The sequence below is a fragment of the Bacillus sp. JKS001846 genome (genome assembly GCF_900176455.1).
Classification (GTDB): domain Bacteria; phylum Bacillota; class Bacilli; order Bacillales; family Bacillaceae_G; genus Bacillus_A; species Bacillus_A cereus.
Map to the genome: position 1 here is coordinate 2443141 of NZ_FWYG01000001.1, position 57671 is coordinate 2500811.

A 57671-nucleotide genomic window follows, 5' to 3' on the forward strand; every position below is an offset into this window, starting at 1 on the left:
TCAGAAGCACAAGTAAACAAAGCAGTTTCAGAAGCGATCAAGCAACAAATAAATGCTGGTCTTTTGGCTGATGATTTCGTGCCTAGAATACCGGGGAGAATTAATTTACCAAAACCAAAACCTTGATGGAGGAAGTAAAGTGAGATTAGAAAATGAAGTCGTGCAGTCTTTATGTAGAATTGATTTTTTATCACACACTAGAAAATTAGAAGTTGATTTTGAGATAGTACCAACTTTAAAATTGGCTAGTAAAAGTATTAATCAATTAAAGTGGGAGAACCTTTGTTTAGATAAGATAGGAGATGTTACTTCACATTTATCAAAGAATTATAAAGAAATGTATAATAAAAATTGGAATAATTTAGCGATGGATATAAAAAAGGAAATTATTCCTATTGTTGATGGGAAATTGTCTGTTCTGATTAGTGAAGGACAACTTTTAGAAAACATGAAAAGTCAAATTTTATTTGATATAATGAATATCGCACTATATAAAAGTTATTCTTTAGTATGCGAGTCTGAATTTTATAATTGTTTATACGAAATATATATAAATGGTTATATTCCATGTGGGTGGACTGGAGAATATCCTAAAGGAAATATAAAAGTTATATGATAAGGAGTGAAGTTTTTTGGAAGAAAATAAAGATTTCCTTAATGAATGTATGAATATTATAAATACTACCATATATAAGGTTATTAAAATAGACATCAATGATGAACAAGAAAAGCAAATCTTAGGTGCATACCTTTTTGGAATGTTTAATGGATTAGGACACGAAAAAAATATTAAACCTGTTGACATACAAGGTGCTATGATTCAGATTTTAAACGAAAAACTAAATTATTCTTTAGAGTCTGCTGTTCAATTTAGCCAGTTTCTTATTAATTCCACAGATAAAAATTTCCATCCTACTATGTTTGCTATTATTCATAGAGGATTGGAAGGATATTTCATGTATAAAGATGGTAGAAATGAAGAATTATCACGAGATTTTCATGATATTATTGAAGTTGTTAAAACAGCAACTTAAATTAGAATTAAGATAGTATGTGCTATTTCACTAGATTCTATGAGCGAAGGAGAAAGATTTTTAAAGAATAAAGTGAAATGGCTAAAGCAAGTGATGGGCATGTTAAACTAGAAAGCGGTCGAGATAATTCAAAGCCAATTATTATAGTGAAAGTTTCTTGAGAACTTATTCGGAAACAGGGTACGATGCACATGAAAATAAAAATGACATTTATAGTGGTTACTGGAGTTTTGAAAGTGGAGCAATCGTAAAAATTTTAAAATTAGATGACTCAACTTTGAAAGATACTTCGTACTACCCTTATGATATGGTGCATTACCAAGAAAAATAAATGTAAGAATCCACAGTGATAAACTTTTACACTGTGGATTTTTTTGTCCATTTAATCGTTTTATTAAGGGTGAAAAAAGTTCATTTTGTTAATCCAATAAGTAAACATGGTGATATAGGTTCTACTACAGCAAATAATGAGTTGTTAAAAATTATTGATAGTTCTCTAGATTATAGTACATTTAAAAGAAGATTAAAAAATTGAGCACATTATAGATTGGAAGATGGAATAAATTCATTACCTGAAGGCTTAAGATAATTGATGTTACTATAATTTGTATATAGGGGGATTCATTATGGAAAATCCAGGCGTAATGTCTTTATGGATAGGTAATTTTAGAACTAAGCAAAGCCTAAAAGAATATGTTGAGATTAAGTTTGATGAAGTTGGGGATAGAACTCAATCTAAATTCATGAGAGACTTTAATCTCGATTTTATTGATTATAACCAAGATTTATTAGAGAGCACCTTGATAGAGGACTCCACTACATCGTTGACTACCCTTTTAAGTGGTTCCTCTTACGAAACGGAAATTTTATCACAATTTGTGGAACATTACGGGGAAGAATTGCCAGAAATCTATGATTCTGTTATTAGATTATATGATTTTGAGTACGATGGAGATATAGATGAAGTTAAATTTATAAGTGGAAATTTAATTCATATGGGGTCAGTTGTATATGAGGAATGGGATGAATAGTTTGTGATTTAGTGAAGGAAACTAACACGATTAGCTACAGTAACTGTCTAAGTATTTATTGCTGGATTTATAGGTTATATACTAGAGTGATAAAGCATGTGGTACTAAAATTGTATACGCAGCCAGGTAAGGCATGAGAACGAAAAAGAATAGGCTGTTAAAAAGTAAAGACCTCATGATGGTTGTACCATCATAGAGTATTATGTGCAATGATAGAATAGAAAATGAAGTACGAGCTTAGGCGAGAAGACATTTTATTGTGCGACGAATATAAAGACATGGAATGGATATTAAATTAACGAACTCGTACAAATTCGTAAGTTTTAACATAGTAGTTGTCATGACATACAAAAGGTGTCATACTTTTACTACAAAACTTACAAATTTATGCTATTTAAAAACATATGAACTTAAAGCGCTTGATTGTCAATTAAAGGCAACAAGTGCTTTTTTGCGTTTTAGCGTAGAAATAATGTGGTACAATCGCTTAAGGAAAATAAGACTTAAAAAAATGCATTAGATGCTATGAAAAATACTCCTATTCCAGTAGCAGTTAGGACGGTGGATACTGGAATAGGAATGAAGCTTCCTTATATAGAATCTTCAACTGTTGGAGAAGTAGCCGGAAAGTTTTCAAAGGCAAGTACGGCAGCTAAGGATGACGCTTATCAATTTGCTAAGGGTAGTGGTGGTTCAGGAGTTAGTAAGGTAGGTAGTGTGGCTAAGGGTACGGGTAATAAGGAGGAAACCTTTACTGTTCCTAAATGGAGTAATGATGGCAAATATGATAAGGTTAGAGGATATAGAGGTAGAGACCTCACAAAGTATGATGAAGAGTATTTAGTTGACCCTAGACTTGTAGTTGAAATGAACTTTAAAGGGAAAACTAATTCAGGAACTAATGCTGCAGGATGGGAGAGAAATGCAAAAAAGTTCTTCAATACATTACTTAAAAGTAATCCGGAGTTTTGGAGTGCAGAAAATACGGCTTTGATAAAGAGAGGTCGAGTTCCAATTGTTGATGAACAATTTATAAAATATTTTTCGCAGTATAAGGAGTATATAAAAGACCCAATGAGGCATCATCATATAGGAGAAGGTGGTCAAGCTGTAGCTTTACCAAAAAGTTTGCATCCTGGATATGGTGGTATTCATAATGTAGAAAAGGAATGGGGAATTACTGGAATAGATGATGAAATTGCAACTAGATTAGAAACTTTTATAAATAATTTAAGAAGGTGAGAAGATGATACTACCAGAGGAATTTAATGATAAATGGGATGTTAACAAAGATGGTCCACTAATTAAATTTAATTCCAAAGATTTAATGAGCACAAATTTTTCGGATGATGTGAAGGAGTTTTTGTCTATAGGAGGTTTACCAGAAACTCCGCCACCATATTTAGAGTTTACTTCGTCACAATCTTTAATAAGATCTATTACAAATGTATTTAATATGCCAGAAGAGTTTCAAAAATATTGGTTTCTGGGATCAACTAGTTCTGGCGATCCGATATGTATAATTGAGAAACAAGAAAATATAGTGTTTCTTAATAATAGTGATAATTATAAAGAAGTATTTATTAATTCTTCTATAAATCAATTTGCAGAATGTTTATTAGTGTATTCAAAAATGATTGATAAGGCAATAGAGGTAAATGGTGAGGATGCCTTTATTGATAATGATATACCAGAATCTGTGATTAATTGGTTAAAAGAAGAATTAAAAAGAATTGACGCTAAGTGTATGGAAGAGGGATGTTTTTGGTTTACTGAGATTGAGAATTTATATGAATAACTAATAGCATTTTATTTAAAATAGGTTATTGTTTTTAAAAAGTCTATGGTGTATTGCAGAAGGACAAGAGTGCTTGAAGTAACTTCATAAGTGTTACTAGCATGACTTTTTCAAATTATATTTGAAAATGAAGAAGTTGTTTTTGAATTGGAAAGAAAAAGAATAAGCTGTATAAAAGTAAAGACCTCATGATGGTTGTACCATCATAGAGTATTATGTGCAATGATAGAACAGAAAACGAAGTACGAGCTTAGGCGAGATGACATTTTACTGGGTGATGAATATAGAACACATGGAATGTATATTAAACTAACGAACTCGTACAAACTCGTAAGTTTTAACGTAGTGGTTGTCATGACGTATAAAAGGTGTCATACTGTTACTACAAAACTTACAAAATTAATGCTACTTAAAAACATATGAACTTAAAGCACTTGATTGTCAATTAAAGGCAACGAGTGTTTTTTTGCGTATTAGCGTAGAAATTTAACAGATCACTATAATTTTATTATGTAAACTTTTTACATAGTTTTCTATACAACTAAAGAGAAGAAAAATGTTCACTATTACTTTCATTTCTGTTATAAAAATTCTACAATAGAAGGCAGAACGTATATTTGGTATAATCAAAATATACTATATGAAATGATGTACATGAGTTTGAAATTCATGTAACGAGGTAAGCACTACATAACAATGGCTAATATTTAAAGTTTTCGTACCTATAGAATTCAATTCATGTTATATAAATCAATTGTTAGAAAGGAACAGATGTAATGAATCAAATTTCATTTGAAGATTTATTTGAAGAAGAAAAAGAAAAGGTGGAGGTAGCTGAGGTATGTAAGGTACCAGCCCCTTTATCACCATTACAAAAAGATATTTTAGAATTAATTGATTCTGAAGAAATAAGTGCGCTTGAGCTATGTGAACGATTAATACGATCGGGTAAAATACCCGATGAAAGATTCACTACGAATAAGCCTAAAGCATATGGACAAGTATGTTTACTATTAGAAGGTTTTGTTACAGAAGGAAAACTTATTTTTATCAAAGATGATGAGAAAAGAGATAGGGTATATAAATTGAAAGAAGAAGTTTGAGATGTATAGTGGGAGATGAATGATTGGTTTCCTTTAACTTGCAGCTCCGTTAGTCTAGTAATGTCCACAAAAAAGGTGTCAATCTCTCCTACATTGACACCTTCATACTTTTAACACCTTACATACTTACGCTTAAAACCAAGTCTTCCTCTATCAAGTTCTTTCTGAATACTCTCTGTAGCATTTAGCAAACTGCTTTTTTTATTATCACGTTTGACTTCAACTATACCAACTTCTTTTGCAATCTCGACTGCTTTTTCATGTAGTGGTACATATGATATTGCCACGGTGTTTAGGAAATTATTCATAGCGGATTTTGTTCGTTCTGGAGAATGATGAATTGTATCTTTCACCATTTCAAGCATATCGGAAATTTTACTTTCGGAAAATTCATTGTCTTTGCGATTTCCTAAAAGCCAACAGTAGCAACTCCAGCCTGCAGACATTTTAAGCTCGTCCCCACTTGCAATCCATTTATCAGCAACATCTTGTGCAATATTTGACTCCGATAAAGTTACTGCCACTACATAATCAGATAGCATATAAAAATATGCCCCGTCTATCCAGCGATCAAAATCAGACTTACTCATAGCTTTTGGATCGGCAATAATACCTGCAAAGTACATAGCATCGTAGTTACCTGTGGCATAAAGCTCTTCAGCTAACTCTTGATTTAATTTTATTTTTTTAGCGATTGGTTTCATAGCACCTGTAGCTACTCCGAATACTGGCTCATGCGCACCGTTAGATATGTATATTTTTTTCGTTCGTTCCTTACCTAGAGATTCAAGTTCTTGCATAACTGTTTTAAAATCCATAGTTGTGCAACTTCCTTTCTTCATGTGAAAGCCTTTTTAAGCCTTTCGTATTTCATGTGTTAATACTAATTGTATTCAAGGGGTATGTCTACTTTCTAAAAGTATCGAAACCGGTTAGTAATTTTGAAGGTTTTGATTTTGTGACTGCTACAAGCTATCTATAATGGTAAGAAGGTCACTGTAAGGTAAGGAAGAATGAAAAGTATGTATAGTTTTTCCAGTGAATATTTGGTATGATGGTGAATGGGAAAAATATACAAGTTGTTAGTGGTTCATAAAAGGGGGATTGAATTGAAAAGAACACCTGAATTCGTATTAGGTTTAATTGGTGGCATTTTGGGAATTATTATTTCCATAATATTAATAGTTGTAGCGTTTAATATTATGGAAGGTGTTGATTACGAACTTTTAGCTTATTACTCTATTATTTTAACGGTTCAAATAGGATTGTTCATTTTATCGTGTTTAGTAAACAAGGTTAATAATAAAGTTTATGGAGTTTGTATGATTGTGATTCCTATAGTTATGTTATTTATGTCATTATTCTTTTTACTTATTCCGACAATTTTACAAATTATATCTGGTTCATTTGCATTTAGGACATTAAAGTTAGAATCGAATGTAAGCTAAATATAATTATTAACGTCTGAATATTCGGTTTTTTAAACATTTTCGTTTGCAGTTCAAATTAACATAAAGTACAAAGTTGTACGCTTTAGGAGGAGAAATAGATGATTATTTGGTCTGGTTGGGGTTTTTTAGTCGCAATTATTGTAATTATTAATACTCTTTTGGGTAAGGCTATCTTTGGATCTATAACGGGGGACGCTACATATTTTCAAGACCATAGTTGGCCAATGGCGGTAATGTTTATTATATCAGGGGTTATGTCTTGGTATTTAGGTAAATATATTAATAAGCCAGATGGGAAAGTTTATATAGATGCCGAAACTGGTGAAAAAGTTATGTTTAACAAAAAGCACTCATTATTTTTTATAAAAATGGAATATTGGGGACCGATTCTAGGAGTTATTGCGATTGTAACTTTAATTACAAGATAAAAAAAGAGGATGGGTATAGCAAGAGTAATCTATTCAAGTAGAAGGAGAAATCAGTCATGAATGCAAAGAAACTACTAGGGGTAGCAGTTCCGGTCATGTTGTTATTTGGTTGTGGAGTTTCTGAGAAAACGAACACTTCTAAACAGGAGAAAACGGAAGAGTCTAAAGTAAAAGAATCGAAGTCTAATAGTAAGAAAGAAAAAGTTTCAAAGGAAGACTATCCTAATAAAGTGTATAAATTAGGGGTAGAGTTTGATAAGTTGTTTGCGGAGCATAACAATATTACAAGAGAGGTTTTTGACGGTAAGAAAAAGAAATCAGATATAGTAGATAGTGTGAAAGAATTAAATAAAGTGTTAGATAAATTTGAGTCAATAGATCCCCCTACAGAGTATGTAAACCAACAAAAAGATTTTGAAAAAGCAATTAGTTATTTTAGAGAGTCTTTTTCTTTAATAAATGAAGTATTCACCAGAAAAGAAAAAAGAGAAAAAGGTGATAAGACTGATAAAGAGTTAATAGAGAAATCTGAAAAGCTAGTGAAAGAAGGAGATATTTACTGGCTTAAGGCATTCAAAGATCTTGAAGGGGATATTAAAATCGGTGACGGTACAGTATCAATGAAAGATTTGAAAGAGTTAGATAAGAAAGCTGGAATTAATACAGATAACGTTATGAAGAATGTGAAGGATGGTACGGAATTAATCGGTAATTGGGGATTCCAAGGAACAGACGGTTTCAATATGTCACTCATTTTAAAAGGTGATAAGACATTTGAAACGTATGGTAAAGGTGAGTATCCAAATAAAAAGAATTATATTGAAGGAACTTGGGAATATGATAAGGAAGCTTTTACAATCTATTTACATCTCAATAAACGTTTAGTAGACGGTGTAGAAGATACAATTCAAAAAAAGAAAATAGCATATAAAGTTCAAGATTATGATGGGGAAAACTTGCAATTATTTAATGAGACGTCATTTAATACAATTAAGTATGTGAAGCAAAGTTAAAGTTATGTAGGACTAGGTTTAAATGGCCTGGTCCTTCATTAAAGTGCGAGTATGTAAATAATATGTTATCTTTCGTTCTGTTTACTTAGTATCATGTTATTCTTTAATAGAGTAATAAATGGAGTTTTGCATTAAATATATGAGGTTGGTTACAAATGATAAAAAAATTTACTAGATTAGTATTAATAGTGGTTATCCCAATCAGTCTTATTACAGGTTGTGGGGCTGCTGAAAAAACTGAAGCACAAAAGCCGAAAGCGGTACAAACGGAGAAAAAGGACTATATGGATTACTCATATGGTAGCAAAGGTATATTAGTAAGTGGCAAAGCGAAAGAACGGCAACAATACGAGATTGGATATATGGATGATAATAAGTTAATTGGGATTGACGAAAATATTGAAGACTGCATTATTTTAGATAATAAAGATGAAGCAGGTCTCATTTGGAAGCAAATAGAGCGTGGATCTATTATTGAAGTGCAATACGGTAAGGATCGCAATGATATCGTAGGCGTGCAATTCGTAGGAGATCGTGAGTCATATGAAATTAGTGATAAGTTTGATCGGAATACGATAAATGAGATTGTTGAAAACGTTAAAGGGAATTTGTAATAGATGTATTTCGATAGTATAGGATCTCTTATTATGAAATTGTATGCCAGTTATTTGTCTAAGTTTAAATTGATTATTTTGACGGTATTTGTAATTAGTTGTAAAATAATGTTTGTTGACGAATTTTATAAAAAGTATGTTAGATGAAATTCATCTGTAGGGATGACATATAAATATTTTCTTAATGGGTATAAGATAAAATAATTAAAATATATAAATAAAAAGAAAATATAATAGAAGTACATAGTAGATTTATATTTTTAAAAATTAATGTGACAATAAAGGGAGGTTGAGATACATACACGGTGGGAGTGTGTATGTATTTATTATAATAATGAATAAGACAATCAAACAACAAGTAATCGCACTATCAACAAGTCTAGTGATTTTAGGGAGCGTACCTTTATCAGCATCAGCAGAAGAGATAAACAACTCTCAAACTGATCAACTTAATATTGCCCAAGGAGAACACGGAACGAGCGGATTAAATTATTCTAATTTCAAGTTGGAAGTTCCTAATCATGTACAAATTAACGAAGCAGAAGTATCTGAAAATGAAAAAATGCTTTTAGAAGAATATAAGCATAAACATGATGAAACAGAAGAATTAAACAAAATGCAAAATGCTAAGAAGGGACAAGTAGCAGAAAAGGAAGCTATTTCAAACATTGAAAAGGCATTTGAATCTGTAGATGGTCGAAATGATGGATCTGATCGTCAAATGAAACCTGTTGCAAAGCCAAGAGGTATTCAATATAGTGCACAGAGTACGAAGAAATATGGAACACTTGCAGGAGTTCCATTTGTGGAGTGGATTGTTCCAGCAGGAAATCCTGATATTCGTCCTGCAAATCCGATGAAAGCACGTTACATTACAATTCATGAGACCGCAAATACAGCCGCTGGTGCTAATGCTGAAAATCATGCGAAATATTTATACAAGCAAGCAACTGAAGGCACTTTCCGAACAGCTTCATGGCATTTTACTGTAGACGATAAACAAATTTATCAACACTTACCAACAAACGAAAATGGTTGGCATGCAGGAGATGGAGATGGATCAGGAAACAGGGAGTCTATCGGTATCGAGATCGCGGTTAACCAAGATGGTGATTACAATAAAGCTTTAGAAAATGCAAAACGACTTGCAGGTTATTTAATGAACAAAGAAGGAATTGGTGCAGATCATATTTACAAGCATCAACAATGGAGCGGGAAAAAATGTCCTGACATTTTAATTTCACGTGGTAATTGGGCTGGTTTCGTACAAGGAATTCAGTGGTATGCAAATATAAATGCGCAGATTGATACGCCTTTACAAGATAAAAATGACTCATTTAATCCAAATGAAAATAATCCGGCTGAACCTAGCATGGAACTAGTGGTAAATGGTAGTGGCATCAATGTACGTAGTGATGCGGGTATTGAACATCGTGTTGTACGTAAAGCTTCAACCGGAGATCGTTACAAAGTATTAGCGGTTAAAAATGGTTGGTATAAAGTAGGTAATGGAGAATGGATTTTCTATGACCCAAGCTGGATTAAAATTAACTACAATGTACCAAAGGAAGAAGTACAAAAGCCTAAGGAAGAAGTACAAAAACCAAAAGATGATATTACAGGTGGCTGGTTTGAAGGGCATATTCGTAAATTAAACAGTCTAGGTATTATGCAAGGCGAAGGTAATGGTGTATTTGCGCCATATCGAAATGTAACGAGAGCGGAGTTTGCGAAATTAATCTCGAATGCTCTTAAACTACCAGAGGGAAATAAGTCATTTGTAGATATTAATGAGGCACATCCATCACTTCATGACGGTATTAAACGTTGTGCAAGTGTAGGAATTATTAATGGTCGTGGTGAAGGGATTTTTGATCCTAACTCACCAATTACTCGTGAAGAAGTATCTATTATGATTGACAAAGCATTACGATATAAAGGAATTACAGGTGAGTTAGTAGCATTACCATTTACAGATAAGCATTTAATAACATACAAAGAATCGGTTCAACGATTATACAGTCTAAAGGTAGTTAATGGTATTGGAAATAATGAGTTTGATCCCCGAGGTACAGCAACTCGTGGTCAGGCAGCTGCCTTTATTGTGAAGATGTTAGATTCAATGCAAAAATAAAAGGAAACTTTAATCAGTGAGGGCCACTCGCATTGCAATCGAGCAGTTTATTCACCGAATTTTGAAATGAGAGTTGTACTGTCCGCAAATAGCAGAATAAATGGTATGTAGAAGCTGACATTGGTAGAAGTAAAAAATAAGAAGAATTTGAAAGGAGCTATCCAAAATAATAATTTGGAATAGCTCCTATTTAGTAGGAAGAACAAATTGTATTTCATAGATTGTAATGTAGAATGCCCTTCCAAGCCCCTTATAAGCCCCTACCAAGTAATAAATCACTAAGAAAAAACAAAAACAAGAACAAAACAAGCGCGAAAAAATGAAACCGGCGTTGTAGTAGTAAAAAAATTGTAATTCGAATGCCAAAACCATTCCCGTATGCCTATCTTTATAATGAAGGATTAAAATTTTCCTATTTACTAGCAAAGAGTGGAGGGAAACATATGGCGGTATACCGTAATGTGCAGGTGAACTTTTGGCAAGATGAATTCATATTAGATTTAACGCCAGAGGAGCGTTATTTTTACATATATTTGTTAACTGGTACGAAAACAAAGCAATGTGGTATTTACATATTACCGAAGCGTGTGGCAGAGCTTGAAACAGGTTATAGTATGGAGACTGTTGAGAAGTTGCTAAACAGGTTTGTTGAGTATGGAAAGATTTTATATGATACGGAAACGAAAGAGGTATTCATAATAAATTGGTTACACTATAACCCTATTTCAAATACGAATGTGGAGAAGTGCGTATTACGTGAGTTAAAGACTATAAAAAGTAATGAGTTCATACATATATTTTTACGTAAATGCCTTGAAGAAGAATACAAGATTCCATTATTATTGCAGCATTTTGGTATGCCAAAAGAAGAGGATAATAGTAGTTCACAAGTAGTTATTGAAGAGAAAGAAGAAGCGGAAGAGATAGAGGTGGAAACCATAGAAGAGGACGTTCCAAATAGTGAAGTTTATAAGTTTTATGAACAAAATATTAGTAGTTTATCCCCATATATTGTGAAGGAATTGAAGAATTGGATACAAAGACTTTCTGGAGAGAAAGTGTTAGAGGTACTTAAAATTGCGTTTGAAAATAATAAGAAAACGTTAGCTTATGTGAGGGGGATTTTGAGGAATTGGTGTAGTGAAAAATTAAAGGATTTTAGTGGGGAGAAGTGCGTAATGGGAAGTTTAGAGAGAAGGAAATGTATTTTGAGTAGTGTATTTTAATTTACATTAACTTAACATAGAATGTATGTTCGTTTTTGTGAGATTTATGCTATACTACCATTAAATAAGGGTATTTTTATAATAGATAAAAAGATGCGGGGGGTACAAAGTTTGACTACTAGTACATCTGAGTTGTTTCAATATATTAATATGACAGAAGAACAGAAACAATTATCACAACGATATTTACAGACAAAAGAAGAAGAGATTTTAAAAGATATTCAACTAACGACAATTCGTGATCAAAAAAGAAGCGATTTTGCGGAGCGATTTATAAACGATTTTAGGAAAGTGCATAAACAAGATCCGGATTTTTTTCGATTATTTTACCATATACTCGAGGAGCAATTATTAAATGTTCTTGTAGTCCGTTTTGCGCATGTCAGTTTTTCTAAAATGAAGATTTATTTAGAAAAAAGTGCACTTCCTTTGGACAAACTTGTAGCAATCGCATGTAAATATTTATCCAGTATTTCAAGTTATGTGAATGAAGCAGATGTTTTTCTTAGAGAGTTAACAAGAGAGAATCCGAACTATATAGAGGGACAATTACATACTTTACCAACTAACCAGCAAGTAACATTACTTCTTGTAATGTTTGATGTAGATTATGAAAAGTTTCGTACATATAGTTCTTTATTGAATGAGAGGTTAGAAGAACATACAGAATTTATATTGAAACTGCTAGGGGAAAAGGAAAAGGTTGAAGCAGTTAAACGGTATTTAAAAGGTAAAGATGATAGTGAAGTATTTATAGGTGGGAATTTACCGGAACATATTTGGCGGCTATTATTTTGTGTTCATAAATATTCGAATGTTGCGAGGCGATATATTGAAATATTGGCGAAGAAAAATGTTTGGGGTTTTATAAACTATGCAACACGTTATATGTGTCACACTCTCGGTCAGTCTCAAAACTACAAAAAAACTGGTAGTGTAAATAGAGAAACATATGAAGAAATTCAAAGTTTTTGTACACAGTTTTGGATTTCTAAGGAAAGATTTTTTGCGCATCGTCTAAGGCAACATGATTTAAATAGTGAGGATTTTTGTAAGACGTATGAATATGAATTGCTATGCTTTATGTTGGAGGAAGATCCTGAATTTATTCAACGTACTTTGCAATATGTAAGTAAAATGAATTATCTCATCATCGCACGCACGTTAGCTGAAAAAGGATATGAGCTAAATATAGGGAAAATGCGAGAAGAATTTTTTGTTGCTGCTTTGCAAATAAAATTGTCTACAGTGCGGGATACATATCGTGATTATTTACTAGGGAAATTGTCACTTGAGGATATGGAGCAAATACTTAAAAATCCGAAATATAGAAGTATGTATTGGGGTATGCCGGTGTTAGAGGTTGCGCTTCTTTGGGATATAGATGATGTAGCGAAGAGGGAAGCTGTACTTACACTACAGTTTGGAGATGAAGATAGTGTTAATTTATACGAACTTCTTTACGAATGTTCTGTCAGAGGAGTAGAACCGAAACAAGTATTAGAAGATCTGCTTTCGTATGGATTAAGTAAGGAAAAGCTTATCGCTTATGCAGTTGAAGAAGCTGCATGCTACAGTGAAGAGCGAAATAAGGCGAAGGAAGCGCTTGTTTGTGTAATTGTAAAAGAACAAGCGTACATCATTGAACGATTTGATGAGTATTCTGCTGTGGCCAAAGCATATATTTTAGAAGAGTTAGCAAAGGATAACATGATTAAAATGCGTCCAATTTTAATTAAAAGCTTAGGAGATTCATCTAAAAAAATGCGTGAGTCTGTAGTTAAACTGCTTTCAAAAGATGTAGAAGCTGCAGCAGATGTAGCAGTTGAACTTCATAATAAAAAGAAAATTGTTCGTGAAAATGTGATGAAAATACTTATAGAGTATAAGCTTGAAAAATATACGAAACTTGTACAGGAAGCTTTGCAAGAAAGTAAAAATGAATCTTTCGCAGGAAAATTCTCGTTTTTATTTCAAACGGAGGAAGAAAAGATAGAAGAACTATGTGCACGTATTTTAACTGAACAAACAAGAAATTCACTTCTGCAATTGATTGGGGATGAGCCACAAATCCGTTTACGTGACTCTGATGAAATTGCTGATGCTGCAATTCCGTTAGCCTATTTACAACAGTATATTTCAGATGCTGTTATTGAGAAGAAAGAAACAGCAGAAGTAATTGGTAGAGCTTTAAATGAAGAGGACTTAAAAGAATATGTGCAAACAATATATCAAATATGGATTTCTCAAGACGCAGATGTGAAGAAACGTGGAATTCTTTCGTTATACGGAATGTATAGTGACGACAAAATGGTCGACATACTTATAAAGCAAATTGATGAATGGGTGCTTCAAATGAGAGGAAAGATAGCAGCGGATGCCGTTCGTGCTTTAGGTTTGTCTTCATCTAAGCTTGCACTTATGTCTATTCATGCAATAGCATTTAAATATAAACATAAGCAAGTACGTAATGCAGCAAAAGAAGCGCTAAGTCTTGCTGCGAAAACACGTGGTATAACAGAGGAAGAGCTGGAAGATCAATTGGTGCCGGACCTTGGCTTTACTATACATGGTGAAAAAATAATTGATTTCGGGAATCGAAGTTTTACTGCCATTTTAACTACAGAGTCAAAAATTGAATTAGAGACAGAAGAAGGAAAACGTATGAAGTCACTTCCAAAGCCGGATGCAAAAGATGATGTAGAAAAGGCTGAAGAGGCTAAAAAAGAATTAGCCTCTTTAAAGAAGGAACTCCGAAATACTCTTTCAATGCAAAAACAACGATTGGAAACGGCACTTTCATTAAAGCGTTATTGGTCACATAATGCATGGAAGTCTGTATTTATGGATAATCCAATTATGAAGCAATTTTCTATTTCACTCATTTGGGGTGAGTATAAGGAAGGGAAGTTGCTGAAGGCATTCCGTTATGCAGAAGGTGGCGTGTTCTGTACAATTGACGGGAAGAGTTATGAACTTTCATCTGGCACTGTTATTGGTTTCGTTCATCCGTTAGAATTGCCTGAGGCGGAGAAGGAATTATGGAAAGAGCAATTAGAAAGTGCGGGAATTGTTCAGCCGTTCCTACAAATTGAGCGTCCAGTGTTTGTAGTAAAAGAGAATGATGAGAGTGCTATTGAGAGATTTGGCGGTATTTTACTAAATGGTCGTTCGTTATTCGGTAAGATGACGAAGCTTGGATGGATCCGTGGGTCTGTTCAAGATGGCGGTGTATATTATACATTTTACAAAGAAGATACTCGTACCGGATTAGGAGTGCAATTGTCATTTAGCGGAGCACCGATTGGTTATGAAGATGAAGAAGATGTATGTGTATTTGACATTCAATTTTATAAAGCAGGTACAGTGAATCGTGGTTCATATGAATACGATGAGATTGATGATGAAAGACGCATTGTACCAAAAGAAGTAGATAAACGCTTCTTTAGTGAAATGTTATATGATGTGCAAGTAGCGACAGATTCAAATCTTGGGCATAATGAAAGTTGGCATAGCGAACGATAAGAAAAACCCCTTCATTGGTAGGAAAATGAAGGGGGTTTTTCAATGTTTCAAAAGGTTCTTTCATAATAGAAGCGAATTAGGGGGAAGAGGATTTTTATCCTTTTAGAAGGGATTGGTATCATGATCAAATAGATGATTTATCATACGACTACACTGAATACAGCGGGAATAGAAGGGAAAATGTTAACGTTACAGCCACGGTAATGATAGAAAAGACTTTTACTATATGTAAGAGTCTCTTTTTTTGTAAACGCGACAAAATTTGACAAAAAAATTTGTAGGAACTTGTTATAATTTCTGTTGGAATATTTTGTTTAACGAGAAATGGGTGTATAGCGTAAAAGATTTCGGTGTCATACAAATACATTTTTTGTTTTACATTCAAGGATTTCATAAGAGAAGAATTACAAAAATGAATGACATGGAGAAGTCATAGGGGGAGAGGAGATTTAGCATGAGTATTAAAGTAATAAGAGCAACAGGGGTAATGGGAGGAGCAGCAAGAGTTGCTGTAAAGGTAGATAACGAAGTAGTAATGAAACTTGAGAATAACGAAGAATATACGCTTCCTTTTGAATTAGATGAAGCGAATATTAAAGTAAAACAATTCTTTTTTGGAAGTAAAGAAAAGAAAGTAAAGGATGGCGATGTAGTAGAAATTAAGATAAATAGTATTGCTATGCTATTACTGATGGTGTCAATGATGGCTGTTTTATTTGGTTCGTCAATTGGTATAAATATTGTTGTTTTTGGTATGATAGGAGCTTTAGTTACATTAGTATACGGATTGAATAACTGGTTTCGTTTAGAGGTTAAATAATTATTGTATATATATTTATTTCAGTTGATTTACTATACATGGGATGAAAATATTTTTAAGTGGGAAATGGGGAGAATCAGTATGAAGAAAATGGTTGTAATATCTAGTTTGGCGCTAATAGTAGGTTTAACAACTGGTTGTAGCAGTGAAAAAACAAGTGGACCTAAAACAGTATCTGTAAAAAAAGAAAAAGAGTTAGTAGCGAAAGATATTTTTAAAAAAGCAGCTGACGGATTAAAACAAGAGGAATATCTTACATTGACATCTCTTATGTCAATGAAGGGGAGCGGCCAATCAGAAGAAATTAAAATGAAAATACAAATGGAGCCGAAACTGAAGAATTCTAGAGCTGAAATGAAAATAAGTGGTACAGATATTGTAACGTATGAAGTAGATGGAAAGGTCGCTGCTCAAGTGAAAAACCCTGATACAGGAGAGTTAGTTACGATACCTAATAATCAATTTAATGTAAATGATGTAATGGTCAGTAAAAATTTACTTAATGAGTTAGATTTACCGGAAGCTTTGGCTAAGAAAATGAAAGCAAAGAAAGATGGAGACACATATAAACTTACACTTGAATTAAAGGGAAAAGAAGCGGTAGATACGTTACAAAAAATTAATGGAGATATGAAAAAATTAACGGAAGGATTTAATATGGATGCGTTTAACATTGAATATATAATAACAAAAGATTATAAATTTGAAGAGATGCGAACAACTATAAAAGTGAGTGAAAGTAACTCAGATAAAAAAGCTAGTACAGATAAGGAAAATTTGGATGCAGTTGTGAGTATAAAGATTGATTCATATGAAAAGTTTGATTCAATTAAGTTACCAGAAGGGATTCAATAATTTCAATCGTAAAAGGATAAAAAGGAGCGGAAATCTGCTCCTTTTTTATTTTTCCTACTATTTTTAGAAGATTTATATGAATATAGTTGAACGGTACTTCATTTTTTTTCTGGAATAAATGTGAAACGTTGTATAAAATAATCAAGAAAGGCAAAAATTATAGGGGGAAAGTTGTGAAGAAAAATAAGAGTTTAATAAGTTTTTTAGGAGTGTTTATTATGTTGTTTTCTTTTTGTTTTCAAGGAAACGTACAGGCAGATGTAAATACTGTTCAATCTGGAAAAATCAAATCAGGAAACGTAACAGTATGGGAAGTTGGAAATGTAGCGAAAGTATTAGCGGATGTGGAGCGCTTAAATTTAAATACAGTAAATGTACCGATTCAAGTAGATATCCCAAATGTGACTTCTACTAACATGGTAATTAATCAAGCGCAAAAGCAACAAGCTATTATTTTAATTCAAGAATTATTAAAGCGTAATATTCAAGTTATAGTGGAACCGTTCCCATATATTCAGCAGGGGAATGTTGGAGAGACAGAATGGAACCCAAGTAACATTAATGATTTCTTCTGGAATTGGAAGACGGTTATTCTGCAAGATATTTTTAATTCCATTACAAGTAAATACAATGTGTATGGACTAAAGATTGCTTCTAATTTCGTGAATATGGAGTATGCAGAAGGATACTGGAGCGATACAATTGATTTTGTTCGTAATCAGTATAAAGGAAATATTTTGTATCAAATGAACTGGTGGTTAACAGCAAGCTGGGATCCTTCTTATGAAGAGAAGTTTATAGAGAAAATAAACCGTCCGTATTTAAAGAAGGTAGATATTGTTAGTATCGATAGTTGGTTTGAAGTTTCTGGAAAAAGAAATCCGTCATATGAAGAAGTGAAGCAAAGTTTATTTGCGACGACAGTATATAATCGTGGGCAAAATGTTGTTCAGCAATTGGAACAATTACATAATGCAACAGGAAAGCCAGTTTATTTTGGTGGATTTAACGTTCCAGCACGTGAACTTGGATTACAAAATCCATGGAATCCAGATGTTTCAAATGTGTTTTCGAAAGATGTACAATTAAATGGATGGCGTGCTTACCGAGATGTATTAGAACCGAAACCATATTTTAAAGGTTTTTCAATTTGGTTTATTGGCTCTAATGATAGTACACATGCGTATCAAATACATAGTAAAGAAGCAGAGACAGTTATTAACGGGTGGTACCGAAAATAATTTTTATAAAATAGGTAAGTTTTAAAGTTTACTACATATATTTTTAGTGAAAGGCCTTTCACCATCTTATCACCTAGGGGGCAATCATAATGAAATTTTTGTCTTACCTTACAGTAATTTTGGTGATTCTTGGCGGTTTGAATTGGTTATTGGTAGCGTTAGATTACAATGTAGTTGAGAAATGGTTTGGTTCTATGCCGGCGCTTGTGGACACTATTTATTGGCTCATTGGTCTTTCTGCTATTTATCAAATTTTTGATCGGTTCTTTACGAACGACTAGCTATTATTCTTTCATTATTAGAGTGTTAAGTACGATTATGTACTTAACACTTTTTTATATGTCCATAAAAAAGTCTGCACTTGCAAGCGATTCCATCGCGTCTTGCGCCGTAATAATAGAAAACAAATTGACCGTATATTATATTTTAGGTTATAATTCAGAAAGTTTAAAAATTAATAAAAATGAGAAATAGGGAGGTTATGAGGGTAATGGAGAGAGTCTATAATTTTTCAGCAGGACCATCAATACTCCCTTTGCCAGTTTTAGAGAAAGTGCAAAAGGAGCTTGTAAATTATAACGGGACAGGCATGTCTATTATGGAAATGAGTCATCGATCTTCTTATTTTCAAAGTATTATAGAGGAAGCGAGTAACTTACTTCGTGAATTAATGAGCATCCCTGATGAGTATGAAGTTTTATTTTTACAAGGCGGTGCATCATTACAATTCTCTATGATACCACTGAACTTAATGAATACGTATAAAAAAGCTGGATACGTACTAACTGGCTCATGGTCTAAAAAGGCACTACAAGAAGCCGAAAAAGTTGGAGAAGTACAAGTAATTGCTTCTTCCGAGCAAGAGAAGTTTACTACGATTCCTAAACTGGACGGTTTACTAAGCGATGAAAAACTAGATTATGTACATATTACAACGAATAATACAATTGAGGGGACAAAATATGTGGATATTCCACATATAGAAAGAGTGCCGCTCGTTGCGGATATGTCTTCAAATATTTTGTCAGAACAATATGATGTTTCGAAGTTTGGTCTTATATACGCAGGGGCGCAAAAGAATTTAGGACCAGCGGGCTTAACGATTGCTATTATAAAAAGAGATTTAATTGGGGGAGCAGATCGCTCTTGTCCGACAATGTTAAATTATGAAACTTACAGTAAAAATAACTCCTTATATAATACACCGCCATCCTTTAGTATTTACGTAACAAAACTTGTACTAGAGTGGTTGAAAGAGCAAGGCGGAGTATCTGCGATTGAAGAACAAAATAGAATGAAATCTTCACTTATTTATCATTTTTTAGATGAATCTAAATTGTTTACTTCACCAGTTGATCCTGCGTATCGATCACTTATGAACATTCCATTTACAACACCGTCAGAAGAACTTAACAATGAGTTTTTACAAAAAGCGAAGGAACGCGGCCTTGTTACGTTAAAAGGACATCGCTCAGTTGGCGGTATGCGTGCCAGTATTTACAATGCGATGCCAGCACACGGCGTAAAACGATTAGTAGATTATATGAAGGAATTTGAGCTTGAGAATAGATAGGGAGATGGGGATATGTTTCGTGTTCAAACGTTAAATCAAATTGCAGAAAAAGGTTTGCAAGTTTTTACTGAAGAACGTTATGAAGTAGGAGATAGAATCAATCATCCAGATGGAATTTTGCTTCGTAGCTACTCTCTACATCAAGAAGAGTTTTCAAAAGACTTAAAGGCGATTGCAAGAGCTGGCGCTGGTGTAAATAATATTCCTGTCGAGCGATGTACAGAAAAAGGAATTGTAGTATTTAACACGCCGGGGGCAAATGCAAACGCTGTAAAGGAACTCATTATTGCCAGTCTTATTATGTCTTCACGTAACATTATTAATGGTGTAAGTTGGACGAAAAACTTAGAGGGTGAAGAAGTACCACAGCTTGTTGAATCAGGAAAAAAACAATTTGTTGGATCAGAAATTGCAGGGAAACGTCTAGGTGTTATCGGACTTGGCGCAATCGGTGCTTTAGTTGCGAACGATGCGTTAGCGTTAGGCATGGATGTTATCGGATATGATCCTTATATTTCAGTTGAAACAGCTTGGCGTCTTTCTACACATGTGCAAAGAGCATTTAGCCTTGATGAAATTTTTGCAACGTGTGATTATATTACACTGCATATTCCTCTTACGAATCAAACGAAGGGGATTATTGGGGAACACGCTGTAGAGAAGATGAAAAGAGGGATGCGTCTATTTAATTTCTCTAGAGGAGAACTTGTAGATGAAAAGGTTCTTCAAACAGCATTAGAAGAAGATATTATTACACATTACGTAACGGATTTCCCGAATGAAAATGTAATAAAGATGAAAAATGTAACAGCGACGCCTCACCTTGGTGCATCAACGTCTGAATCGGAAGAAAATTGTGCAGTAATGGCGGCGCGTCAATTACGTGAATATTTAGAGACAGGAAATATTCGTAACTCAGTAAATTATCCAAACGTAGAATTGCCGTATATCGGAAAGAAACGAATTACAATTATGCATCAAAACGTCCCGAATATGGTAGGGCAAATTACAGGATGCTTAGCGGAACATCATATTAATATTGCCGATATGATTAATCGTAGTAAACATTCTTGGGCATACACAATGATTGATATCGATAACGGAATTGATGATATAATAAAAGAGAATATTGTAGAAAATATAAGCAAAATTACAGGTGTTGTAGCCGTTCGAATGATTGTGTAAAGGAGAGAGGAATGTGGCAAAAATACGACCGTTTCGGGCCATTCGTCCAGTAGAGGAAAAAGCGGCACAAGTGGCAGCTTTACCGTATGACGTATTAAATAGTGAAGAGGCAAGGGAAGTTGTAAAAGGGAATCCATATTCTTTCTTGCATGTTGATAAAGCAGAAATTGATTTAGATCCTGAATTGTCACCGTATGATGATCGCGTGTATGAAAAAGCGGGCGACAATTTAAAGCAATTTATACGAGAAGAAGTGTTCATACAAGATGAAGAGCCAGCGCTATATATTTATGAACTGACGATGCAAGGAAGAACGCAGTCAGGCCTTGTCGTTTGTACATCTATTGATGAGTATGAAGATGATACAATTAAAAAACATGAAAGAACACGTCATGAAAAAGAACTAGATCGTATTCGCCACGTAGATGTGTGTGACGCAAATACAGGTCCGATATTTTTAACTTACCGTACAAAAGATGAAGTAAAGCATTTAATTAGAAGCTGGAAAGAAGAGCATGCGCCAATTTATACATTTACAGCAGAAGACGGTGTTAAGCATGTTGCGTGGAAGATTGCAGATGAAGATGTAATTACGACTTTAGTAAACGCATTTGAAGATATTCCTAATCTTTATATTGCAGATGGGCATCACCGTTCTGCATCAGCTGCAAAAGTAGGACTTATGAGAAGAGAACAATATCCAAATTACACAGGAGAAGAGGAATTTAATTTCTTCTTATCGGTTCTATTCCCTCATGATGAATTATCGATTTGGGACTATAACCGAGTTGTGAAAGATTTAAACGGTTTATCAGAAGAACAGTTTTTAAAACAAATCAAGCAATACTTCTATGTAGAAGAAGCACCTGTTTCTCCGTATAAACCAAATGAACCAAAAGCATTTGGAATGTATGTAAATGAGAAGTGGTATAAGCTTACTGTGAAAGAAGAAACATTTGATGCGAATGATCTTGTTAGAGGTTTAGATGTATCTATTCTGCAAGATCATTTATTAAGCCAAGTACTTGAAATACATGATCCGCGTTCTGATTCACGCATTGATTTTGTTGGCGGAATACGGGGGCTAGAAGAACTAGAACGCCTTGTGAACAGCGGCGAATACAAAGCAGCATTCGCATTATATCCGACATCTATGGAAGATTTATTAGCAATCGCAGATGCCGGAGAAGTCATGCCGCCGAAATCAACGTGGTTTGAACCGAAACTGCGTAGTGGGTTGTTTGTTCATTCTTTAAAGTAAATATTGACTTCTATAGTTTTGAAAAACCGAAATGATTTGAGTTTCGGTTTTTCTTATTTTGGCTCAGTTAACGTTTAATGTTGATTTTCATGTTAAGATTGAAATATGTAACAGCAGGTCGCTACAAAAAAATGGAGGAAATACGATGAAAATGCATCTTCAAAAAAGTTTTTATGTTGAATTGAAAAATGCAATTCGTTGTCATTATAACGAACTTTTAACTAGGTTCGGTGTTGACACAATATATGGGTACTCCATATTAACAGACGATTGTGTCAATAGCATTGGACCAGTGGCTAATGAAGAAAGACTAATCAAAGTTAATAAATCGGACCCTTTATACAATTATTATAGATACGGAGCTGTTGAGTGGAGCGAATGGGACGATTTTGATTCTTCGAACGAAATCATGATTGAATCAGCTCGATTGCTTAATACATTAAAGACATACGAAGAATATGCTTCAGAATTTGCATAAGAATAAATATAAGTAAAACTGCTCTCTATAAGAGGCGATTTTCATTTGATCGAAAGTCACCAATTAATAGTAACTATTCGTTGTGACGTAACAATTGAACAATTAGAACCTGATGAAAAAAACGTACAAAGATAATTGCGATGTTTACATGTGTGAATCAAGTTGGAAAAGAAGTTATGAAGGGAAGTTTTTCGGGGATTATTCTTTAGTAGGAGAAGTAATGAATAAGTGGGTTCTCCATGCCTCTCAGGCTTAGCGTTTTAATTCCCCCATAACGTATATTCTGTTCTTTTCTTAACTATTAGAAAATAGTTGAATAAGCTCGTCAACAAAAAGGACATTCCGAGTATTACAAGAAATGTCCTTTCTGCTAAAATGTAAGGTATTTTGCTAAAATTCAAACTCTAAAATCAGTTTACTAGTTTGACCTGTAAACTGATAATTATAGGACCCTCTCAGATTTTCTAAGTTACCGGTAGCTTTAATAATTGTTCCTGGGGAATCTAAATTTCCTTTATCAAATATTCCTTGCTCTATAGCTGTGAATGTCCCTTGTTGCCCCTTATAAATTCCTTCAAAGTGTAAAAATCCAGAAATTTTAGCCGTAGCCAAGTGACCATCATTTATATTTGAGTCTAGATAATATAATAAGTATTCAACAAAAGCTTTTCCTTTTAATTCTCCATCAATATCATATTCAACATGGGCAATATTAATAGGGAAATCTTTTCTAGTATCATCAATTAGTTTTTCATCCCATTTACTTACTGTAAATGTTACTTCCATACACGTAAATCCCCCTTTATCATTAGATAAGTAATCTCCATATCATTTAAAAAGTACTAATTCACAGTCATATCTTATAGGAGTGTTTTTATTTATTTGAGCCCTGTCATATCGTTATCTTATCTCAGAATCACCTGCGCCTCCCCATGAAGGACTTACTGTTGTCACGGTGTCTTCTGCTTGTAACCTCTTTGGTTTTATTAACATGTTAACTCCGCTGCTACAGAATGTAATGGACTACGATTATACAAACTGTATCATTGAAATACATGATGTATGACATTAGTTTCTTCATCATCAATCCGTTTACCTGCTGGGATTCAAGAATTCAGTCTTAGTGTTGAATATAGGAATAACCTATTTATATTTGAAAATCAAAGTATGCAACATTGCATGAGGAAAACGGTTGTTATTTTCACTACCTGTAACTATAATGATTACAGGTTGGTCGATACCAATCAAAAAAATAAAATCATCGTGAATGGAGATGTTTCATAATGGGTATGAAAAAATTAATTTTAGCAGGTGCTTTAGGGATCGCAGCATTATCAGGAACAAATTTACCAGGACTAGAAGTAACAAAAGCGAGTGCAGCTTCTATTGAATCGAATTTCTCGACGTTAGAAGGACAAGTAGTAGAAGTAGATAACGGTGTAATTGTTGTAAAATCTAAGCAATATGAGGAACCGGTTAGTGTGTATATTGATTCACTTTCAAATGTGAAAGTAGGAGATGAAGTAAAAGCTACTGGATCTATGATGCGTAATTTTACAGAATATATGGTTGCAACTGCAGTTGAAAATACAACAAACAAGTTAGGTATGCACATGAAAGAAGATGGCTCACCTAATTATGTAATTGGAGAAGTATCAAAAGTAGGAACGATGGAAGATGAGGGAGACGGTGCTACTAAATATGTTGTAGTTGAGTATCCATCGCTAAATGGGAAGAAAGCTATTATTGATGTTTTCTTAACAAAGGGACAAGTATTTAATGCGGGTGAGAAAGTGAAAATTGATATGAAGTATGTAGGGTGGGGCGGAAGTTCTATTAATTGGAACACAGTTGACCATATTGAAAAAGTTCATGAAGCAAAGACGAACGCTGAAAATAATGATGGTGTATGGATTTGGTCTTAATTAAAATCCTGTAAATAACAAATGTATCATGTAGTATCCAGCAAATGGTGATGTGTATGACCATTTGCTGGATACTTTTTTGCTTTGTATTTTTTGAGAATAAGGGATATCCGACTAGAATATGATGTTTAAATCGGAGCGAGTTAAAAAATACAATAATGAAAGAGGTGTTTATATATGGAGCGAGATGAGAATTATTTACGAGCTAAAAAAAGAGTGGAGAATTTAAAAGCGTTTTACATTCATTTAACGGTCTATATATTAGTTAACTTAATGCTTTTTTTCATAAATATAAGCTCTGATTCAAGTAAATTATGGTTTTTATATCCACTTGGAGGTTGGGGGATTGGTATCGTTATACACGGTTTAACAACTTTTCCATTTGGGATATTCGGAAAAGAATGGGAAGAACGAAAAATTAAAGAGTATATGGAGAAAGATAAGTGAAAAAATCAGAGATTTATGAATATAAATCTCTGTGAGCACACGTTTGATGCGAAGCCTATTCTATAGCTTCGCCTATTTGTTTTGTACTCGAAGTTAATGCGAGTACGTGTTCCTATTCATTTTTAGCATGAATTGCATGTGAAATCAAAACTTTAGTTGTAGTACATAATAAATACAGTTATTTTACTTTCTTAATTACAAGTGGATATAGGATAAAGTTGATTTATCATCCTATATTAAAATAAAAAACAAACCACTGTTCGATTTGAATATTCCACGATATAATGGTGAGAGTTTATGACAGAATAAATATTTACATAAGAAGTGAGGTACTGTATGAAAAAAAGAACGACAGACATTATTTTTATTATTATTGGTGCATTTCTTTTTGCTTTAGGTGTCAATTTATTTGTTATCCCGAACGAGTTTGGTGAGGGTGGGGTAACAGGTATCACGATTATTACGTACTATTTATTTGAATGGTCACCAGGTTTAGTTAACTTAATTTTAAATGCGATTTTGTTAATAGTCGGTTATAAATTTTTAAATAAAATCACAACAATTTATACGATTATCGCTGTAGTGACTAACTCGCTATTTCTTCATTTAACAGAAGGCTGGACGATTGCTTCGGATGAAATGCTTGTAAATGCCATTTTCGGAGGAATATTTATCGGGTGTGGTATTGGTCTTATCATTCGCGTTGGCGGAACAACTGCAGGTACTACGATCTTAGCAAGGATGACACATAAATATTTAGGCTGGAGCATTAGCTACGGTCTACTGTTCTTCGATTTAATCGTTGCATTTTCATCTTATTTCATCATTGGTGCAGAAAAACTGATGATAACAATTATTATGCTATATGTAGCAACGAAAGTGATGGAATTTGTAATTGAAGGGTTAAATCCGAAGAAGGCTATTACGATTATTTCTGATAATCCAGATGAAATTGCCGGGAAGGTGACAACCTTAATGGGGAGAGGGGTTACCGTGTATTCAGGTCATGGCTATTACACGAAAACGCCGAAGGAAATTCTTTATGTTGTTATTAATAAGCAAGAAGTAGTGAAGTTAAAGCGGATTGTTCAAACTACGGATCCGGCGGCGTTCATCGCTATACACGATGTTCGTGATGTGTTCGGAGAAGGGTTTGTTGATATTTCGAAGGCTTAGAAATTGTTTTTGATTAAAATAATCTTAATACTAAAACGTAAGAATCTATTTTGAATAATCTTTTTTCAAAATAGATTCTTTTTCTTTTTCTTTTTCTTTTTCTTGCAAAAAATCCAATTGTTTCTTAATGTAGTGATGTAGAAGGATGAACGAGAGAGGGTTTAATGAAGATGATACATATTTTATTAGCTGATGATGATAAGCATATTAGAGAGTTGTTGCATTACCATTTACAAAAAGAGGGGTTTAAAGTTTTTGAAGCAGAAGATGGAAAGGTAGCGCAAGATGTTTTAGAGAAGGAAAATATTCATCTTGCGATCGTAGACATTATGATGCCGTTCGTTGATGGCTATACGTTATGTGAAGAAATCCGGAAGTATCATGATATACCGGTTATTTTATTAACGGCGAAAGATCAGTTAGTTGATAAAGAAAAAGGATTCATTTCTGGTACGGACGATTATATCGTAAAACCATTTGAACCAGCTGAAGTGATTTTCCGTATGAAAGCTTTATTACGACGTTATCAAATGCTGAGTGCAGATATTATTACGTTGCACGGAACGACAATTGATCGAAAAGGTGTAGAAGTAAAGTGTAACGGTCAAACAATTTTGCTTCCTTTAAAGGAATTTGAGTTATTATCACAACTTGCTAGTTATCCTGGAAGAACATTTTCAAGAGAAGAGCTAATTGAATTAGTATGGGGAATGGATTTTGAAGGAGATGAACGAACAGTTGATGTTCATGTGAAAAGGCTGCGAGATCGTTTCTCAAAACGAACGGATGATTTTCAAATTACAACAGTGCGCGGCCTCGGGTATAAGTTGGAGTTGAAATAAGATGAAATCACTATATTCTAGATTTGTATTTATGACGGTCGGCATTATGCTACTTAGTAGTATTATCGGCTTTTTATTAACGAACGTATATTATCAAGTGAAGTTAAAACCATATAACAGTGAAAAGATTTTAAAGTATGCGGAAGAAGTTAAATCGTTATATGAAAAGCAAAGTGAAGAAAATCAAGAGACGTATTTGCATTCTATTGCAAAATTAGGGTATGAGATTTACATTGTTGATGATCAAAAGAATGGAAAGCGTATCGGTAATGCGTTTCGTAAGACGACAATAAGTGATGATACCGTTCATAAAGTATTGCAGGGGGAGACATTTAATGGTGTTTCTACTTATCCAACGCGCCTCTTTATTACAGGTTTTTTCGATAATGAATTAATTAATAGCGTCGGTGTCCCAGTACAACACGGTGATAAACAGTACGCTTTATTCATTCGCCCTGACGTTCAACAACAATTCGGCGAGATGAGAATTTTTCTAGCGGTATTATTAGGGTTTATCGTACTATTAAGTATTATTTTTATAGCGATTGCAGCAGGTTACATCGTTCGCCCAATCCGTAAATTTACGAAGGCTACGCAAAAAATTGCGAGTGGGGAATATGAAATTGAATTAGATGTAAAACGAAAAGATGAAATAGGAACGTTATCTACAAGCTTCCAAAAGATGACGAAGAGTATTAAAGAACTAGATGAAATGAGACAAGAATTCGTTTCGAACGTTTCACATGAATTTCAGTCGCCACTTTCTTCCATACAAGGTTTTTCAAAGACGTTGCAAACAGAAAAGATGAGTGAGGAAGAAAGAAATCATTACTTACAAATTATTGAGGGTGAAAGTAAGCGAATGTCTAGTTTATGTAAACAGTTACTTACGCTCGCTTCATTAGATAAAGAGGAAAAGGTTCTACAAATAAGAGAATTCAATCTGCAGAAGCAAATTAAAGACGTCATTTTTATGCTTGAGTGGAAATGGCGGGAAAAAGATATCGCCGTTGAATTTAATGTGCCAGATATCACTATAAAAGGTGATGAAAACTTACTTCATCAAGTTTGGAGTAACATTTTCACGAATAGCATTAAGTTTTCAAACGATGGTGGAACGATTGAGTTTTTCGTCGAAGAGTTAGAGTCTAGTGTCATTATTTCTATATCAGACAACGGAATCGGTATGGAAAAAGAAGAAATGGATCGTATTTTTGACCGTTTTTACAAAGTAGATACAGCAAGGACGAGAAACGTAGAAGGTAGCGGTTTGGGATTGTCGATTGTGCAGAAGATTGTTGAACTGCATCATGGAAACGTTTCGGTGTATAGTACGAAGGGGGAAGGAACGACCGTCCGGGTGGAGCTTCCGAAATAGATGGAAAGAAAGAGGCTGTTTCGGAACTGCCTCTTTTTTGTCGTTTTATGTCGGCAAGTCGATATAATCGGAAAATCGCTGATATAATTTGAGTTGCGCCGATATAATTCGAGTTGCGCTGATATATTTGAAAAATCGCTGATATAAATTTCACGTACTCCCATTTCTGCTATAAAGCCACACCTTTCCCGCGCTCAAAAAGTATCAGATGTAATTTAATTTCCCCTCTGTAATCTTCTGTTCATATTCCGTTCATATTTCTTTTTTATGATAAGTGCATAGAAAGAAAGAGGAAGGAGCGAGCGAAATGTTTTTAGCTCTGCGTGAATTGAAACAATCAAAATTAAGATACGGATTAATCGGACTGATTATGGTGTTATTATCATTTTTAGTTCTTGTTATTTCAGGATTAGCAAATGGACTATCATATGATAATGCTTCATCGATTCAAAATATGGAGGCAAATAAGTTCGTTTTAGCAGATGATGCGGAAAATAAATTACTTCGTTCACAAATTAAGAAAGACGATGTAGATAACGTAGTCAATCAAGTAGGCGAGAAAGAGGCCGTTCCGTTTCGTGTAAAAGTTTCAACATATGAAAAGAAAGATAGTTCGAAAAAAGTGGATGTCGCTATTTTCTCAAGTGAACGTGATTCATTTTTAGAACCCAAAATTGTAAAAGGTGAGAAATTAGGTACAGCAAATAACGAAATGGTTGCTGACGAATCAATTAAAGAAAAAGGAATTAATATTGGAGATACAATTATTGATCCTGTTTCAAAGAAAGAATTTACAATCGTTGGATTTACGAAAGATCAAATGTTTAGCCATACACCAGTCGTTTATGTAAATGAAGACGTATGGGGTGCTATTTCACAACCAAACCAAAAAGATTATAGTGCAATTGCACTTAACACAGATAAAGAGATTAAAAATGCACACGTAATTGACAAAAAAGAAGTGCTACAAAGTATTCCAGGATTTAAAGAAGAACAAGGAACATTAACGATGATCATTGCGTTCTTACTTGTTATCGCTGCATTACTAATCGGTGTATTCTTCTACGTTATTACACTGCAAAAAACACAGCAATTAGGTGTATTAAAAGCAATCGGTACAAAGAACTCGTATTTAGCAAATAGCTTAGTCGTGCAGGCGTTATTCTTATCAGTCGTTGCGATGGTAATCAGTATCGTTCTTGTACAAGGGTTAGAACAAATTTTACCAGCAGGTATGCCGTTCTTATTAACAACACCGATGATTGCGCAATATGCAGCAATCTTTATCGTAATTAGTATTTTAGGAACACTTATTTCGTTATACCAAGTATTAAAAGTTGATGCATTAGAAGCAATTGGAGGCGGGATGTAATGACTTCATTATTAAAATTAGACAAAGTAAGTAAAGTGTACGGAGAAGGGAATACGGAAGTAACAGCCCTTCATCCGATATCGCTTGATGTGAAAGCCGGAGAATTTATCGGAATCGTCGGTCCTTCTGGATCAGGAAAAAGTACGTTATTATCAATCGCGGGTGCATTATTATCACCGTCAAAAGGGGATATTTACATTCGCGAGCAAAATATTACGAAGCTATCAGAAAAGGAAATGACGGACATTCGTTTGAAAAAAATCGGCTTCATTTTCCAGTTCGCAAATCTTGTTCCATATTTAAATGTAAAAGAACAATTGCTTTACATTGCAAAGCTAAAAAAAGAAAGTAAACAAGAATCCGAAAAGCGTGCTGATCATTTATTAGCAGCATTTGGATTAGGAGAAAGAAAAAATCATTATCCAAATCAACTATCTGGCGGAGAAAAACAAAGGGTAGCAATCGCTCGTGCGTTCATGAACAACCCAGATTTAATATTAGCGGATGAACCAACTGCAAGCTTAGACTCAAAACGCGCACGTGAAGTTGTTGAAATGATGAAACGTGAAGTGAAAGAGAGCCAAAAAGCAGCAATTATGATTACACATGATGAAAGAATGCTGGATGTATGTGACCGTATATTGACGCTTCGAGATGGACAATTAATATAAAGAAAAAGGGCCAACCGTACATGCAGTTGGCCTTTTGTATAATTGTTTTTAATAAGTATAATGGCTTTATTTTGAGAATAACGTTTTAATTTTATTACGAGTAAGTAATAAAACACCGCCTAATACAGATAGCATTCCTAGAGGCATATTGTTTGATTGCTCGCTACCAGCGTTAGGAAGTTCTTTAGCGTTATTGTTTTTAGTACCATTATCTGCTTGCGTTTGTTTAGACTGTGATACTTCATTAATCTTGTTGTCAACATTTTGCTTCGTTGTATGTAACTCAGCTAATTTGTCGTCAATTTTTTTCTCAGTATGCTTAAAGTCGTTGATTTTAATATCTAAGTCTTGTTTTTTCTTTGATAAATCATCTGAAACAGTTTGTTTCGATTGTTTAATTTCGTTAATTTTATTTAGTAAATCTTCTCTAGCCTTTTGTAATTCAGCTAGTTTGTTTTTTACATCTTGTTTAGCTAGTTCTAAGTTAGCGGAAAGACTGTCTAAATTGCCTTTAATTTTCTTAAGTTCCTCTAACGTGTTACCAGTATTCGGCTTGTTTTCTTTTAGTTCAGCGAGTTTATCCTCAGCAGTTTGTTTCGCTTTTTTTAACTCAGCTAATTTTTCATCTACTTGTTTTTTAACTTCCTTAAGTTCATTAACCTTTTGATCAATGTTCTCTTTATGTTGCTTCATTTCATTCACTTTTTCATCGACAGTTTGTTTATGTTCTTTAATCTCATTCACTTTGTTATCGATATTTTGCTTATGTTCTTTTACTTCAGCAACTTTATCTTCTACTTGTTTTTTATGCTCTTTAATTTCAGCGATTTTATCTTCGGCAATTTGTTTGTCTTGCTGCAGTTTTGCATCTAGTTCTTGTTTATGCTGTTTAACTTCGTTAATTTTTTCATCAGCAACTTGTTTACGTTCATGTAGTTCATTCACCTTCGTATCAACATTTTCCTTAACTTTGTTAAGTTCGTTTAATGTTTGATCCACGTTTTCTTTTTGTTGCTGTAATTTCGCATCTAACTCTTGTTTATGTTGCTTAATTTCAGCTAATCGATCTCCTGTACTTTGCTGGGGAGTAGTATCATTTACTTCCGCATGAGCAGAGTTCGCGCCAGCAATCATTGCTAAAGCTAGTGTAGACGCAGCGATTGTTTGTTTTGTTTTCATATTTTTGTACCTCTTTTCTTTCATATGCATGAACTGTTTTGTGTAAAAATGAGCATATAGAAGTAGATTCTTCCATCATTATATACCATCTGCGCCGTCTAGAGGAAGTATTTGCATAATAATCTATGATTATGTAATTTTTATAATCTCTTATTTTGGAGTAGGGGATAAATCTTTAGCTAGATGAACAATTTCTTCAATAGTAAAGCTTATATCTTTATTATTGCGAATAACAAACAAATAATCAGCCTCATTTTCTATAGGATCTACCACATCATCGTGAAGTGATTCAGTTTATTGTCGATCAAATACTTCTTTGAAACTAGAATATCCACCTCTAAAAATATTGGTACTTCGCGTGCTTCGAGCCACTCTTTCGTAAAGTACATCATCTGGAATGTCAAAATGAACGAGTATGCGTACATATTCATTCTGTGGAAATAATTCGTTTAGTAAATATAACCTTCCATTTTTACTGCGATTGGAGTTACTAATAATAAGGTGTAAATTTGTATGTTCTTTCGCATAATCAACAATGAATTTTGAAAGACCGTGCTTAAATGTATTAGGGCCTTTAGCCGGCTGTAATTTTTCGTAATGCGTGTTAATAAATTCAGCTTGATTATCTTGATCCATAACGAAAGAGTGGGGTAACTCTTTTTCTAATGCTCTTGCAAATGTAGTTTTTCCACTGTGTGTTTTTCCAACTGTAATGATGACTAATCTTTTCATGACGCCCTCCATTTGTATTGTTATGAACTGGAATATTCGGTGTAGATCGAAATCTTCCTGCTAGAGATTACACAAATTGTTGAGCGTTAGTAGGCTGAAAACTTGACAAAAAAACTTATTTATTCTATAATTTACCAATATAAAAATAAAGTGTATAATAGGGTTCTCCTGGCCAGGGGAACCCTATTTTTGTTGTAAAAATGAAGGAGAGTGTATGGACGTGAAACAAGGTGAAGCAAGTGTAACGTCGTTAGTATCAGCTTTCAGCAGGGCATATCATAGTGAATTTGATAATCCGAAGGTCTTTGATGATTATATCGCTAAAGAATTCATATCGCCAAAAGAACGTAACAATATTGAAACGAACATGGTTCAAGGGATTCACTTTTTCAATACAGACATTGCAGAGCGGTTTCAAGACAATCCAAAAGAAATATTAAAATGGATTACACAAGTTCAGTTATCACCAACACCTTTAGCACGTGCCGCATATTGTGAAAGAGTATTACTACATGAAATTACATTAGGAGCGAAACAATACGTCATACTCGGTGCAGGCTTAGATACGTTCAGTTTTAGAAACCGAGAGTTAGAGAATAAAATAGAAATATTTGAAGTGGATCATCCTTCTACGCAGGCGTTTAAGAAGGAAAGAATAAAAGAAGTAGAACTTGAAGTTCCAAATAACCTTCATTTTGTTTCGATGGATTTCACGAAAGGATTTTTCTATGAGCAGTTACGGAATGAAGGATTTGAAAATAAAAAGACGTTCTTTAGTCTATTAGGTGTAACGTACTATTTAACGAAAGAGGAACTTTCTAGTTTAATAGAATGTTTATTTGAGGTGGTTCCGGCAGGAAGTTCTATCGTTTTCGATTATCCCGATGAAAACTTGTTTACGGAAAAGGGACTGTCCAATCGAGTTGAAAATATGGTAAAAATGGCTGCGGTAGGCGGAGAACCGATGAAATCATGTTTTTCTTATGCCGAAATGGAAGCACTGTTAGAGAAGGCGGGCTTACTCATTTATGAACATTTATCGCCAGAAGACATAAATAAATTATATTTTGAAGGACGAAACGATTATTTGAAAGCTTTTGAGACAGTGCATTATGTGCATGCGGTGAAAAGGTAGGAAATTAGTAGGCATGGGGAGGAATCTCTGTGTCTTTTTTTATAAAAAAGGAAATGAGCTGTAGTGGTGGAAAATATAATTATAAATATATATAAATTAATGTTTTGTAGAAACTAAAGGAAAGGGGAAATAGAAGATGTTGAAATTACAAGGGAAATACAATGAAGCAAAAGTGTTTACTACGAATGTAGAAAAAACTGCAGCAGGTCAAATTATTGATCTTTGTAACCAAGAATTCGTAAAGGATAGCAAGATTCGTATTATGCCAGATACACATGCGGGTGCAGGTTGCACGATTGGGACAACAATGACAATTCAAGATAAGATTGTTCCTAATTTAGTCGGGGTTAACTAATCGGCTCAGACTTTAAACTACTCACTCAATTGACTGGGAACCCTAACGATAAAAGGCGAGGGCAATCAGCAGCCAGTGGTTATGGTGACATAATCGAATGGTTCAGAGACTTGTACCATGTTAGCAGACTAAGGTACAGAATTATTCCTCATCTATTTTGAATTGAAGAGGAATAATTAATACGGTGAGCCTACAGTAGAGACTGCATATCTCGATGACTGTAGAGAAGGTATAGTCCACTCTTTCAGGAAACTGAGAGGTAAGTACGATATTGGTTGTGGCATGGAAGTTGTTATGATTAATAAGAAAAAAGAGGAAATCAACTTCGATCACTTAGACGAAACGATACGTAAATTTGTCCCAAGTGGTTTTCGTATTCGAGATAAGGAACATAGATTTTCAAAAATGATTGATTTTGATAGTGTAAGAGCCCCGTTTACATTGCAACGTGCTCAAAAAAGTATTGGTACACTTGGCGGGGGCAATCATTTTGTCGAACTGAATGAGGATGATAAAGGAAATGTATACATTGTCATTCATAGTGGTTCGCGTAATTTAGGGAAACAAGTAGCAGAGTATTATCAAAACTTTGCTTACGAGCAACTTATAAACGTTAAATCTATTAAAGAAGAACTGATTGAGCGTTTAACGAAAGAAGGTAGACAACAAGAAATACATGAAGCTTTACGTGAAATTAAGAAACCGGTGATTCGCAAAGAATTAGCTTATTTAGAAGGACAAGGATTTAAAGATTACATGAATGATATGAAAATTGCACAAAAATATGCAGAGTTAAATCGTAAGGCAATGATTGATGAAATCGTCACTAAAATGGATTGGAAAGTAACCGATCAATTCACTACAATTCATAACTACATCGATATGGAAAATATGATTCTACGAAAAGGTGCTATTTCAGCTCAGAAAAATGAACGAGTAATCATTCCAATCAATATGAGAGATGGTTCAATCATTGCATTTGGTAAAGGAAATCCAGATTGGAACTTTTCTGGCCCTCATGGAGCAGGGCGTATTATGAGTCGCAAGAAGGCGAAAGAAGTACTTAACTTAGAGGATTTTCAAAATACAATGACAGAGGTTTGGACTACATCTGTTGCAGAAAGTACTTTAGATGAAGCACCAATGGTATATAAGCCAATGGATGAAATTATTGAGAATACAAAAGAAACAATTGATATTAAACATATTATTAAGCCACTTTACAATTTTAAGGCTAATTAAAAGAGGAGTAACGTTTATTAAAGAAAGAAAACTTGAAAAGATAGCATATTTTGTGGCGGTTATATAACAGAGATTAAAAAGACAACATATTAAACTAAGAGATTCATCATATTCATTTACATTTATGTAATGTTAAAGACTAGAAAGCTAGATTGGCGCGAATTGCTAATTGTGGAGTGTGTAGAAAAGACAAAATCTCTTAAAAAACACTTAATTTTTTATTCCATTAATCTTTACAATCTCCCCCTATAATGTGAATTGGACAAGCACCTAAGAGAAGCAGAACATGTCAGTTGGTACATTCTATTATTAGGGGGAGAATTTGTATGAAAAAGACAGTTGCTTCGTTAGCAGTTATGGTGGCATTATTACCGACATTTTCAGCACATGCGGAAGGGAAAGAGCAAGTTCGAAAATCAGCTACAACTTTTAATGTTATTAGTGACATTCAAGGTGATTTAGGAGATTTTGATCACGTATTAAAAGATATGAATAAAGTAACGCCACTTTCTAGAGCGCTTATTATGAATGGGGATATAACGTCGACTGGACAACAGTCACAATATGATGATGTAAAGCGTGTGTTAAATAAAAATAAGCATCCGGAAAATGTATGGTCTACTGTTGGGAATCATGAGTTTTATGCTGGTAAATGGACAGCAGATGGGAAACTCTCTCAAAGTACATGGCCAAATGGTGTAACTGAGGAAACTTTATTTAACCGCTATCTGAAATTTAGTGGACAAGAAAAGGTATATCATAAAAAAGAATTAGATGGCTATCCACTTTTATTTTTAGGAACTGAAAAATATATGAAATACCACGATTCAAAAATGTGGGATGAAGTATATATGAGTGATGAGCAATTAGGTTGGTTAAAACAAAATTTAGAAGAGTATAGTCAAAAAGATAAAAATAAACCAATCTTTATTTTCTCTCATCACGTTTTACCTGATACAGTATCTGGATCAAGACAATCACCATATTTACAAGATTATTTAAACGTGGATAAATTGTACGATATATTAAAAGACTATCCGCAGGTTGTTTTCTTCACGAGTCATACGCATTGGGATTTAAACTTACCTGACTGGGCTGGTAAAAAGAAAATTAAAGGTGGAGATGAAAAAGGTTTCACTGTTGTAAATACGGGCGGGATTGAAACAGGCTGGATGTCAGCAGGACCAAATGGAGGAGAGAAAACTGCTCCAGATGGCTATTCATTTAAACAAGGGTTACAAGTGAAAGCATATGGTAACGATGTAATTGTGACAGCTTACGATTACAAACGTGATAAGGATATAAAGAAGTTATTAATTAGTGATTCAAAAATTGCGCAGATGACACCAAATGTAACGGCAGATGATAGTAAAAATATAATTGTCGGTGCAACTGAATATATGGAGTATTCTATAGAAGGAACGAATGAGTGGCATACGTATAGTAAAGCAAACCCTCCGAAATTTGATGGAGATAAAGTCGTATACGTACGTCATAAAGGTGAAATGAATTTAGAGCCGGGATTAACGCAGTTACTTCGTTTTTCGGTAAATAAGTGATTGGAGGGAGTCTGCATTTGAATGTGTGGGCTCTTTTTTTGTTGATGAGAAAGGGGGTGCCTGTCTGTCGTTTTTTTGTCGATAGATCGATATATTAAGAAAATCGTTGATATATTGCAAGTTACGATAGATATATTTGAAAAATCGTTGATATATTGAAAGGAATGAACGATATATTTGAAAAATCGTTGATATAAATTTCATGTACCGTAATTAAGTTAAAATCATTAATACGGTTTTACTTATCAAAATGAAATTCTAATACATTTTTAACCGAGAAAGATGACTTCACCATTTTTACGTGTAATAATAGTAACGTTACATATATTGTGAAAGAAGTACAAAAGGAGCGTTACAATGAATTTAGCTAAATTCCCGAGAAAAAAATATACAGAATCATATACACCAATTGAAAAGTTAAACAACTTTTCTGAAGCACTTGGTGGCCCGACTATTTATTTTAAACGAGATGATTTACTTGGTTTAACAGCTGGTGGCAATAAGACGAGAAAATTAGAATTTTTAGTTGCAGATGCACAGGAAAATGGTGCAGATACGTTAATTACAGCTGGTGGTATTCAGTCAAATCATTGCCGCCTGACACTGGCAGCTGCGGTAAAAGAAAAAATGAAATGTATCCTTGTATTAGAGGAAGGGCTTGAGCCAGAAGAGAAGAGAGACTTTAACGGAAACTATTTCTTATATCACTTATTAGGTGCTGAAAATGTCATTGTTGTACCGAACGGAGCAGATCTTATGGAAGAAATGCATAAAGTAGCACAAGAAGTAAGTGAAAAAGGTAATACACCATATGTAATTCCAGTTGGTGGATCAAACCCTACGGGTGCTATGGGATACGTTGCTTGTGCGCAAGAAATTATGGCGCAATCATTTGAGCAAGGAATTGATTTCAGTTCAGTTGTTTGTGTAAGTGGTAGCGGCGGTATGCATGCTGGTTTAGTTACTGGTTTTTCTGGAACACAAAGCCATATTCCTGTAATCGGGATTAACGTAAGTAGAGGAAAAGCTGAGCAAGAAGAGAAAGTAGCAAAACTTGTAGATGAAACTTCAGCACATGTTGGTATTCCAAACTTTATCTCGCGCGACGCTGTTACATGCTTTGATGAATATGTAGGACCAGGCTATGCGTTACCAACGCCGGAAATGGTAGAGGCAGTTCAGTTACTTGCGAAAACAGAAGGTATTTTACTTGATCCAGTGTATACAGGTAAGGCAGTAGCGGGATTAATCGACTTAATTAGAAAAGATAAATTTAATAAGGAAGACAATATTTTATTCGTACATTCAGGTGGTTCACCAGCTTTATATGCGAATACTTCTTTATTTGCGTAAGTGTAAAAAGCATTGGGTATCCAATGCTTTTTTGTTATATACTGGAATTATCTAGAGGTGGGAGGATGATATGAATTCAAATTTAAAATGGATTATATATACGGTACTCGGCATTTCTATTCTATTAATCTTATTTGTGGCTTATGGGGTGTATTCGTATTTTATATTTTAAAAGCGTAATGGAAGTGAACCATAATGTAATGTATGTTATAGTTTGATATGTTAATTACTTACAATACTTTCTACAAGGAGAATACATAATGAGAGCAAAGAAACTAGTAACGTTAGCAGTTCCATTTATGCTGTTAGTCGGATGCGAGGTAGGAGATAAAGATTCTACTCATAAGACTGAGCAAACTAGTAAAGCAATAACGAAAACAGTAATTTCTGAACAACAGTATCCGTACTACATATGTGAGCAAGTGGTAGAGTTCCAATTTAAGAAGGATGAACTATTACTAAACTTAGGAGAATCCTTAAAGGACAAAGAAAAAGCAAAAGCTGTTTTAAAAACATCAAACGAGATAGATAAAATTTTAGACAATATGGAACACATAAAAGTACCTGATACATACAAAGACATTCACAAATCCATACAAGAAGGGGTAACAGAGGCAAGAAAAGCAACGAAGTTAATTAAGGATGCTGGTAAAGAAGATAAACAGAAGATTCAAGAAGCTACAATGAAAGGTACTGAATTTTTATCAGGTGTAGACGGAGAGCATTGGAAAAAAGCAATTTATGAGTTATCACAGGAAAACAAAGATGCTTATAGTAAGGCACTTGATAAGAAAGTAAAGGAGCACTCAAAGTAAAACAGTAACTTGTAACAATACATATCCATCTAAAATTTCCGCGAATGCTATGCTAGGAAGTTAGGTGGGAGATTACTGTCTTTAAATGTGGTTGATTAAAGCTACAGCCACATTCTCCTGTTCTAATTAACTAAAAGAAGAACTTCCCCATCCCGATTAGACTACTGATCATTCCTATTCCACTCATGGTGCCTTTTCCTGCTGTAAGTAAGTTTCCAAGCATTCCTAGCTGACCGTAACCTCCGTTATTCCCCCATCCCATGGGACTTATCTGTCCTCCCCATCCCATGGGACTTATCTGTCCTCCCCATCCTGGAGAGTTTCCGAAAATACCCCCGTTATTGGTATTGAATTTAAAAGCCTTAGCTGGCGGCGATAGTAAAGCTGCGAGATGACCTTGTGCGAACATCCCTGTATGATTGAATGGTTGCGCCCAGGGGAAGGGAGGTTTTTGAAAATTAAAACCTGCATGACCTGGTAATGGAGTCCAATTAGCAGGGTGACCTTGTGGTAGTATCTCTGCATAATTAATTGGCTGCTGCCCCCAAGAGAAGGGAGGAGGTTGGGGATTGAACCCCGTATAATTGGCTGATGAATCCCAACTAACTGGATAGACTCGGTAACTCCAATTCTCAGGAAGCTTCAAATCATTCATTACCTCAGATGTAGTTATTTCGGGCTGTGAATATAATGAAATTTGGTTAGTATATTGTTGCCCATTTCCCTTTGAATTCAAATACCAATATTGGTCCATACGCTTATTCTCCTCACTTTAAAAATGTAATGTTAGACTTAGCCTATGTAATATTCCTTTTTATGGATGGTTACATAACTAGATCTACAAGCCTGTATTTAAAGGAATGGGTGCGTAGTCTTTTTGATTTTTCTCGCTGCCTGTAAAAATCTCATTGATGTAAAGTTTCACTTTATTTTAGAAGGGGATTTTCAGTTGCTTCTTTTTTGTATTTCAGCCTAATTTAAATTCCGTTAACAAATATTTTTATAAAGGTTTAATCAACAAAAAGATTTTAAAATGGTATGTTGAGCAAGTGGAATTGCTAAAAAGAGAATATCCATTCGAAGAGTTTGGCAAAATACTGTAAGGGTAATGTTTTCTTGTGCAAATATGTAAACGATTTAAACGAATCAATGAAATTTATAATGAAGGGGCAATTAAATATATGAGTGAAACATTACATAAAAGAAAACCACCATATGTAATGCTTGTAATCCTTTTTATTGGGGCATTTGTTTCATTTCTAAATAACTCCCTTTTAAATGTAGCCTTGCCATCAATAATGAAAGATTTAAACATTCAAGATTATTCAACGATCCAGTGGCTTTCTACAGGGTATATGCTTGTAAGTGGTATATTAATTCCGGCCTCAGCATTTTTAATAACGCGTTTCTCGAATAGGAGCCTATTTATTACATCTATGGTGATTTTTATTCTTGGTACTGCCTTAGCGGCTGTAGCACCTAACTTTGGTTTATTACTTACTGGTCGGATGGTTCAAGCGGCAGGCTCTTCAGTTATGGGACCTTTGTTAATGAATATTATGCTAGTAAGCTTTCCAAGAGAAAAAAGGGGAACAGCAATGGGGATTTTTGGACTAGTTATGATTACAGCTCCAGCAATTGGGCCGACACTATCAGGTTATATTGTAGAGTATTATGACTGGCGTTTGCTTTTTGAAATGATTTTACCGTTAGCAATCATTAGCTTACTGTTAGGGATTTGGAAATCTGAGAATGTCATGAAACAAAACAAAAATGCAAAACTTGATTATCTCTCATTACTATTATCTTCTGTCGGTTTTGGCGGTTTGTTATATGGATTCAGTTCTGCAAGCTCCGATGGTTGGACAAATAAAGTTGTCTTAACAACCTTAATCATAGGCGCAATTGCCCTAATTGCTTTCATTATTCGTCAATTAAAAATGGATGAGCCGTTATTGGATTTACGTGTTTACAAGTACCCAATGTTTGCACTTGCGTCTGTAATTGCAATTGTCAACGCGGTGGCCATGTTTTCGGGTATGATTTTAACACCAGCTTATGTACAAAACGTCCGTGGCATTTCTCCGCTGAGCTCTGGACTGATGATGCTTCCAGGTGCGGTTATAATGGGGATTATGTCACCAATTACAGGTAAACTATTTGATAAATATGGTCCTCGGATTCTTGGCATAGTGGGGCTTTCCATTACAGCTGTTTCAACTTATATGTTGGCAAGTCTGCAAATTGACTCTAGTCACACACATATTATTCTTATCTACACACTGCGGATGTTTGGGATGGCGATGGTTATGATGCCACTTATGACAAATGGTCTTAATCAATTGCCAACTCGCTTAAACCCGCACGGTACAGCTGTTAATAATACGGCTCAACAAGTGTCCGGTTCGATTGGTACTGCTATTCTTGTTACGATTATGAACTCTGTAACAAAAACAAAAGCTGAAAGTTTAATGTCTCATATAGATCCAACAACCTTTACAGAAACTACGAAGGCAATAGTAACTCAGAAGGCTTTATTATCTGGAATTCAATATTCGTTTTATGTAGCGCTTGGCATGAATGTTGTTGCACTACTATTAGTTTTTTTCGTTAAACGTGTAGATACAAGTGCGGAAGCTGTCGAGAAGCTAAATCGGTAGAGAAAAATAAAACGCTTGATAATGATTCCTACAAGTTTTTTGCTGCTAAGGCGCCGGTATTTAAAGCTGGAAAAGAACTAAAAGAAGCAGGGAAATAATTATATAGTAAAAGAGGACCTGATGTTCATATCAGGTCCTCTTTCATTAGTAACACGGTATACTTGCTTATCGTATTGGTTTAACTAAACTACTGATTTTTCGAATACTACAATCTTAAGCTCGTCAACTTCTCTATTTTTGGGGTGTTTTAGAAGAAAAATGAATCAAAATAATCGTTTTTATAAACAAATACAAGAGATGAGATCCGTTTGCAATTTCTCATAAACATTACAAGTTTAGATTATCTTTTAACACCAACATTAAAAGGCTCCAACTATATTTATTCGCTTCATTTTAATTTAGTATTTTTCTACAAGTTATAAGTCTAATTGCCAAGCTTATACGTAATATCATAATCATGAATAGTTAGGGAAAAGATAAAATAAGGTAATCAATTACATATCTTTATCCCAGGCGATTAGTTGCTATTTCCTCTTTATTAAATGGGATATGTTATTTCATGCTTTTTTGAAAGGATGTTTTAAATGGAAAAAAAAGTATCTGCCATTCCTCAGCCGAAAACATATGGACCGCTGGGTAATCTCCCATTAATCGATAAAGATAAACCGACCCTATCCTTTATCAAGATAGCGGAAGAGTATGGTCCCATTTTTCAAATTCAAACTTTAAGTGATACCATTATTGTCGTTTCCGGACATGAACTGGTAGCAGAAGTCTGTGACGAAACACGGTTCGATAAAAGTATAGAGGGTGCTTTAGCAAAAGTTCGCGCCTTTGCTGGAGACGGATTATTTACAAGCGAGACTCACGAGCCTAACTGGAAAAAAGCTCATAATATTTTGATGCCTACATTTAGCCAACGGGCAATGAAAGATTACCATGCTATGATGGTTGATATTGCTGTACAACTCGTTCAAAAATGGGCACGGCTTAATCCGAATGAAAACGTGGATGTTCCGGAGGATATGACTCGTCTTACGTTAGATACAATTGGTCTATGTGGTTTTAATTACCGATTTAATAGCTTTTATCGTGAGACCCCTCATCCTTTTATTACTAGCATGACTCGTGCTCTAGATGAGGCGATGCACCAATTGCAGCGGCTGGATATAGAAGACAAACTTATGTGGAGAACGAAACGTCAATTTCAGCATGATATCCAATCTATGTTTTCTTTAGTAGATAATATTATTGCTGAACGTAAAAGTAGTGGAGATCAGGAAGAAAATGATTTACTTTCCCGTATGTTAAATGTGTCAGATCCGGAAACTGGTGAAAATTTAGATGATGAAAACATTCGTTTCCAAATTATCACTTTTTTAATAGCTGGGCATGAGACAACAAGTGGATTGTTATCTTTTGCAATTTACTTTTTATTAAAGAATCCGGATAAATTGAAAAAAGCCTATGAAGAAGTAGACCGTGTTTTGACAGATCCTACTCCAACATACCAACAAGTTATGAAACTGAAGTATATACGGATGATTTTAAATGAATCACTGCGTCTATGGCCTACCGCTCCAGCATTCAGTCTCTATGCAAAAGAAGATACAGTGATTGGCGGGAAATACCCAATTAAGAAAGGAGAAGATCGTATTTCTGTTCTTATTCCACAGCTACATAGGGATAAAGATGCATGGGGAGACAACGTGGAAGAATTCCAACCTGAACGATTTGAAGAGCTGGATAAGGTTCCTTATCATGCTTATAAGCCATTTGGAAATGGCCAGAGAGCATGTATCGGTATGCAATTTGCACTTCATGAAGCCACTCTTGTAATGGGAATGCTTCTTCAACATTTTGAATTAATCGATTATCAAAACTATCAGCTGGACGTAAAACAAACATTAACGCTAAAGCCCGGTGATTTTAAGATTAGGATTCTACCCCGAAAACAAACTATTAGCCATCCTACTGCTCTTCCACCTACAGAGGACAAGCTGAAAAACGATGAAATTAAGCAACACGTCCAGAAGACACCTTCTATTATTGGGGCCGATAATCTTTCGCTTCTTGTTCTGTATGGCTCGGATACAGGGGTAGCAGAAGGTATTGCAAGAGAATTAGCGGATACAGCTAGTTTAGAAGGGGTTCAAACGGAAGTGGTAGCTCTTAACGATCGAATTGGAAGTTTACCAAAAGAAGGAGCGGTACTTATTGTGACTTCTTCTTATAATGGAAAACCACCAAGTAATGCAGGGCAGTTTGTGCAATGGTTGGAGGAACTAAAACCGGATGAGCTAAAAGGTGTTCAATACGCAGTTTTTGGTTGTGGAGATCATAATTGGGCTAGTACCTATCAACGGATTCCAAGATACATTGATGAGCAGATGGCTCAAAAAGGAGCAACAAGATTTTCTAAACGCGGAGAAGCAGATGCAAGTGGTGATTTCGAGGAACAGCTTGAGCAATGGAAACAAAGTATGTGGTCTGATGCAATGAAGGCATTTGGATTGGAGCTCAACAAAAATATGGAAAAAGAGCGCAGTACTTTGAGTTTGCAATTTGTCAGTCGTCTTGGAGGATCTCCTCTTGCACGAACATATGAAGCAGTTTATGCATCTATACTAGAAAATCGTGAACTCCAATCATCCAGTAGTGATAGAAGTACACGACATATCGAGGTATCCTTGCCAGAAGGCGCTACATATAAAGAAGGAGACCACCTTGGAGTGTTGCCAGTTAATAGCGAGAAAAATATCAACCGAATTTTAAAACGTTTTGGATTAAATGGGAAGGATCAAGTTATACTGAGTGCAAGTGGACGAAGTATAAATCACATACCTTTAGACAGTCCTGTTAGTTTATTGGACCTTCTTAGTTATAGTGTTGAAGTTCAAGAAGCAGCCACTCGAGCACAAATACGAGAAATGGTAACATTCACAGCATGTCCTCCTCATAAAAAAGAATTGGAAGCATTATTAGAAGAAGGAGTTTACCATGAACAAATACTAAAGAAACGGATTTCAATGTTGGACCTTCTTGAAAAGTATGAGGCTTGTGAAATCCGATTTGAACGCTTTTTAGAACTTCTTCCTGCGCTCAAACCGCGTTACTATTCTATTTCAAGCTCTCCACTCGTTGTACAGAATCGTCTGAGCATTACGGTCGGTGTTGTTAATGCGCCTGCATGGAGTGGGGAAGGGACATATGAAGGAGTCGCTTCTAATTACTTAGCTCAGCGTCATAATAAAGATGAGATTATCTGTTTCATTCGAACGCCACAATCAAACTTTGAATTACCTAAAGATCCAGAAACACCAATTATTATGGTTGGGCCAGGTACTGGAATTGCACCATTCCGTGGATTCTTGCAAGCGCGTCGTGTTCAAAAGCAAAAAGGTATTAACTTAGGAGAAGCACATCTATATTTTGGTTGTCGTCATCCTGAAAAAGATTATCTTTATCGTACAGAACTAGAAAATGATGAAAGAGATGGATTAATCTCTTTACACACAGCTTTTTCTCGTCTAGAGGGACATCCAAAAACATATGTACAGCATTTAATAAAACAAGATAGAATCAATTTAATTTCGTTATTAGATAATGGAGCTCATCTTTATATATGTGGTGATGGAAGTAAAATGGCTCCGGATGTAGAAGATACCCTTTGTCAAGCATATCAAGAAATTCATGAAGTCAGTGAACAAGAAGCAAGAAATTGGTTGGATCGTGTGCAAGATGAAGGGCGATATGGAAAAGATGTTTGGGCTGGTATATGACTGTTTCTTAATTAGATACATATTAACTAATGAACTTCTTTCGAATAAATTTCACTTTATTAGTATAGTGTATTTAGATGAATAGTGATTAACCGGACTATTTAGTATCTACTAAATAAAAAACAGGACCTGATATGCATCTATCAGGTCCTGTTTCACATAGACATTATACATCGATATTTTCCACGCATTATCAATGTTTGCAATGTAGTTAGCCTTTTGAGTCAGCTATAAAATCAGATATTATTTTTTCAATATCAAAAGGAGTAATCCCTTTATCCAAAGAAAAAATGCTTTCTGCTTCTTCGATGTCTTGAACGAGTTCACCTCTAGCTTCAATATGTAATCGGAACAAGTCATATAAATTCGGTTTAACTAAATTAGTTAAAGCCTTCCCAACTAGTATCATACCTTTTTGATTAGCCTCGATGGTATTATCATAAGTTAGATCTCTTGTAAGAGACAAATCTGTCCAAATCAATTTTCGTTCCTTTAAGTCTAAAATAACTGGAATAGAGATTTGGGTGTCGGCAGTAATATCCACTTTATCTTGAACAGTAGAAGGTTCAAATATTTCACCTGAACCAGGATATTGACGAACCATCCAACCAGTAAAGCATTCTGGTAAATCTTTATACGGTTGGTCTGTGTAAGAAAGCAAAGTCATTACTACATAGCGTGCACCATATTTCAGCACAGACGGAATATCGAAATCAATGAATTCAGATGCCCCCTTTGGTGCAGAAGTAATATCTCCGCTATGGTAGGCTTTGAAATTTTTTGAACGTAAGTTCGTGAAGGATACATGTTCTTTGTATTGCCAATCTTCGTCGTACATTGCAGCAGATAAATCAATGTCAACGCGTCCTGTATGTTGTCCATTCACATAGCCTTCTTTCCACCATAGGAAAAAACGAATCGTATCTCCTTCTGGCAAATCTACTTTACTTCCTCGAGATAATGTGCGAAGCGCTTTGTTGGCTGAACGTTGAGAGAAGGGAACTAAGTGATTTTTTAACTGTTCATCCAAAAATACTTTTCCGAGACTTGGAAGTTCTGCGAAGCGATTTTTTAAAGTATCTTCACACATTTTTACAATCATTAAACAAATATCCTCTGAGATAAATGGAAGTGTATTTTCAATACCTATAGCTTTTGCTACATTACCCTTTGGAAAAAAGGTGCGAAATTCATTTTTATCATTTCGATGCTTAAAATGAGCTGTGAGTTGAAGTAATACAGGAGTAGAAACGTTTCCTATTATACTTAGAAAATCTTCGAGAATATTGAAAACATCTGTTGACTTATCACTACATAAACGGATTAAATGATCCAAGCGTCTGGCAAATTCCCCCGGGCGAGTTTTTAAAAGATTTTTTGCTGTCATGATATCACGATTCAACAAAGCTGCTTCTATTTTTCCATTAAATGTTTCAACTTTAATGTTGTTGCGAAGAATCTCAAATGCTCGGTGGGTTTTTGGGAAACGAGTATGATATTCTGCTGGATGAAGAATTTCACCTAAACGAATCCAACGTTTTTTGTATCGAAGCATATCTTCGGTAATGTTTCCGCATTGCTCTAACAATCCTAAAAGGAAGCGTCTTTCTGCTCGGTTAAACTTCTTGAATCGGACGGAGGATGATAAACTCACATCGCCTTCAGATAAAGCAACTGCAAGGCGAAGAACATCAGTTGCTGTTTTAAAATACTTTGCAGCAGCATCGGCTGATATTTTTCTGTTTATTAATAAAACCCCAATTATAAAAGACATATTTTCCTTATGAGGAATTACATTAGGTAGAAAACAGGAAACATCTTCAGTGTGTGTAATAGCCCATTCTACATCCGTCTTATCAGTTGAGGAAATAGAGCTGTTTGCACTAATCAATTGAGAAATCATTTGATTGAAATCTTCTTCACTTCCTAAGTCAATAACTTTCAAATCAACTCTATCTAAAAGAGGGAGTCGTTCTTCTACTTTTGATACAGGTAGGCGCAACGTCACATAATGAATAATGGCATTGATGTATAAATCAGCGTCACTTAAATCCATCATTTGTTGCGGAAAGTTTGGATACATAGGAGTAAACTGAATATGTGCTCCAACCATTTCTTTTAAATGTTTTACCAACTCTTTGTAAAACGATGTGAATGCATCAACCGAAAGGGTTTGCAACTCTTCTATTAAAGGCTCGGAAAAAGTAAATCCTAAACTTTCCAAGTTTTTTAAAACAGTGGCTAAATAAATGTTCGGTAGTTTATTTTCTTCTCTTTTTATAATTACTTTCAAACTTCTTCTTATGTAAATAGAATTTTTCATGAGAACGCCAGCTATTCACGCCTTATAAAAGAGGGGAATAGTCTGACTGTCCTCCTTTCAGTGGTAGATTTTTATTTTTATATGTATAAACACACTAATTGTAGAAAAATGCACAGAGGGTACATAGCTATTTTTTAGTGAAAAATTAGGGGTATAACATTTAGTTGTTAAGTGGTAATTTGTTAATTAAGAAAAGAAAACCTCTACATCAATGGTTGATAAACTAAAGTTTATTCAATCCCAAAGAAGAAAGAGGTTTTATAGTCTAATTATTTTTCATAGGGAATTGACAACTCTAAAACAATTTGAAATTTCTACAAAGAAGGAAGAATTGTCATAGCCTATGTGTTTAGCAGGAAAGTAACATCCCTATTTCGCCAAAGAAGTTAGAAGGAAGGAACGTCATAGCCTGCTTTATTAGTATATTCTCTTGCGAAGAGCAATTCAAGTATACTGTCTGATTTTTTATTTTTTTCTTAAAGGGGAATTTTCATGATTATCCCGCATTAACGGGCAGCCAGATTGGTGAGGGTGATTAAAGTTTCACTTTATAAATAGCGAGACCATCACATGCCCTTTTTATAATACTATTACGGGAGGATTTTTATTTTTGATATATTATACCATTTATTTAATGGTATAATATGGTATGCGTTCTGTGGAATGGAGTTGAATGAGTATTATAAATACAAAAGGTGAAATTAAAAAAACGAAAAGAAAAGTATTACTAACTATACTTACTATGTTAGTAATTATAATTGGATTTGGATATTGGAAACTTTTTAGTTTGCAAGGTGTTCCAAAAGGGGAATTAATTCGAACAGTGAAATCTCCAGATGGAAAATATCTCATCAAGACTTATTTTCATAATGCAGGATCATTAAGTGCGGATGCTGTTAGGGGTGAATTAGTTAACCTTGATACAGATTCAGAGAAAAATATATATTGGAACTATCCAGATACAGATCCATATATTGAATGGGTAAATAAGAATATTGTTAGAATTGGAGATCAAACTTTAGATGTTTCACAGAAAGAAACCTATGATTGGCGTGATGACGATAAGCACGTTAAAGAAATGCCTAAACAGTTTATTAGATAAAATAAGAAAAATTAAATTTATTTAATCTTATTCGTTTAACTATAGATAGGATTATATGAGTGAAAAAGTCCATTTAGATTTTCTAAATGGACTTTTTTAGATTTCTAGATACGACTACTGATAAAAATGGAACAAACTTGTTATTTAGGTTGTCTATTAAGTATACGTATAAAACAGGGGTTCATGATAGTTCACTCATTTTATGAAAAGTGAGATGCAAGAGAGTGATATCCGATACACTCTTTAATTGTATCGATATGTATAACATCTAAAAAACATATATTCTTGAAAGAGGTTGAAAATGTATGATAGTCTTAAACAAGTTTTTTAACATTTTACATTACAAAAAGATGGTACCTGTAGTATTTCTTTCATGTGCAACGCTTATAGGCTGTTCTGATGGTAATACTCAATCTGAATTACCTAAACAAACGAAACAAACAAATCAAATCAAACAAGAAATTACTGGTAATGATTCTTTTGTTAAACTTGAAAAAGAATTTGATGCTAAACTCGGTATTTATGCATTGGACACTGATACGAATCAAACCGTTACTTATCAATCAGATGAACGGTTTGCATACGCATCTACCCACAAAGCTTTAGCTGTGGGAGTACTTTTACAAAAGAAATCAATAGAAGATCTAAATCAAAGAGTTTTGTATACCCGTGAAGATCTTGTTAATTACAATCCAATTACAGAAAAGTATGTTGATAGTGGTATGACCCTGAAAGAGCTTGCAGATGCTTCTCTTCGATATAGTGATAATACTGCACAAAATCTTATTCTTAAACAATTAGGTGGACCTAGTGAATTCAAAAAATCACTAAGAGAAGTAGGAGACACCGTTACAAATCCTGAACGTTTTGAACCAGAATTAAACGAAGTGCCTCCAGGAGACGTACGTGATACTAGTACCCCAAAGGCATTAGCTACTAGTCTTCAGGCTTTTACGCTAGGAGATGTACTTTCAACTGAGAAACGGGATTTATTAATAGATTGGATGAAAAGGAATACTACCGGAGACAACTTAATTCGTGCCGGAGTTCCAGGAGGATGGGAAGTAGCTGATAAGACTGGCTCGGGATCTTATGGAACCAGAAATGATATCGCAATTATTTGGCCACCAAATAAAAAACCAATTGTTCTTGCGATACTTTCTAATCATGATAAAGAGGATGCTAAATACGATGATAAGCTTATTGCAGAAGCAACCAAGATAGTGTTAGATGCTTTAAAAGTGACAAATAAATAATAATTGTAAATAGTTATTAATATTTTCCTGTGTACCCGTCACAATACTGTGACGGTCTTTTTGTGTATATTAAAAAGAATCTACTTAAGTAAAGAAAAAAGATAGAAACAATCCCTATTGAAATTATTAATTAAATAACAACAAATATACGCTTTATTGGATACTTATTGCATTTAAGGGGGGAGGTAAGATATCATCTTTTTTACATAAGTAAAATATTAAATAACAAATGAATTTTAGAAATTGCGCCTAAATTAAAGGAGAGTACGTTATGAATACAATCATGATTGTAGAAGATGATATAAAAATTGCTGAATTACTGGGAACTCATATTAAAAAATATGGATATCAAAGTGTTATTATAGAGGACTTCGAAAATGTCTTAGATATATTTCAAGAGATAAAACCAGATATAGTGCTATTAGATGTGAATTTACCTAATTTTGACGGTTATTATTGGTGTCGTAAAATACGAGCTATTTCTACTTGTCCAATTGTATTTCTATCTGCAAGGAGTGGAGAGATGGATCAAGTTATGGCTTTAGAAAATGGTGGTGATGATTACATTACGAAACCTTTTTATTATGAGGTTGTAATGTCTAAAATTCGTAGTCAACTCAGAAGAGCATACGGTGAATATGCTCCTAAAGTAAAAGAACGAATAGTTGAGCAATCGGGATTATTCCTGTTCCCAGAAAGAATGGAACTTCAATTAAATGATAAGACAATTTTACTTACTAGAAAAGAAACAACCTTATTAGAGATATTGATAACAAAGTCTCCGCTCCTTGTAAAACGTGAAGTGATTTTAGAACAATTATGGGATAGTTCATATATAGATGAAAATACATTGAGTGTAAATATAGGTAGAATTAGAAAGAAACTGCAAGATTTAGGTATCGAAAACGCATTGGAGACGGTTCGTGGTGCTGGATATCGTTTGCATGCTACTTGGAAAAAGGAAGGAAAGGAATAATGAAATTATTTTTACAAGAACATATCCCACTTATTTTTTATACATTTGCCCAATTGCTTATCATTCTTTTTATATATTGGTTTGATGGCTATCCACATATTTTGACAGCATTATATTCTGTATTTTTGGGTGTTTTTTTATTAATGGGTTATTTAATCTATCGTTATTATAGTCATCGTTCATTCTATAAGCGTCTATCAACACCAATGGAAACTTTAAATGAGTCAATAAAAGATAGTGATTTGACTCCATTATCAATGGCCTTAGAAACATTACTACAATCTCAATATCAATATTATCAAAACCAATTAAAAAAATGGGAACGAAAACAACAAGAGCAAATGACTTTTATGAATCAATGGGTTCATCAAATGAAAACACCTATTTCTGTTATTGAGTTAATTACACAAGATGCAGAAGACTCACGATTTGACAGTATTAATGAAGAAACGGAAAGAATCAAAAAAGGACTAGAAATGGTCTTATATGTTGCTCGCTTAGAAACATTTGAACAAGATTTTCAAGTGAACAGATTGCAGTTATTGGGAATGATTGATTCTGCTATTCATGAAAATAAACGTCTATTTATACGTAGTTATGTGTATCCAGAGGTAAAAGTAGATCCGAATCTTATTGTAGAAACAGATAAGAAATGGTTTCGATTTATACTCAATCAAGTATTGTCAAATGCAATTAAATATTCATCAAGTAAGAAAGAAAAAGTAATAGTATCGGCGTGTTCGAAGGGACGAGCAATTATCTTGGAAGTAAAAGATTATGGGGTTGGTATTCCTTCTGCTGATTTACCACGTGTTTTCAATCCATTTTATACTGGAGAAAATGGTAGGAAATTTAAAGAGTCTACGGGAATGGGATTATATCTTGTTAAAGAAGTATGTGAAAAATTAAATCATAAGATTGAGCTAGAATCTGAGGTAGGTAAGGGAACAAAAATTAGAATCATATTCCCGTATGCATCTCGTTAACCGATGAAAGGTATACCTTTCATCGGTTTTTCTTTTGAATCTTACAAACTTGTTAGATAAATGTTAGGAAAATCGATATGAGACATACTATATATAAGTTACACTTCATGTATCGAAAAGAGAAATGGAAGGTGAAATACTTGTGGAGATACTACATGTTTCAGATTTAGGGAAAGTTTATTCTGGGAAAATTTCTTATACAGCATTATCCCATATTGATTTAAAAATAAACAAAGGTGAATTTGTAGGAATTATGGGACCATCTGGGAGTGGTAAAACAACGCTATTAAATATGGTTTCTACTATAGATGCTCCAACATCAGGAGAAGTATTAATTCATGGAGAAAATCCATATCTGTTATCTCCAGATCAGTTGTCTTTATTTCGAAGACGTGAATTAGGGTTTGTTTTTCAATCATTTAATCTCCTTAATACATTGACAGTGAAAGAAAATATTGTTCTTCCACTTACGCTTGATGGTGTAAGCCCTAGAGAAATGGAAGGTAAAGTGGAAGCTATTGCTGAAAAACTAGGGATAACTGAAATATTAGATAAACGTACGTATGAAATCTCTGGTGGGCAAGCACAAAGAACAGCTATCGCACGAGCTACAATTCATAATCCGAAATTATTACTTGCGGATGAGCCTACAGGAAATCTGGATTCAAAATCTGCTAGTGATGTGATGGAATTATTGACAAAGCTTAATAAAGAAAATAGCACAACGATGATGTTAGTGACACATGATGCAATGGCTGCAAGTTATTGTGATCGAATTGTGTTTATCAAAGATGGACAGTTATACAATGAGATTTATTGTGGAGATAATCGCAAAGTATTTTATCAAAAAATTCTAGAGGTTTTAGCATTATTAGGAGGAAATGCAAATGACTTTTCGACAGTTCGCATTTAATAACGTCATTCGAAGTAAACGAACATATTTGGCTCATTTTTTAAGTAGTACGTTTGCTATTATGATTTTCTTTACCTATGCATTACTTGCATTTCATCCTAATTTACAAGGGGATCTTGCTGCTAGTATAACAATCAATACATTTGCAAAGTCAGGATTACAGATATCGCAGGGGTTAATATTTTTCTTCTCATTCTTCTTTATCTTATATTCTGTAAGTGCATTTTTAAAAACAAGAAAAAAAGATTTTGGAATTCTAATGCTACATGGGATGTCGCGTTCACAGTTGAATAAATTAGTATTTATTGAAAATATAATAATTGGTACCACTTCTATTTTAACAGGAATTACAATTGGAATGGCGTTCTCTAAGTTTATCTTAATTATGAGCAACAATCTGTTAATGATTGATAAAGGACTTCCATTTTACATGCCCTTTAAAGCAATTGGGATAACATTTGGAGCATTCTTATTACTATTTTTATTTATTTCACTTTTTACTTCTCGACTAATAAATGTAGAGCAATTAGTAGAATTAATAAAAGCAGAAGAAAAGCCAAAGCCTGAACCAAAAGCATCCCTTTGGCTATCTTTATTCGCACTTATTTGTATTGGATTAGGATATACGGCTGTTTTCCATAGTGTTAACGCAATTCATTACAAGGATGTGAAATATGTATTATTCATGATGGCGACAGGGGTGAGCTTTGTTGTACTTGGAACGTACTTCTTATTTACACAACTCAGTGTGTATGTGTTACGTGTATTAAAGAAAAGGGAAAATATTTTCTTTAAGAAAACAAACATACTCACCATCTCAGATTTAGTGTATCAATTAAAAGATAATGCAAAGATGTTTTTTATGGTAACTATTATTTCTGCTGTTGCTTTCACTGCAGTGGGGACTTGTATGGGATTAGGAAATTCATCCATGGCTGAATCGGATAGCCCTTTTGCATTTTCTTATCGGTCTTATAATAATAACAATTTAGAAAAAGAACATATAAAAAGGATTGAAAGTGAACTCAATGATGGCGGGTTTAATTTCAAACGAGTGACTTATTCAATCAAACAAATTTCGGATACCATTTATAACAGTAATTTTTTATTAAGTGTTATAAAAATAAGTGATTATAATAAGTTAGCTGAGGCATTTGGTTTTGAAAAAGAAAGCTTAAAAGATGAAAATGATAGTTTTGTCATACCATCAAGAAAAGTCACTAATACAAAATCTAATCAAAATAACTTTCAATTGTTGCATGGAAATATAAAAAAAGCTATGCATGTAAATAAAATACTAACGCCAAAAGAACTACAAGATACAAACATAACGACAATTATTATTCCGGATTCTGTATATAATCAAATGATTGTGGATCCAGACAATCAATACGGTCAATTCACTATCAATGGTTTTGTTGTGAAAGATTGGGAGAAAACAAAAAAAGTTGCTGAAAAAATCTTGGCTTCCTTACAGAAAGGGAATAAAGATATAAATGATTCTAGGGTATACAACGAATCATATCAATTTTCGGCTTTAATTTTTATATGGATAGCTATGAAGCAAAGTTTTGGAGTTGCATCTATCATGAGTGTATTAATAGGTATTGTTTTCTTTACGTTTGCTGCAAGCTTTTTATATTTCCGATTATACACAGACTTAGAACGAAATCAGCAGCAATATAAAATGATAGCAAAAGTTGGTTTAAGTAAACCTGAATTAAAGAAAATTGTGACACGTCAACTTGCATTACTATTCTTTTTACCCATTGTAATAGCAATTACACATAGTGCCGTAGCTTTTATGGCCTTGCAAAAGTTAGCTAATTTTTCAGTCTTGGGTAGTTCCGTTATAGTATTAGTTTGTTTCTTAGTCTTACAAATTATATACTTTTACTTTGTTCGATCTCAATACTTGAAAAAAATGTATAAAACGATTTTTTAATTCAAATATAATTTAAAAGAAGGAGAATATAGATTGAAAAAAAGAATTGGATTATTTATAGTAGCTGGTATTTCAATTACGATATTAGGAGCATATTCATTATTTGGTACAAAAGAATCTCCGGCAAATGGAATTTCAATAGAAGTAGGAGAGATAAGCGAACAAACAAGAAACTCTATAGTTGACTTGTACAAAGATATAACAACCTCGCAAGACTTATATCAATTAAAAGAAGGGACGATAGATAATAACAAGCTCAACATAAAGCTACCGACTAATTTTGGGGATTCTATGGATACTGCTACTAGTAATTTACTATTTATTAGTAGAACAACTGCTGAAAAAATGAATAAAAAGGGACTTATACGTGAAAGGGATAATAACGAGGGGCTCCTATATTCAGACCCTCTCGATTCGTTACCGAAAATAGGGAAAAATGAAACTATCATATTTGCAAATAAAGAATATAAAGACTTAAAAGAATTAACATTCGATAACAAAAAAATGAATGTTCAATACAAAGGGGATGTATGGCTATCTCCATATCGTGGTGGATCCAACGAAATCCTATTAATTGTAGATGATACATTATTTAAAGAAATAAATGGGAAAGAAAAAACTAGACAGATTCTATCTTTTAATAAATCTTTTGGGAATCTTAATTTAGTCAATCAAGGGAAAGCACCAGAATTAAGAAAGGAAATAGATAAAGTGAATATGGTTTTAGGAACTAAGGACAAGGGAGCCGTTAATTTTGTAAATATTACAGAGAAATAAATAAATATATCCATATAGAACAGAAAAAGTAAAAACCTATTAAACGATGAATGAAAGTTCAGTTATTATTTTTTTCAAATATGATTATTTTTAAGGACACAAATAAGTGGATCAGATTTTTTAGTCATAATAAAAAATCTGATCCACTTTTGAAATTATAACTATCATCTAAATTTATACACTTGTTTTTTGTGTCTAAACCTACAATTTTCTCGCAATGATATGGTGACCCCTAATAGAATATTATATTTTCAAGGGGGTGATGGATTAAAAACTGGATTTAAAGATACAGTAGGTTACTATTTTGCAGGAACAGCAAAACAAGATGGTAAAAGGATGCTTTCTGTTGTAATGGGAAATAGTAATGGTTCTCAGCGTTTTATTGAAACTAAGAAACTATTCTCATATGGATTTGATAAATTTTATATACCTTTTCTTTAATAGGGTACCACAATATGCGGTGCACACTGGTTTGATTTTTTTGTAAATGTGGAACAAATGTATTACTTAGATTGTCTATTAAGTGTAACCCTGAAAAATATGAAATTACGGACTATTTCGAAAGGAGAGAGGGTATTAAAAATAGGGATGTGTGTGGAAATAAAGAGTGTTAGTCTTACAAGTGTAGAACTTTTATAGGTGAATCATTTCAGATAAACGCAAAAAAGTTGAGAAAACTAAACTTACAAATCATGCGATTCATCGAGAATCCGCTCAATGTAAGAAAAGTTTGTCGCTAGAATGGGGGCCTATACTATTGATACCGATACCCTACAAATTGGTAAGCGCCTGTTCGATTTAATGAGCGTTTTCACTTATATGTTTTTGGCTGCAGGAGTAGTACTAAAGTAAATTTCAATTGACAAATTTGATAAATTTATAACCTTTACGAAAGGTGACTGAGTTGAATATTTACTAATCATAAAAAATATGTGGATATTAGTATGACTCTTGAAGTATTTGCAGGGACCACTATTCGTTAAGGTGATAAAACTGAAGGAGACTAACTGATTCGTGTTAGCGCCTATAAGATTGAGATGAGATGGTTTATTTAAAAATGATTCTAATATCTTATATGTATTTAGGATTTGATAACACAGTCTATTTTGGGGCGGATTATGTTAGAATAACGTTTTTTTGAGTGTAAGATATTGAAGGTAACAGAAGTAAAAAGTATGTTTTGTAAGAGATTCATAGCAATAGTAACTGTGCTTACACTATTTTTTAGCGTGTTAGTTACATAGGGAAGTGTATCAGCAGATTTCGGAGAAATCCTCCCTTATTAATGTTAAAAAATAGTAATTATTTTTTGTTTTAAGAACGGAAACAAAATGAACTTTCATTCAAATAAACTACAACAATCTTGAAACACTTTTTATTCTTAAAAATGAGCATGCTAAATAAACCTAAATAGGTATCGTTTTTAAAGATTGTACAGCCTTCTTTTGTTTTCTAAGTCCACTATACTTATAGACAACACCCATAAATATCAAAGACTGTTTTCTTCTCATATCAATGAGATTTCCGCCCATTTTTTTATAGTAGGTGGAATAGACGGATTAGAATCTCTGTTAAATCAAGGGTTATTAGCATACAGAGCACACAATATGTTGATGCTATCCATTCATATAGTTTATTAATATTTACTTGTAGGAACGAAAAAATTGAATATATTTAAATGTGAATAGAAGTATTATAGAGAAATGCTATTAAAGAAAGGAATTTCATAGAATGGGAAATGTATTAAATGTAAAAAGAATAATAGTCACAATAGTGGCTATTATTGCAATCGCAATTGGGTATTTTATGTTTCAATCAATTACTTCACCGGCTAGAGCAGTAGCCAGCCAAGTAAATGCAGTACATCTTGCAGGTGAGCAGTCGAAGGTGAAGATGAATAAGGCTGCACCAGATCAATTTAATGGTCAAGTGAGGAAAATTGCTTATCTTACATTTGATGATGGTCCAGGAAAATATACAGCTGAATTGTTAAATATATT

General features: G+C 33.9%; 50 protein-coding genes and 3 pseudogenes (2 of these 53 only partly in view). 47 read left to right on the forward strand and 6 right to left on the reverse strand.

Annotated elements, in window-relative coordinates:
• The 8 genes and pseudogenes from B9A45_RS32480 to B9A45_RS13275 form a co-directional block, all read left to right on the forward strand.
• Positions 1–126, forward strand: the end of a protein-coding gene (locus B9A45_RS32480) for a type IV secretion protein Rhs (RefSeq protein ID WP_254905752.1). 528 nt of this gene lie to the left of the window's left edge; the window shows 126 of its 654 coding nt (coding positions 529–654); the start codon falls outside the window, past its left edge; the stop codon is at positions 124–126.
• A 13-nt stretch (positions 127–139) separates the two neighbouring features.
• The gene (locus B9A45_RS13230) at positions 140–616 is read left to right on the forward strand and encodes a hypothetical protein (RefSeq protein WP_084064119.1); all 477 of its coding nucleotides are present in this window, start codon (positions 140–142) and stop codon (positions 614–616) included.
• Positions 617–632: 16 nt separating this feature from the next.
• Positions 633–1034 carry an Imm48 family immunity protein gene (gene imm48 / locus B9A45_RS13235; RefSeq protein WP_084064120.1) on the forward strand — a complete coding sequence of 134 codons (402 nt, stop codon included), beginning with the start codon at positions 633–635 and terminating at the stop codon, positions 1032–1034.
• Positions 1035–1200: 166 nt separating this feature from the next.
• A pseudogene (locus B9A45_RS13240) lies at positions 1201–1365 on the forward strand (PoNe immunity protein domain-containing protein); the annotation flags it as partial.
• A 295-nt stretch (positions 1366–1660) separates the two neighbouring features.
• Entirely contained in the window at positions 1661–2065 is a 405-nt protein-coding gene (locus B9A45_RS13250; RefSeq protein WP_000431157.1) for an immunity 22 family protein, read from the forward strand.
• A 471-nt stretch (positions 2066–2536) separates the two neighbouring features.
• Positions 2537–3307 (forward strand): annotated as a pseudogene (locus B9A45_RS32670) (hypothetical protein); the annotation flags it as partial.
• 4 nt (positions 3308–3311) lie between these two features.
• Positions 3312–3863, forward strand: a complete 552-nt coding sequence (locus B9A45_RS13265; RefSeq protein ID WP_074625237.1) for an SUKH-4 family immunity protein — start codon at positions 3312–3314, stop codon at positions 3861–3863.
• 776 nt (positions 3864–4639) lie between these two features.
• Positions 4640–4966, forward strand: coding sequence for a DUF3895 domain-containing protein (locus tag B9A45_RS13275; protein ID WP_001071909.1), 327 nt, complete (start codon positions 4640–4642; stop codon positions 4964–4966).
• A 110-nt stretch (positions 4967–5076) separates the two neighbouring features.
• On the opposite strand, the gene B9A45_RS13280 is transcribed toward B9A45_RS13275, so the two are convergent.
• Complete coding sequence (locus B9A45_RS13280) at positions 5077–5784, reverse strand: DNA alkylation repair protein (protein ID WP_084064122.1); 708 nt, start codon at positions 5782–5784, stop codon at positions 5077–5079.
• 291 nt (positions 5785–6075) lie between these two features.
• Between B9A45_RS13280 and B9A45_RS13285 the strand changes: the two genes are divergently transcribed.
• From B9A45_RS13285 to B9A45_RS13355, 15 genes are all read left to right on the forward strand, one after another.
• Positions 6076–6414: a DUF4064 domain-containing protein gene (locus tag B9A45_RS13285; protein ID WP_000831724.1), complete on the forward strand. Its 339-nt coding sequence runs from the start codon at positions 6076–6078 to the stop codon at positions 6412–6414.
• A 101-nt stretch (positions 6415–6515) separates the two neighbouring features.
• Positions 6516–6845 carry a hypothetical protein gene (locus B9A45_RS13290; RefSeq protein ID WP_000587853.1) on the forward strand — a complete coding sequence of 110 codons (330 nt, stop codon included), beginning with the start codon at positions 6516–6518 and terminating at the stop codon, positions 6843–6845.
• Positions 6846–6901: 56 nt separating this feature from the next.
• On the forward strand, positions 6902–7858 hold the full coding sequence (locus B9A45_RS13295; protein WP_000992211.1) for a DUF3994 domain-containing protein: 957 nt from the start codon (positions 6902–6904) through the stop codon (positions 7856–7858).
• 155 nt (positions 7859–8013) lie between these two features.
• Positions 8014–8472 carry a hypothetical protein gene (locus tag B9A45_RS13300; protein WP_000591634.1) on the forward strand — a complete coding sequence of 153 codons (459 nt, stop codon included), beginning with the start codon at positions 8014–8016 and terminating at the stop codon, positions 8470–8472.
• A 334-nt stretch (positions 8473–8806) separates the two neighbouring features.
• Positions 8807–10606, forward strand: a complete 1800-nt coding sequence (locus B9A45_RS13305) for an S-layer homology domain-containing protein (protein WP_097919659.1) — start codon at positions 8807–8809, stop codon at positions 10604–10606.
• 443 nt (positions 10607–11049) lie between these two features.
• On the forward strand, positions 11050–11832 hold the full coding sequence (locus tag B9A45_RS13310) for a DnaD domain-containing protein (protein ID WP_000312089.1): 783 nt from the start codon (positions 11050–11052) through the stop codon (positions 11830–11832).
• Positions 11833–11943: 111 nt separating this feature from the next.
• Entirely contained in the window at positions 11944–15357 is a 3414-nt protein-coding gene (locus B9A45_RS13315) for a DUF4132 domain-containing protein (RefSeq protein ID WP_084064123.1), read from the forward strand.
• 454 nt (positions 15358–15811) lie between these two features.
• Positions 15812–16177: a hypothetical protein gene (locus tag B9A45_RS13320; protein ID WP_000025025.1), complete on the forward strand. Its 366-nt coding sequence runs from the start codon at positions 15812–15814 to the stop codon at positions 16175–16177.
• 81 nt (positions 16178–16258) lie between these two features.
• Positions 16259–17032, forward strand: coding sequence for a DUF6612 family protein (locus B9A45_RS13325; RefSeq protein WP_084064124.1), 774 nt, complete (start codon positions 16259–16261; stop codon positions 17030–17032).
• Between the two features lie 173 nt (positions 17033–17205).
• Positions 17206–18273, forward strand: coding sequence for a glycoside hydrolase family 113 (locus tag B9A45_RS13330; RefSeq protein WP_000739760.1), 1068 nt, complete (start codon positions 17206–17208; stop codon positions 18271–18273).
• Between the two features lie 89 nt (positions 18274–18362).
• A complete protein-coding gene (locus B9A45_RS13335; protein ID WP_000670805.1) occupies positions 18363–18554 on the forward strand; it encodes a DUF378 domain-containing protein in 192 nt (63 codons plus the stop codon).
• Between the two features lie 209 nt (positions 18555–18763).
• Positions 18764–19846 carry a 3-phosphoserine/phosphohydroxythreonine transaminase gene (gene serC, locus B9A45_RS13340; RefSeq protein WP_000442941.1) on the forward strand — a complete coding sequence of 361 codons (1083 nt, stop codon included), beginning with the start codon at positions 18764–18766 and terminating at the stop codon, positions 19844–19846.
• A gap of 12 nt (positions 19847–19858) precedes the next feature.
• Positions 19859–21031, forward strand: coding sequence for a 3-phosphoglycerate dehydrogenase family protein (locus B9A45_RS13345; protein WP_000490230.1), 1173 nt, complete (start codon positions 19859–19861; stop codon positions 21029–21031).
• 13 nt (positions 21032–21044) lie between these two features.
• A complete protein-coding gene (locus B9A45_RS13350; protein WP_001063069.1) occupies positions 21045–22292 on the forward strand; it encodes a DUF1015 domain-containing protein in 1248 nt (415 codons plus the stop codon).
• Positions 22293–22437: 145 nt separating this feature from the next.
• The gene (locus tag B9A45_RS13355; RefSeq protein WP_084064125.1) at positions 22438–22770 is read left to right on the forward strand and encodes a DUF4303 domain-containing protein; all 333 of its coding nucleotides are present in this window, start codon (positions 22438–22440) and stop codon (positions 22768–22770) included.
• A gap of 390 nt (positions 22771–23160) precedes the next feature.
• Here the strand turns inward: B9A45_RS13355 and B9A45_RS13360 are convergent, their stop codons facing one another.
• Entirely contained in the window at positions 23161–23556 is a 396-nt protein-coding gene (locus B9A45_RS13360) for a DUF3224 domain-containing protein (protein ID WP_000454079.1), read from the reverse strand.
• 497 nt (positions 23557–24053) lie between these two features.
• On the opposite strand from B9A45_RS13360, the gene B9A45_RS13365 reads away from it, so the two are divergent.
• The 7 genes from B9A45_RS13365 (at position 24054) to B9A45_RS13400 (ending at position 30581) form a co-directional block, all read left to right on the forward strand.
• The gene (locus B9A45_RS13365; protein WP_084064126.1) at positions 24054–24695 is read left to right on the forward strand and encodes an ATP F0F1 synthase subunit alpha; all 642 of its coding nucleotides are present in this window, start codon (positions 24054–24056) and stop codon (positions 24693–24695) included.
• Positions 24696–24872: 177 nt separating this feature from the next.
• A complete protein-coding gene (locus B9A45_RS13370; protein WP_000438994.1) occupies positions 24873–25142 on the forward strand; it encodes a 2TM domain-containing protein in 270 nt (89 codons plus the stop codon).
• Positions 25143–25478: 336 nt separating this feature from the next.
• Positions 25479–26318: a YitT family protein gene (locus tag B9A45_RS13375; protein ID WP_000747492.1), complete on the forward strand. Its 840-nt coding sequence runs from the start codon at positions 25479–25481 to the stop codon at positions 26316–26318.
• A 164-nt stretch (positions 26319–26482) separates the two neighbouring features.
• Complete coding sequence (locus B9A45_RS13380; protein ID WP_000781961.1) at positions 26483–27160, forward strand: response regulator transcription factor; 678 nt, start codon at positions 26483–26485, stop codon at positions 27158–27160.
• Between the two features lies 1 nt (position 27161).
• Entirely contained in the window at positions 27162–28538 is a 1377-nt protein-coding gene (locus B9A45_RS13385) for a sensor histidine kinase (protein ID WP_000839528.1), read from the forward strand.
• 307 nt (positions 28539–28845) lie between these two features.
• Positions 28846–29910: an ABC transporter permease gene (locus tag B9A45_RS13395; RefSeq protein ID WP_058839540.1), complete on the forward strand. Its 1065-nt coding sequence runs from the start codon at positions 28846–28848 to the stop codon at positions 29908–29910.
• The gene (locus B9A45_RS13400; RefSeq protein ID WP_000202587.1) at positions 29910–30581 is read left to right on the forward strand and encodes an ABC transporter ATP-binding protein; all 672 of its coding nucleotides are present in this window, start codon (positions 29910–29912) and stop codon (positions 30579–30581) included. Before B9A45_RS13395 ends, B9A45_RS13400 begins: the two co-directional genes overlap by 1 nt.
• A gap of 66 nt (positions 30582–30647) precedes the next feature.
• Here B9A45_RS13400 and B9A45_RS13405 read toward each other — a convergent pair whose 3' ends face one another.
• Positions 30648–31760 (reverse strand): LPXTG cell wall anchor domain-containing protein, encoded by a 1113-nt coding sequence (locus tag B9A45_RS13405; protein WP_058839541.1) that lies wholly within the window; start codon positions 31758–31760, stop codon positions 30648–30650.
• A gap of 150 nt (positions 31761–31910) precedes the next feature.
• Positions 31911–32492: pseudogene (locus B9A45_RS13410) on the reverse strand (ATP-binding protein).
• Between the two features lie 214 nt (positions 32493–32706).
• On the opposite strand from B9A45_RS13410, the gene B9A45_RS13415 reads away from it, so the two are divergent.
• The 6 genes from B9A45_RS13415 (at position 32707) to B9A45_RS13450 (ending at position 38951) form a co-directional block, all read left to right on the forward strand.
• Complete coding sequence (locus B9A45_RS13415; RefSeq protein ID WP_084064127.1) at positions 32707–33627, forward strand: class I SAM-dependent methyltransferase; 921 nt, start codon at positions 32707–32709, stop codon at positions 33625–33627.
• A gap of 136 nt (positions 33628–33763) precedes the next feature.
• On the forward strand, positions 33764–33982 hold the full coding sequence (locus B9A45_RS13420; protein WP_000916240.1) for an RtcB family protein: 219 nt from the start codon (positions 33764–33766) through the stop codon (positions 33980–33982).
• Positions 33983–34264: 282 nt separating this feature from the next.
• Complete coding sequence (locus tag B9A45_RS13425) at positions 34265–35224, forward strand: RtcB family protein (RefSeq protein ID WP_000454390.1); 960 nt, start codon at positions 34265–34267, stop codon at positions 35222–35224.
• A 326-nt stretch (positions 35225–35550) separates the two neighbouring features.
• A complete protein-coding gene (locus tag B9A45_RS13430) occupies positions 35551–36783 on the forward strand; it encodes a DUF4073 domain-containing protein (RefSeq protein WP_084064128.1) in 1233 nt (410 codons plus the stop codon).
• A gap of 357 nt (positions 36784–37140) precedes the next feature.
• Positions 37141–38136: a D-cysteate sulfo-lyase gene (locus B9A45_RS13440; RefSeq protein WP_001046619.1), complete on the forward strand. Its 996-nt coding sequence runs from the start codon at positions 37141–37143 to the stop codon at positions 38134–38136.
• Between the two features lie 260 nt (positions 38137–38396).
• On the forward strand, positions 38397–38951 hold the full coding sequence (locus tag B9A45_RS13450; protein WP_001201801.1) for a hypothetical protein: 555 nt from the start codon (positions 38397–38399) through the stop codon (positions 38949–38951).
• A gap of 130 nt (positions 38952–39081) precedes the next feature.
• Here B9A45_RS13450 and B9A45_RS13455 read toward each other — a convergent pair whose 3' ends face one another.
• On the reverse strand, positions 39082–39705 hold the full coding sequence (locus B9A45_RS13455; RefSeq protein WP_084064130.1) for a hypothetical protein: 624 nt from the start codon (positions 39703–39705) through the stop codon (positions 39082–39084).
• Between the two features lie 427 nt (positions 39706–40132).
• Between B9A45_RS13455 and B9A45_RS13460 the strand changes: the two genes are divergently transcribed.
• On the forward strand, positions 40133–41611 hold the full coding sequence (locus tag B9A45_RS13460) for a DHA2 family efflux MFS transporter permease subunit (RefSeq protein WP_000005138.1): 1479 nt from the start codon (positions 40133–40135) through the stop codon (positions 41609–41611).
• 584 nt (positions 41612–42195) lie between these two features.
• Positions 42196–45393, forward strand: coding sequence for a bifunctional P-450/NADPH--P450 reductase (cypD, locus tag B9A45_RS13465; RefSeq protein ID WP_084064131.1), 3198 nt, complete (start codon positions 42196–42198; stop codon positions 45391–45393).
• Positions 45394–45604: 211 nt separating this feature from the next.
• On the opposite strand, the gene B9A45_RS31615 is transcribed toward cypD, so the two are convergent.
• On the reverse strand, positions 45605–47716 hold the full coding sequence (locus tag B9A45_RS31615) for a TerD family protein (protein ID WP_142263057.1): 2112 nt from the start codon (positions 47714–47716) through the stop codon (positions 45605–45607).
• 673 nt (positions 47717–48389) lie between these two features.
• On the opposite strand from B9A45_RS31615, the gene B9A45_RS13480 reads away from it, so the two are divergent.
• From B9A45_RS13480 to B9A45_RS13525, 9 genes are all read left to right on the forward strand, one after another.
• A complete protein-coding gene (locus B9A45_RS13480; RefSeq protein WP_000022542.1) occupies positions 48390–48818 on the forward strand; it encodes a DUF5412 domain-containing protein in 429 nt (142 codons plus the stop codon).
• A gap of 305 nt (positions 48819–49123) precedes the next feature.
• Positions 49124–50074 carry a class A beta-lactamase gene (gene bla / locus B9A45_RS13485; protein ID WP_000636458.1) on the forward strand — a complete coding sequence of 317 codons (951 nt, stop codon included), beginning with the start codon at positions 49124–49126 and terminating at the stop codon, positions 50072–50074.
• Between the two features lie 271 nt (positions 50075–50345).
• A complete protein-coding gene (locus B9A45_RS13490; RefSeq protein ID WP_001092331.1) occupies positions 50346–51050 on the forward strand; it encodes a response regulator transcription factor in 705 nt (234 codons plus the stop codon).
• Positions 51050–52036 (forward strand): sensor histidine kinase, encoded by a 987-nt coding sequence (locus B9A45_RS13495; RefSeq protein ID WP_000765322.1) that lies wholly within the window; start codon positions 51050–51052, stop codon positions 52034–52036. The genes B9A45_RS13490 and B9A45_RS13495 overlap by 1 nt, the downstream gene beginning before the upstream one ends.
• A gap of 142 nt (positions 52037–52178) precedes the next feature.
• Positions 52179–52949 (forward strand): ABC transporter ATP-binding protein, encoded by a 771-nt coding sequence (locus B9A45_RS13500; protein WP_002104182.1) that lies wholly within the window; start codon positions 52179–52181, stop codon positions 52947–52949.
• The gene (locus tag B9A45_RS13505; RefSeq protein ID WP_084064132.1) at positions 52924–54894 is read left to right on the forward strand and encodes an FtsX-like permease family protein; all 1971 of its coding nucleotides are present in this window, start codon (positions 52924–52926) and stop codon (positions 54892–54894) included. Before B9A45_RS13500 ends, B9A45_RS13505 begins: the two co-directional genes overlap by 26 nt.
• A 33-nt stretch (positions 54895–54927) precedes the next feature.
• A complete protein-coding gene (locus B9A45_RS13510) occupies positions 54928–55671 on the forward strand; it encodes a lipoprotein BA_5634 family protein (RefSeq protein WP_084064133.1) in 744 nt (247 codons plus the stop codon).
• Between the two features lie 222 nt (positions 55672–55893).
• The gene (locus B9A45_RS13515) at positions 55894–56112 is read left to right on the forward strand and encodes a hypothetical protein (protein ID WP_141531496.1); all 219 of its coding nucleotides are present in this window, start codon (positions 55894–55896) and stop codon (positions 56110–56112) included.
• Between the two features lie 1290 nt (positions 56113–57402).
• A protein-coding gene (locus tag B9A45_RS13525; RefSeq protein WP_084064135.1) for a peptidoglycan-N-acetylglucosamine deacetylase crosses the window boundary here: on the forward strand, positions 57403–57671 show its beginning. 553 nt of this gene lie beyond the right edge of the window; only the first 269 of its 822 coding nucleotides appear in the window; its start codon is at positions 57403–57405; its stop codon lies beyond the right edge, outside the window.

Bases quoted from the DNA above. Each gene is read 5' to 3' on its own strand.
- B9A45_RS13250 (WP_000431157.1), top strand. From the start codon at position 1,661: ATGGAAAATCCAGGCGTAATGTCTTTATGGATAGGTAATTTTAGAACT.
- B9A45_RS13265 (WP_074625237.1), top strand. From the start codon at position 3,312: ATGATACTACCAGAGGAATTTAATGATAAATGGGATGTTAACAAAGAT.
- B9A45_RS13275 (WP_001071909.1), top strand. From the start codon at position 4,640: ATGAATCAAATTTCATTTGAAGATTTATTTGAAGAAGAAAAAGAAAAG.
- B9A45_RS13280 (WP_084064122.1), bottom strand. From the start codon at position 5,784: ATGGATTTTAAAACAGTTATGCAAGAACTTGAATCTCTAGGTAAGGAA.
- B9A45_RS13290 (WP_000587853.1), top strand. From the start codon at position 6,516: ATGATTATTTGGTCTGGTTGGGGTTTTTTAGTCGCAATTATTGTAATT.
- B9A45_RS13295 (WP_000992211.1), top strand. From the start codon at position 6,902: ATGAATGCAAAGAAACTACTAGGGGTAGCAGTTCCGGTCATGTTGTTA.
- B9A45_RS13300 (WP_000591634.1), top strand. From the start codon at position 8,014: ATGATAAAAAAATTTACTAGATTAGTATTAATAGTGGTTATCCCAATC.
- B9A45_RS13305 (WP_097919659.1), top strand. From the start codon at position 8,807: ATGAATAAGACAATCAAACAACAAGTAATCGCACTATCAACAAGTCTA.
- B9A45_RS13310 (WP_000312089.1), top strand. From the start codon at position 11,050: ATGGCGGTATACCGTAATGTGCAGGTGAACTTTTGGCAAGATGAATTC.
- B9A45_RS13320 (WP_000025025.1), top strand. From the start codon at position 15,812: ATGAGTATTAAAGTAATAAGAGCAACAGGGGTAATGGGAGGAGCAGCA.
- B9A45_RS13325 (WP_084064124.1), top strand. From the start codon at position 16,259: ATGAAGAAAATGGTTGTAATATCTAGTTTGGCGCTAATAGTAGGTTTA.
- B9A45_RS13335 (WP_000670805.1), top strand. From the start codon at position 18,363: ATGAAATTTTTGTCTTACCTTACAGTAATTTTGGTGATTCTTGGCGGT.
- serC (WP_000442941.1), top strand. From the start codon at position 18,764: ATGGAGAGAGTCTATAATTTTTCAGCAGGACCATCAATACTCCCTTTG.
- B9A45_RS13345 (WP_000490230.1), top strand. From the start codon at position 19,859: ATGTTTCGTGTTCAAACGTTAAATCAAATTGCAGAAAAAGGTTTGCAA.
- B9A45_RS13355 (WP_084064125.1), top strand. From the start codon at position 22,438: ATGAAAATGCATCTTCAAAAAAGTTTTTATGTTGAATTGAAAAATGCA.
- B9A45_RS13360 (WP_000454079.1), bottom strand. From the start codon at position 23,556: ATGGAAGTAACATTTACAGTAAGTAAATGGGATGAAAAACTAATTGAT.
- B9A45_RS13365 (WP_084064126.1), top strand. From the start codon at position 24,054: ATGGGTATGAAAAAATTAATTTTAGCAGGTGCTTTAGGGATCGCAGCA.
- B9A45_RS13370 (WP_000438994.1), top strand. From the start codon at position 24,873: ATGGAGCGAGATGAGAATTATTTACGAGCTAAAAAAAGAGTGGAGAAT.
- B9A45_RS13375 (WP_000747492.1), top strand. From the start codon at position 25,479: ATGAAAAAAAGAACGACAGACATTATTTTTATTATTATTGGTGCATTT.
- B9A45_RS13380 (WP_000781961.1), top strand. From the start codon at position 26,483: ATGAAGATGATACATATTTTATTAGCTGATGATGATAAGCATATTAGA.
- B9A45_RS13385 (WP_000839528.1), top strand. From the start codon at position 27,162: ATGAAATCACTATATTCTAGATTTGTATTTATGACGGTCGGCATTATG.
- B9A45_RS13395 (WP_058839540.1), top strand. From the start codon at position 28,846: ATGTTTTTAGCTCTGCGTGAATTGAAACAATCAAAATTAAGATACGGA.
- B9A45_RS13400 (WP_000202587.1), top strand. From the start codon at position 29,910: ATGACTTCATTATTAAAATTAGACAAAGTAAGTAAAGTGTACGGAGAA.
- B9A45_RS13405 (WP_058839541.1), bottom strand. From the start codon at position 31,760: ATGAAAACAAAACAAACAATCGCTGCGTCTACACTAGCTTTAGCAATG.
- B9A45_RS13415 (WP_084064127.1), top strand. From the start codon at position 32,707: ATGGACGTGAAACAAGGTGAAGCAAGTGTAACGTCGTTAGTATCAGCT.
- B9A45_RS13420 (WP_000916240.1), top strand. From the start codon at position 33,764: ATGTTGAAATTACAAGGGAAATACAATGAAGCAAAAGTGTTTACTACG.
- B9A45_RS13425 (WP_000454390.1), top strand. From the start codon at position 34,265: ATGGAAGTTGTTATGATTAATAAGAAAAAAGAGGAAATCAACTTCGAT.
- B9A45_RS13430 (WP_084064128.1), top strand. From the start codon at position 35,551: ATGAAAAAGACAGTTGCTTCGTTAGCAGTTATGGTGGCATTATTACCG.
- B9A45_RS13440 (WP_001046619.1), top strand. From the start codon at position 37,141: ATGAATTTAGCTAAATTCCCGAGAAAAAAATATACAGAATCATATACA.
- B9A45_RS13450 (WP_001201801.1), top strand. From the start codon at position 38,397: ATGAGAGCAAAGAAACTAGTAACGTTAGCAGTTCCATTTATGCTGTTA.
- B9A45_RS13455 (WP_084064130.1), bottom strand. From the start codon at position 39,705: ATGGACCAATATTGGTATTTGAATTCAAAGGGAAATGGGCAACAATAT.
- B9A45_RS13460 (WP_000005138.1), top strand. From the start codon at position 40,133: ATGAGTGAAACATTACATAAAAGAAAACCACCATATGTAATGCTTGTA.
- cypD (WP_084064131.1), top strand. From the start codon at position 42,196: ATGGAAAAAAAAGTATCTGCCATTCCTCAGCCGAAAACATATGGACCG.
- B9A45_RS31615 (WP_142263057.1), bottom strand. From the start codon at position 47,716: ATGAAAAATTCTATTTACATAAGAAGAAGTTTGAAAGTAATTATAAAA.
- B9A45_RS13480 (WP_000022542.1), top strand. From the start codon at position 48,390: ATGAGTATTATAAATACAAAAGGTGAAATTAAAAAAACGAAAAGAAAA.
- bla (WP_000636458.1), top strand. From the start codon at position 49,124: ATGATAGTCTTAAACAAGTTTTTTAACATTTTACATTACAAAAAGATG.
- B9A45_RS13490 (WP_001092331.1), top strand. From the start codon at position 50,346: ATGAATACAATCATGATTGTAGAAGATGATATAAAAATTGCTGAATTA.
- B9A45_RS13495 (WP_000765322.1), top strand. From the start codon at position 51,050: ATGAAATTATTTTTACAAGAACATATCCCACTTATTTTTTATACATTT.
- B9A45_RS13505 (WP_084064132.1), top strand. From the start codon at position 52,924: ATGACTTTTCGACAGTTCGCATTTAATAACGTCATTCGAAGTAAACGA.
- B9A45_RS13515 (WP_141531496.1), top strand. From the start codon at position 55,894: ATGGTGACCCCTAATAGAATATTATATTTTCAAGGGGGTGATGGATTA.